The following is a 57,671-nucleotide window of genomic DNA, read 5'->3' as shown; positions in this document are numbered from 1 at the left end:
GGAACGGGCACTATGGTGTCGCTGCCCGGTGCCGAGGAAAGTCCGGACTCCACAGAGCAGGGCGGTTGTTAACGGCAACCCGGGGTGACCCGCGGGACAGTGCCACAGAAAACAGACCGCCGCACAGCACGTGCGGTAAGGGTGAAACGGTGCGGTAAGAGCGCACCAGCGCCCCGGGTGACCGGGGCGGCTCGGTAAACCCCGCCCGGAGCAAGGTCGAAGGTCGCACCTCGCGGTGCGGCTGCGCAGGTGTTCGAGGGCTGCTCGCCCGAGCCTGCGGGTGGACCGCTCGAGGCACCCGGCGACGGTGTGTCCAGATGGATGGTCGCCCCCCGGTGCGAACCGGGGACAGGATCCGGCTTACAGGCCGGCTCGTCCGCGCGCGAGCGACGAAAGCGGCGGTCCCCCAGGGGAACCGCCGCTTTCGTCGCGCCGCGGGGCTCAGCACATCAGCTTGACCGTCTCGTAGATCGTCTTCGCCTCGTCGTTGGTGGCGGTGGTCGCGCCGTTCTTGGAGTACGTGACGACCGCGGCCACGGTGTCGGCCTCGGACTTGCCCGCCTTGATGTCGCTGCAGGTCAGGTTCAAGACGTTGGCGACCGCCGCGTCGTCACGGCCTTCGGCCAGCTTCGGGAAGGCGTTGCGGTAACTCACCACGAACATGCCCGCCTTGGTGGCGTCCACCTTGGTGGCGGGGGCGGCGGTGGTCGAGGTGGCGGGGGAAGCCGAGGAATCCTCGCCGCAGCCTGCCAGAAGCAGGGCGAAGACGGTGGCGCTGGCCGCGATGGCGGCGGTTGTTCTACTCACGGAGCGGGATGCTAGCGCCCCAGAAAACAAGTCGCCCCCCGTGAGGTGAACGGGAGGCGACAGGTGCTCGATCGAACCGGGGCGTTACTGGGGGTTGATCACGAGCATCTGGGCCCAGTACGAGGCCGCGTCAGGACCGAGAATCGGCAAGAGGTAATCGAAAATCAGCGACGACATGCGTTCGGAACTCCCATTTATCGACGTCGGTGCCACACCGCCCGGCGTATGCCGGGAGTGCCGCCGCCACAGTAACAATTGCGGCCCGAGGCGTGTCGAGTCGGTGAATATGCGCGGGAAGTCGCCGGGAACGTGATCGAGGTCATAGAGTGTTCGCCGTCGGCAGGGCTCGAGGCCACGGTTGCGGGCCCACACACATTCGATCCCGGAAGCAGGTCTTATTTACATGCGGGTAGTTCGTTCCATTGTCGCCGGTGCGCTGATCGCCGGAGCCGCCGCCGTGCTCTCGTCCCTGGGCGCCGGATCGGCGAATGCGGTCGCGGTGACCCCGCTCGCGGGTGGGGTCCAGGTCGACCTCAGCCCGGCCGATACCGCCTGGGTGCACCAGACCCGGTTCGGTCTGACCGTCGCCGGTCTGCCGCATCCGTCGGCGGCCTCGTTCGGTCAGGCGCTCGACGCGGCGGCGACCGTGTCGACCGCGGTGCCCAACGGTCGGGTCACCTTCACCGTGTACGGCCCGCTCGATCAGCTCAACGGCACCATGCTGGCGCTGCAGTAGGCACTCGCTACCCTGCGAGGATGGAACTCCATCAGCGGATCGTCTCGGCGCCGGTCGACTTCGGCGCCATCCGTTCCGAATTCGGGCTGGCCTCGGACTATCCGGCCGAGGCCGTCTCGAATGCCCGCGACGCGGTCGACGCGTTCGCGGGCACCCGGGTCGACCGGACCGATATCGAGTTCGTCACCATCGACCCGCCCAGCGCCATGGATCTGGACCAGGCGCTGCATCTCGAACGCACGCCGACCGGATTCACCCTGCACTACGCGATCGCCGATCTCGGCGCCGTGATCGTGCCCGGCAGCGCGCTCGCCCGCGAATCCGAATCCCGCGGCCAGACCTTCTACCTGCCCGACGGCACCGTCCCGCTGCACCCGACCGTGTTGTCCGAGGGCACCGCCAGCCTGCTGCCCGGTGTCGACCGGCCCGCCGCGCTGTGGACCATCGAACTCGACGACACCGCGGCCCCGCTCGCCTTCTCGGTGACGCGCGCGCTCGTGCGCTCCCGCGAACGCTTCGACTACGCCCAGGTGCAGGCCGCCGCCGACGCGGGCGCCCTGCACCCCTCGCTGGCCGCGCTGCCCGAGTTCGGCCGCCTGCGGATCGAGGTGGGGCTCGACCGCGGCGCGATCTCGCTGCGCCTGCCCTCCCAGGACGTGGTGCGCGACGGCGACAAGTGGCGCCTCGAACTCGAACCACGCACCGCCGCCGACGACTGGAACGAACAGGTCTCGCTGCTCACCGGCATGTGCGCGGCGCGGATCATGCTCGAGCACAGGGGAACTCCGCTCGGCCTGCTGCGCACCATGCCCCCGCCGCCGGATTCCGCCATCGCCTCGATGCGGCGCACGGCCGCGGCGCTCGACGTCGACTGGCCCGCCGACGTGCCGGTCGGGCGGATGCTGGCCGGGCTCGATCCCAACACCCCGGCCGCCCTGGTGCTGATGTCGGAGGCGACGAGCCTGTTGCGCGGCGCGAGCTACACGCTGCTCGGCGAGCTCACCGACCCGACCGAGGACCAGCTGACCCACAGCGCCATCGGCGCGCCGTACGCCCATGTCACCGCGCCACTGCGCCGCCTCGCCGACCGCTTCACCACCGAGATCTGCCTGGCCTACTGCGCGGGCACGGAGGTCCCCGGCTGGGTCGCCGACGGCCTCGCGGCTGCCGCGGACACCCTGCGCCGCACGGACTCGGTGGCCAACAAGGTCGACCGCGCCTGCGTCGACCTCACCGAGGCGACCGTCCTGACCCCGCGCGTCGGCACCGATTTCGACGCCCTGGTCCTGCGTGAGGCCAACGGCTCCCGCGGGGCCGAGATCTTCGTCGTCGAGCCGCCGATCCTGGCCAGGTGCACCGGCAAACCCCCGGAGGGCGAACACGTCCCGGTCCGCCTCGTCACCGCCGACACCGTCACCCGCACCATCGAGTTCGCCTACCCCGCGAACTGACCACACTCCGCGGACGAGCGGCCGTCGACTCCTCTTCGGGGACAGTGCCTTTCGCTGGAGTCTCACACATCGTGCGGCGCACGACCAAGCCTCGCGCCGCCGGTGACCAGGGCAGGGCGGCGCGTCGCCGCGGTGGCCGTTGCGCGCGGGCCGGTTCAGTCGGCGGTGGAGACCAGGGCCGCGGCCGCGGGATAGCGGGCCAGGGCTCGGCCCGCCGCGGCTTCCTCGGTGTCGGCGAGGAGTTCGTAGAGGGTGGCGGTGGGGCCGTGCGCGGTGGCGGCGACCGCCATGATGTGCTCGCGGGATTCGACGGCGTCGCGGTGGTCACCGAGGACGCTCTGCAGGCGTTTGGCGCGGGTACCCAGGTCGGTGGCGGCAGCGCCGAGGACCTCGCCCGCCGCCTCGCAGGAATACCGTAACCGCTTGGCGCCCTTGCGGATATCGTGCAGCAGCTCCACCCGCTCGGCCGGGGCCGACGTGGGCTCGGCGAAGATCATCTTGCGCAACCGCTTGCGGTCGCGGCGCAGGACGTGCTCGAACACCGGACGGGCCTTCTCGCGCGCCTGCTCGGGATCGAGCGGGGCCGCGGTCCGCCAGGTCTCGAGCGTCTCGGCGAGGTGGCGGTAGCGCATGCTGTCGAGTTCGGTGAGCACGATCTCGTGCGCCCGGGAGTAGGCGTTGCGCGACGCGCCGACCAGCGCCGCGGTCACCTCCTCGGGGACCTCGTCGTGCGCTGCGAGCAACTCGCGGAACCGGTCCGCGCGTACCTCCGCGTCGCGGGCCACCCCGAGCAGATCGGCCAGCCACTTCAGCTCGGTGACGGTCGCGGCCGCCTGATGGGCGTCGAAGGCGTCGCGATAGGACCGCAGCACGCTGCGCAGGCGGCGGGTGGCCACCCGCATCTGGTGCACCGAGTCGTCCGCGTCGGCGCGCACGTCCGGTTCGGCGGCCAGCAGCCGGTCGATGTCCTCACGCAGTGCCGCGACGACGGCTTTTCCGGCCTTCATGAACTCAGCCCCGCTTCCCGAACAGATCCGTCGCCTCGACGAGGCGATGGGTGATTCCCGGCTCGTGGGCGGTGTGCCCGGCGTCCTCCACGATGTGCAGCGTCGAGCCCGGCCACGCGGTGTGCAGGTCCCACGCGCTCACCGCCGGGCAGACGATGTCGTGGCGACCCTGCACGATGACGCCGGGCAGGTGCGCGATCCGGTCCATGTCACGCAGCAACTGTCCCTCGTCGAGAAACCCGCCGTGCCGGAAATAGTGGTTTTCGATCCGCGCGAAGGCCAGCGCGAAGCGTGCCTCACCGGTCTCGGCGATCCGGTCCGGGGCAGGCAGCAGCGAGCTGGTCGCGCCCTCCCATGTCGACCAGGCCACCGCGGCGTCCAGCGCCACCTGTTCGTCGGGGGAGTGCAGCAGCCGGTGATACACCTCGACCAGATCGGTGTCGCGCTCCTCGGCGGGCACCGGTGCCAGGAACTTCGCCCACTCGGCCGGATACACGTTGCCCGCGGCGCCGTTGTAGTACCAGTCGATCTCCTTGCGCCGCAACAGGAAGATCCCGCGCAGCACCAGTTCGGTGACCCGCTCGGGATGGGCCTGGGCGTAGGCGAGGCCGAGGGTGGAACCCCACGAGCCGCCGAACACCTGCCACCGCTCGATCCCGAGGTGTTCGCGCAGCAGTTCCATGTCGGCGATCAGGTGCGGCGTCGTGTTGAACTCGAGGCTCGCGCCGTCGGCGATGTGCGGCAGCGACTTCCCGCAGCCCCGCTGATCGAACAGCACGATCCGGTACAGGTCGGGGTCGAAGAAGCGCCGCTGCAGCGGGCCCGTGCCGCCACCGGGACCGCCGTGCACGAAGATCACCGGCTTGCCCTCGGGGTTGCCGCTGATCTCCCAGTACACCGACTGGCCGTCGCCGACGTCGAGCAGGCCGTGCGCGTGCGGCTCGATCTCGGGGTAGAGCTCGCGCATCAGAGCACCAATCCCGCGGCGAGGTCGGGCAATTCGAGCGCCGTGAGCGCCTCGGTCCGCACATCCGGGCACGACTTGGTGGTGACCCGGTCGATCACCTTCTTGTCGGCGAGCACCTGCTGGCCGAGCCCGGCGTTGCGCACCGTCCAGTCGAGCACCATCGCGTTGAGCGAGAGCCGGCCCAGCGTCGGCCCCTGCACCCGGAAGTTGGACAGCTCCGGTCGCAGCATGTCGCACAGCTGGGCCGCGGTGGCGTCGCTGATCGCCGCGTCACCGGTCGCGGCGCCGGGCGTGCTGCTCGGCGCCGCGGTGGTGCTGCTCGCCTCATCCGACGGTGTGACTTCCACACCGCCGCAGGCGGTCAGGCTCGCGACGGCGAGCGCGCCCGCCAGCGCCAGCCCGGTGCGGATCTTCCAACGGCGATGCGGCATCGAAACCTCTACTCGTGTCGACGGATGTCGTCATCGAGTCTGCCATCACGAACCGAACCCAGCCGCCTTCCCGACCCGCACCCGCGACCCCGAGGAGCGGCGGCCACGAAGTGGCCGGTCGCGGCCGTCCCGTCGATCAGGCGCCGTGGCGTAACGACGAAGTCGTAGCGACGGTGCCTGATCGACGGGACCAAGGGGCCGCGACACGAGCGCGCCAGCGCTCCAACTACTCAGAAGCTGTGTTCGGGGCCAGGGAAGGTGCCCCGGCGGACCTCGTCGGCGTAGGCCGCCGCGGCCGAGCGCAGCTCGTCACCGACATTGCCGAAGCGCTTGACGAACTTGGCGGTCTTGCCGCTGGTGTAGCCCGCCATGTCCTGCCAGACCAGCACCTGGGCGTCGCAGTCGGCGCCGGCGCCGATGCCGACGGTCGGGATGGTGAGCTTGTGGGTGACCTGGCCTGCCAGCTCGGCGGGCACCATCTCCATGACGACGGAGAACGCGCCGGCCTCCTGCACGGCGAGCGCGTCGGCGATGAGCTGCTCGGCGCCGTCGCCACGACCCTGCACCCGGAACCCGCCCAGGGTGTTGACGCTCTGCGGGGTGAACCCGATGTGCGCCATCACCGGAATGCCCGCGGCGGTGATCAGCGCGATCTGCTCGGCGACGCGCTCACCGCCCTCGAGCTTCACCGCGTGCGCGCCGCCCTCCTTCATGAACCGGGTGGCGGTGGCCAGCGCCTGCTGCGGCGAGGACTCGTAGGTGCCGAAGGGCAGGTCGGCGACGACGAGCGCGTGCGGCGCGCCGCGGACGACGCCGCGCACCAGGGGGATGAGCTCGTCGACGGTGATCGGCACGGTGGTGTCGTAGCCGTACACCACGTTGGCGGCGGAGTCGCCGACCAGCAGGACCGGAATGCCCGCTTCCTCGAACAGGTGCGCGGAGGAGTAGTCGTAGGCCGTCAGCATCGACCAGCGCTCGCCCTCGGCCTTCATCTGCTGCAGATGCTGGACGCGGGTCTTGCGGCGTGTGGTCTCGGCGGGAGCGGCACCGTAGGCAGGGGTCTGCTCAGCGGATACGGACATCATCGTCCCTCTTTCGTCTGGTTCCTCGAGGCCCGAATCGGGTCCCCGGGTTTTTCTGACGAAACCAGTGTGCCACCTCGGGCCGAACCGTTTTAAGGGCAGCACCCGGTGTGATCGGTCACAGCCCCGGTTCGGCTACCGTGAAACCAGCCCAGTCGAGCGGATCGGGCGCATCGTGTTGTGCGCCGTGCGGCGCGGAAAGGTGGGCCCACTGTGCAGCGAGGCCGGCTCGTCGTGCTCTTCGGCGCCCTGTGCGCGCTGACCGTGTCCGGGTGCGCGGTCACCGACGACAGCGCCTCGCGCGCGGAGCTGCCGCCGCCGCCCGCCGGTCTGGAGAAGTTCTACGAACAACCGCTCGAATGGGGTTCGTGCGAGGGATTCGGTGGACCCGAGGACCGGCTGCCGCCGAAAACCGAATGCGCCCGGATCACCGTGCCGATCGACTACGCGGAGCCGGACGGCCCGACCGCCCAGATCGCGCTGTCGCGGATCCCGGCGTCGGGGGAGAAGATCGGCTCGCTGCTGCTCAACCCCGGCGGGCCCGGTGTCTCCGGGCTCTCGACGGTCGCCGTCGGCAATCGCACGCCGCTGGCCGAGCGGTTCGACCGGGTCGGGTTCGATCCGCGCGGTGTCGGTTCCTCACTACCCGCGATCGTCTGCCTCACCCCTGAGCAGGCCGACGCCGAGCGCGCCGAACCGCCGATCGACAACACCCCGGAGGGCATCGCCGCCGCCGAGGCCGACAACCGCGAGTACGCCGACCGGTGCGCCCAGCGCAGCGGCGTCGACCTGCTCGGCCACGTCGGGACCAGGGAGGTCGTCCAGGACATGGACGTGCTGCGCGCGGTGCTCGGCGACGCGAAACTGAGCTACCTCGGCTACTCCTACGGCACCCGGCTCGGCTCGGCCTACGCCGAGAAGTACCCGCAGAACGTGCGCGCCCTCGTCCTGGACGGTGCCGTCGACTCCGCCCAGGACCCGGTGCAGGAGTCGCTGCGCCAGGCCGCCGGGTTCCAGGGCGTGTTCAACGCCTACGCCGCCGACTGCGCGCAGAACCCCGACTGCCCCCTCGGTACCGATCCGGCCCAGGCCGTCGCCAGGTTCCGCGCCCTGGTGGCCCCGCTGGCCGACACCCCGGCCGCGACCGCCGACCCGCGCGGCCTCAGCTACGGCGACGCGATCACCGGCGTCCAGCAGGCCCTCTACACCGACGACTTGTGGAACGTGCTCTCCCAGGGCCTGACCGAACTGCGCGACGGCCACGGCGACACGCTGCTGCAGCTGGCCGACCAGTACGACGGCCGCCGCGCCGACGGCAGCTACGCCAACATCCAGGACGCCTTCAACGCGATCCGCTGCGTCGACGACCCGCGCGTCACCGATCGCGCGATCGTCGGCCGCCAGGACACCGAATACCGCAGGGCCGCCCCGTTCCTCGACGACGGCAGGGGCACCGGCGCCGCCCCGCTGGAGCTGTGCGCCGCCTGGCCGGTGCCCAACACCAGCACGCCGCATCGGGTGTCGGCGCCCGGCCTGCCGGCCACCGTCGTCGTCTCGACCACCGAGGACCCGGCCACCCCGTACCAGGCCGGTGTCGACCTGGCCGATCAGCTCGGCGCCGCCCTGATCACCTTCCGCGGCAACCGGCACACCGCGGCCCTGGTCGCGGGCGATCGCTGCCTCGATTCCGCGGTGATCGACTACCTGGTCGAGCTCGCCGCGCCCGAGCCCGGACTCACCTGCTGAGACCGGCGTGCCGATCTCCGCGCGCCGTCAGGGCTGGTGAGATGTGCGCGGAAGATGACGTGATCGCAAACCCGAGCAGCGATGTAACACGGATTTAACGCCGGGTGCTTACGCTCGCCCCTATGGATCGCCAGAAGGAATTCGTGCTGCGGACGCTCGAAGAGCGGGACATCCGCTTCGTACGGCTCTGGTTCACCGATGTGCTCGGCTACCTCAAGTCGGTGGCCATCGCACCCGCCGAGCTCGAAGGCGCCTTCGAAGAGGGCATCGGCTTCGACGGCTCGGCCATCGAGGGCTTCGCGCGCGTGTCCGAGGCGGACATGGTCGCCCGGCCCGATCCGTCGACCTTCCAGGTGCTGCCCTGGGCCAGCTCCAAGGGCCACCAGCACTCCGCGCGCATGTTCTGCGACATCACCATGCCCGACGGCTCCCCGTCCTGGGCCGACCCGCGCCACGTGCTGCGCCGTCAGCTGAACAAGGCCGCCGATGTCGGCTTCAGCTGCTACGTGCACCCCGAGATCGAGTTCTTCCTGTTGGAGAACGGCCTCAAGGACGGCAAGCCGGTGCCCGCCGACAACGGCGGCTTCTTCGACCAGGCCGTGCACGACGCCGCCCCCAACTTCCGCCGTCACGCCATCGACGCGCTGGAGTCGATGGGCATCTCGGTCGAGTTCAGCCACCACGAGGGCGCCCCCGGCCAGCAGGAGATCGACCTGCGCTACGCCGACGCCCTGTCGATGGCCGACAACGTGATGACCTTCCGCTACCTCATCAAGGAGGTCGCGATCGACGAGGGCGTGCGCGCGACGTTCATGCCCAAGCCGTTCTCGCAGTACCCGGGCTCGGCCATGCACACCCACATGAGCCTGTTCGAGGGCGAGAACAACGCCTTCGCCGACCTGGACGACCCGGACAACCTCTCGCAGACCGCGCGCTCGTTCATCGCGGGCATCCTCGAGCACGCGCCCGAGATCAGTGCCATCACCAACCAGTGGGTCAACTCCTACAAGCGCCTGATCCACGGCGGCGAGGCGCCGACGGCGGCCTCGTGGGGCCGGTCGAACCGGTCCGCGCTGGTCCGGGTGCCGATGTACACCCCGAACAAGACCTCCTCGCGCCGCGTCGAGATCCGCAGCCCCGATTCGGCCTGCAACCCGTATCTGACCTTCGCGGTGCTGCTCGCGGCCGGGCTGCGCGGCATCGAGAAGGGCTACGAGCTGCCGCCCGAGGCCGAGGACGACGTGTGGTCGCTGACCGACGCCGAGCGCCGCGCCATGGGCTTCCGCTCGCTGCCCGGCACCCTGGACGAGGCACTGCAGGCGATGGAGCGTTCGGAACTGGTCGCCGAGACCCTGGGCGAGCACGTCTTCGACTTCTTCCTGCGCAACAAGCGCCGCGAATGGGCCGACTACCGCAGCAAGGTCACGCCTTGGGAACTCGAGGAATACCTGAGCCTGTGACGGTGGCCCCGAAGAGGTATTTTTAGGGCATGGTCCGGCCACCGACTGCCCGCTCCGCTGTTCCCGGCGTCGGCAGGCTCGGCCTGCTCGAGCCCACGGCGGCCGATTCCCTGCACCAGCTCGGCTGGGACAATGTCGACGGCGTGCCCGTGCTCTGGGCACTGTCGCGTTCGCCCGACGCCGATCTCGCGCTGGCCACCCTCCTGCGGTTACGGGAATCGCTCGGTGACGGCTGGGCCGAACTGGATTCGGTGATCCGCTCCGATACGACCCTGCGCGGCAGGCTGTTCGGGCTGCTCGGTTCCTCGACGGCGTTCGGTGATCATCTGGTCGCCACGCCCGAGGCGTGGAAGATCCTGCGCCGCAAGCATCTTCCCGAGCGCGAGGAAGTGATCGCGGATCTGCTCGACGCGGTCGGCGCGAAACCCGAGACCGGACCCAACGCCGGACCCATGCTGTTCCGGGCCGAGATCGCGGGCCCGGAGGCGATCGCGTTGCTGCGCGGCAGGTATCGCGATCAGCTGATGCTGCTGGCCGCGACCGACCTGGCCGCCACCGTGGAGAACGAGCCAGTGCCGCCCTACCAGGTGGTCGGCAGGCAGTTGTCGGACCTGGCCGACGCCGCGCTCACGGCGGCGCTGTCGGTCGCGATCGCGCGGGTCTGCAAGAACGGGCCGGTACCGGTGCGGCTCGCGGTGCTCGCGATGGGCAAATGCGGTGCGCGCGAACTGAACTACGTCAGCGATGTGGACGTGGTGTTCGTCGCCGAGCCCGCCGACGCGACCGCCACCCGGCTGGCCGCGGAGATGATGAGCGTGGGCAGCTCGGCCTTCTTCGATGTCGACGCCGCTCTGCGCCCCGAGGGCAAGGCGGGCGCGCTGGTGCGCACCCTCGACTCCCACCTCGCGTACTACAAGCGCTGGGCCCGCACCTGGGAGTTCCAGGCGCTGTTGAAGAACCGGCCGATGACCGGCGATCTGGAGCTGGGGCAGCAGTACCGCGACGCGTTGATGCCGATGGTGTGGACGGCCTCCGAGCGCCCCGACTTCGTCGCCGACGTCCAGGCCATGCGCCGCCGGGTGGAGGACCTGGTCCCCGCCGACCTGCGCGAGCGTGAGCTCAAGCTCGGCGCGGGCAGCCTGCGCGATGTCGAATTCGCCGTGCAGCTCCTGCAATTGGTGCACGGCCGGGTCGACGACGCGCTGCACGTCACCAACACCGTCGAGGCGCTCACCGCGCTCGCGGCGGGTGGCTACGTCGGCCGCGAGGACGCCGCGAATCTCACCGCCTCCTACGAGTTCCTGCGCCTGCTCGAGCACCGGCTGCAGTTGCAGCGGCTCAAGCGCACCCACACACTGCCCGCCGGCGACGACGAGGAGGGGATGCGCTGGCTGGCCCGCGCCGCGCACATCCGGCCCGACGGCCGCCAGGACGCCGTCGGCGTGCTCGAGACCGAGATCCGCCGCAATTCGATGCGGGTGCGGCGCCTGCACGCCAAGCTCTTCTACCGCCCGCTGCTCGACTCGGTCGCCCGGCTCGACTCCGACGCGCTGCGCCTGAGCCCCGACGCCGCCGTCCGTCAGCTCGCGGCGCTGGGCTACGGCGCCCCCGAGAACGCGCTCGGGCACCTCAAGGCGCTCACCGGCGGCGTCTCACGCAAGGGCCGTATCCAGGCCCTGTTGCTGCCGACCCTGCTCGAATGGCTCGGTGACACACCGAATCCCGACGCCGGCCTGCTCGCCTACCGCCGCATCTCCGAGGGCCTCGACGACCAGATCTGGTTCCTGCGCGAACTGCGTGACGAGGGCGCCATCGCCCAGCGCCTGATGATCGTGCTCGGCTCCTCGGAGTACCTGCCCGATCTGCTGATCAACGCGCCGGAGACCATCCGGATGTACGCCGACGGACCCGGTGGCCCGCAACTGCTCGGCCCGCAACCCGTCGACGTCGCCCGTGGCATCCAGACCGCGGCGGCCCGCTACGACGATCCGGCGCGCGCCGTCGCGGCGGCGAGGTCGCTGCGCAGGCACGAACTGGCGCGGGTGGCCTCGGCGGATCTGCTCGGCATGCTCGACGTGCCGCAGGTGTGCGCCGCGCTGTCATCGGTGTGGGTGGCGGTGCTCGACGCCGCGCTCAGCGCCGTCATCCGGGCGACGGAGGCCGAACGCGGCGGACCCGCCCCCGCCGACATGGCGGTGATCGGCATGGGCCGCCTCGGCGGCATGGAACTCGGCTACGGGTCCGACGCCGACGTGCTGTTCGTGTGCGATCCGCGCCCCGGCGAGGACGAGACGACCGCGGTCAAGTGGGCCAACGGGGTGGCCGAGAAGGTCCAGCGCCTGCTCGGGGCGCCGAGCACCGATCCGCCGCTCCAGGTCGACGCCGGGCTGCGCCCGGAGGGGCGCAACGGCGCCCTGGTCCGCACGCTCGCGGCCTATCAGGCCTACTACGGCCAGTGGGCCCAGCCCTGGGAGGTGCAAGCGCTGCTGCGCGCGCACCAGGTGGCGGGCGATCAGGATCTGGGGGTGCGGTTCCTGCACGTCATCGACCCGATCCGGTATCCGGCCGGTGGGGTGTCGGCCGAGGCGGTCCGCGAGATCCGCCGGATCAAGGCCCGCGTCGATTCGGAACGGCTGCCGCGCGGCGCCAACCCGGCCACGCACACCAAACTCGGCCGCGGCGGCCTGGCCGACATCGAGTGGACGGTCCAGCTGCTACAGCTGCGGCACGCCCACGAGGTGCCCGCGCTGCACAACACCTCGACCTTGCAGACGCTCGACGTCATCGAGGCCGAAGGCATCCTGGAGCCCGAAGACGTTGCGCTGCTGCGGGAATCGTGGCTCGCCGCGACCGCGGCGCGCAATGCCCTCGTCCTGGTCAAGGGCAAGCCGACCGACCAGCTGCCCGGCCCCGGCAAGCTGCTGTCGGCGGTGGCCAAGGTCGCCGGATGGCCCAATGACGACGGCAGCGAGTTCCTCGACAACTACATGCGGATCACGCGGCGCGCGAAGGCGGTCGTCGAGCGGGTGTTCGGGGGCGTGTGAGACGCGAGAAAGGCCCCGCACCGAAGGTGCGGGGCCTTTCAGGATCACGCCCGAATCAGATGGAGCGGACGTCCTGAGCCTGAGGGCCCTTCTGGCCCTGGCCGACCTCGAACTCCACGCGCTGACCCTCTTCGAGGGACTTGAAGCCCGAGCCGCTGATGGCCGAGTAATGCACGAAGACGTCGGGGCCGCCTCCGTCTTGGGCGATGAAGCCGAAGCCCTTCTCGCCGTTGAACCACTTAACAGTGCCTTGAGTCATGGTGTTTCTAAGTCTTTTCCGTAGGTGAGCCATGGCGATCTCTGTGATCAGCCCAGTCTCAGCAGCCCAGTATGCCATACTCACCGGCAAACTGTGCAATGCGGCTCTCGACACCGCGATCTGGGCGGAGTCTGCCCGCGTGTCGCGGCTCTCGCCCGGTGGATGTGACACGCTGGGCGCATGGGTGCGACCAACGACCAGCCTGCCGGACACCACGACCTCGCCCTGCGGGTGCTCGACGCGCACGTGGCCTTCACCAAGGACCAGCTGCTGCAGCCCGTGGGATTCCTCGAACTGGCCACCGAGGAGGTCGACGGCCTGCTCGCCGAGGCGCAGGAGCTGACCCTGGCCGAGGCGGTCACCCGCGAACAGATCAAGGGCGTGGCGCACAAGTACGCCGTGCAGATCCCGGTCGAGGGCGCGATCCCCGAACTCGTCGGCGAGATCGCCGCCCGGCTCTACCACCACCAGGCCCAGGACGAGATTCCGGTGGGCGAGGTCGTCGACAACCGGCGCTTCGACGAGCTGGTCTCGGCCGTGGCCGACATGGAGGTGACCCACCGCCTCGTTCGCCTGGTGCTGAGCAGCCCCGTCACCGTCGACGCCTGCGTCGAAGCCGTGCAGCGCGCGGTCGTCGCCGCGGTCGACGAGAACAGGAACACCGACGGGCACGGTCTGGCCGGCTCGCTGCGTGGCGCGCTGGCCCGGCTGGCCGAGCCCGCGCTGCCCGTCATCGAGAACGGCGTCGGCCGGATCACCCGGACCGGCGCGCGTTTCGTGCTGCGCGGCAACCGCGACGACGCCGACGAGGTCCTGCTCGACACCGCCCGCGAGACCTGGCGCAAACACACCGGGCACGCCATCGGTTCGTTCCGCGACCTCGTCTCGGCCAACGACGTGGAGGACGCGGTCGTGCTCACCTTCGAGTTCTGGCGCACCTTCCGCGACACCGACTACTTCCACGCCCTGCTCGACGAGGGCATCGATCACGTCTTCGACAAGTACGGCGACACCCCGCTGGCCGAGCTGCTCACCGAGCTGGGCATCAGCCGCGCCGACCTCATCGAGGAGGCCCTGCGGTTCGGGCCGTCGGTACTCGGAAAGCTCGACGAGCGCGGCTATCTCGACACCGTGATCCGCCGCAGGCTGGCGCCGTTCTACGCCTCGGACGCCTTCCGCGCGGCGGTGACCGGCCAGTAGCCCCGCGGCCGCGCGAGCGCGAGTTCTGTTCGGCCGCTGGCGCGTCGGTGTATGTCGGTACGATCCGTGCAACGATGGAGCGCTTGCGCTACCGGATCGCGATCGAAAGGCTGCCGTGACACGTCTGTCCTCCCTGCTCGACCAGATCGACTCCGGAGCGGTGCTGCTGCCCGAATTCCAGCGCGGTTACGTGTGGAACAGGGACCAGGTGCGCGGGCTCATGCGGTCGCTGTACCTCGGGTATCCGGTCGGCGGATTGCTGGTGTGGGAGACCGGATCCGAGGACATCGCCGTGCGCGGCGCGGGCGGGGGTTCGGGGCTGCGGCAGCTGCTGCTCGACGGCCAGCAGCGCATCACCACCCTCTACGGCATCATCCGCGGGCGGGCGCCGTCGTTCTTCGAGGGCGACGCGGTGGCCTTCACCGGACTCCACTTCGATGTGGACCGTGAGGTTTTCGAGTTCCAGGTGCCCGGTCGCGACACCGCGCCGACCTGGATCGATGTCACCGAGCTGTTCGCGCAGGGACCGGTGCACTACCTGCCCCGGTTCACCGAGGTCGAGCCGGAGACGCTGGCCGCCTACCTGGACCGGCTGAACAAGCTGCGCGAGATCACCCACCGCGAGTTCAACGTGGAGACCATCACCGGCTCCGACCGCACCGTCGACGAAGTGGTCGACATCTTCAACCGGGTCAACTCCGGCGGCACCAAGCTGTCCAAGGGCGACCTGGCCCTGGCGACGCTGTGCGCGCAGTGGCCGCAGGCCCGCGGCAACCTGCGCGATCACCTGATCCGCTGGGACAAGGAGGGCTACACCTTCACCCTGGACTGGCTGCTGCGCAACGTGATCGCGGTCGGCAACGGCCGCGCCCACTTCGACGCGCTCGGCGATCTGTCGCCGGCGGAGTTCGAGCAGGCCCTCGCCGCCACGGCCACCCAGGTCGACACCTTCCTCGACACCGTGGCCGGTCGGCTCGGGCTCGATCACGATCGAGTCCTGATGGGCCGCTACGCCGTTCCGGTGGTCACCCGCCTGCTGTTTCTCAACGGCGGTCGCTTCGACGACGACCTGCATCGCGACCGGGTGCTGTACTGGTACATCCATTCCGCGCTGTGGGGCCGGTTCAGCGGCTCCACCGAGACCTTCCTGCAGCAGGACTACGAGACTCTCGAACGCGGGGGCATCAACGCTCTCATCGCCTCGCTGGAACGCCTGCGCGGCGGCTCGCTCGACCTGTGCGCCGACGATTTCGGCGGTGCCACCCGTGGTTCGCGGTTCTACCCGCTGCTGTACCTGCTCACCAGGGTCGACGGTTCCCGCGACCTCGGCACCGGCTCCGAGCTGGGCATCGAGCAGCTCGGCGAGCGCGCCCCGGTGCAGGTGCACTACCTGTTCCCGAAGACGACGCTGCGCGACGCGGGATACGAGCGCAACGAGATCAACGCCATCGCGAACTTCTGCTTCCTGAGCCCCGGCTCCGAGGCCGAGCTGGGCGAGCGCGAACCGGCCGACTACCTCGCCGAGGTGGAACGCCGCCATCCGGGAGTGCTGGCCTCGCAGTGGATTCCGACCGATCCGGCGCTGTGGCGGGTGGAGAACTACCGCGAGTTCCTGCGCGCCCGCAGACTGCTGCTCTCCGCCGCCGCCGACGCCTTCCTGGAGAAGCTGCGCACCGGCAAGTTGCACCGCCCGACCCTGCACACGGTCGGCGTGGCCGGGGTGAGTTTCGGCGATCCCGCGGTGGACCTGGTGAACGCGCTCGTCGAGGACCTGGTCGCCGACGGGTTCGGCTTCCCGCTGCTCGACAGCGAGGTCTCCGATCCGGTCACCGGCCGCGAACTCGCTGTCGCCGAGGCGTTCTGGCCCGAGGGCCTGCAGCCGGGCGTCGGCATGCCGGTGGTGCTGGTACTCGAACCGGCCAACGCCGACCTGAACCGGCTGTCCCAGCTCGGCTACGCCGTCTTCACCTCCGTCGACGCCCTGCGCGGCTACGTCGACAACCTGCGCGTGGAGGCCTCCGGCGACACCGGCCTCTACGGCCCGGCCGCCGACGTCGCCGCGCTGGCCGAGCGCCTGCCCGCCACCTGGGTCGGCAACTCCGAGCAGGTCTGGTTCCAGTTCGCCTGGAATCTGCTCGAACGCGACCGCGCCGACGGCCCCGACGCGGTCCTGGAAGCCGAGCAGGTCTCGCTGCGCTACATCGCGCTCTGGGCACTCACCCGCACCTTCTACATCCACGCCTTCGACCAGGGCAATCCGGGCGAGTGGCGCTACTACCTGGGCGACACCATCGGACCGGCGCCGCTGGTGCCGCGCGACTGGCTGGCGCGCCGCGCCATCGCCTCGGGCGCACTCGCCCCCGGCGCCGCGCCCGGCGACGAGGACATCGCCATCGCCCTGGTGCACGGTGTCATCGAGGTGGTCGACGATGTCGCCACCGCGCTGGCGCACCTGCTCGGCGGTCCCGGCCTGTTCGCCTCGCTGTGGGCCTCGGCCGGCGCCGCCGAGCACTACGGCTATCCGCTGTCCACCGAGCAGATCAACGACCTGATCAACCAGGTCGTCAACGATCCCGCGTCCCGGAAGATCCAGGCCTACAACTGGATCGAGGCCGGACTGCCGCTCTAGGCCGCGGTCGCGCGCTGGAATGTGGCGACGAAGTCGCGCAGCGCGGCGCGGTCCTCGGTGTCGACGGGTCGGTACCCGCGCGCGGCTTCGACCGTGACGGTGGTGCCTGCGCGCAGGGGCAGTTCGGTCCAGCAGACGGGCAGCACCGGCAGCTGCACGGTGCGCTCGGCGACGGTGAGGGTGAGCGCGGAGGTGTAGCGCCCGGCGACGGCCACCAGTGCCTCGACCGCGTCCTCGGTGAGCGGGCCCGCCGCCGTGAATTCCTCGATGTACATGTCGCGTCCCTTCCGTGCACCCAGTGTAGGGGCCACAGAGATCTCTCAAGGTCGTCATAAGTGGGCGGTAATGCGGGCTGCTTAGGGTGAGCGCATGATGCGTGAATGGATGGAACGAGCCTTGCTCGTCCTCGGGTGGGGCGCGGTCGTCACGGCGGTGGCCGGAATCGTGCTGCACGTGGGGGACTGGTCGCAGAAGTCGATGGTGCTGCTGGCCTCGGGGGCGATGTGGCTGATGCTCGGCGCCGTCGTCGGGCTGATCCTGCTGCTGATCGCGCGCAGCTGGCGCAGCGCCGTCGCCGGGGGAGTGGTGCTGGCGGGCGTGCTGTGGCTGGTGGTGCCGTCCTATATTCCGGAGAGCAGGGCCGCCGCGGGCCCGGAGCTGGTGGTGTTGCAGTCGAATCTGCTGTTCGGGCAGGCCGACACCGCCGCGGTCGTCGCGGCCGTGCGCGACAACGACGTCGACGTGCTCACCACCGAGGAGCTGACGACCGGCGCGATCGAGCGCCTGCGGGCCGCCGGACTGGAAGACCTGCTGCCCTACACCTACCTGGAACCGGCGCAGTCCGGTGGCGGCGGCACCGGGATCTACAGCCGATACCCCTTGCGCGACACCGTGAAGTACGACGGCTTCATCATGAGCAACATCTCCGCCACCATGGAACATCCCGAGCGCGGCCCGATCCCGGTGTTCGCCTTCCACCCGATTCCGCCGAACCTGGACTTCGCCGCGTGGTCGGCCGAGATGCGCCGGGTCGACGAGATCCTCGCAGGCGCAGGCACACCCGCGATCGTCGGCGCGGATTTCAATGCCACCCAGGATCATTCGGCCTACCGGGCACTGCTCGACGGGCCGTTCGCCTCCGCCGCCGACCAGACCGGCGACGGCATCCTGCTCACCTTCCCGGCGGATCGGCGGTGGGGTCCGGTGATCGGCATCGATCACGTTCTCGTCGCAGGTGGAGTGGCACAACAGGTTCGCACGCTCACCATTCCCGGCACCGATCACCGCGCGGTGCTGGCTTCGGTGCGCATGGACAGCTGACCGAAGTCGTCTACCATGTGAGCCGCTCGACTGCGGACCGCCAGGCGTCCGCGTCAGTTATTCCCCGGGGAGGAACAGCGAATGATCAGACGGCGATTCGGCACGGCCGTGGCCGCGGCGGTGGTGAGCGTCGGGATGCTCGTCTCGGGTTGCTCGGCCACCACGGTGGCCAGCGACCAGGCGGTGCCCGCGATGGACAACCCGTGGGAGGTGGCGGGCGCGGCGTCCAGCACCGGACCCAGCGGCCCGCGGCCCGGTGTGCCCGACACCGACAAGAAGGCCGAGAACGGCGACAACGGCGCGATCGACAAGCTCGCGCTCAACGCGATCGCCGATATCGAGAAATACTGGCAGGCCGAGTATTCCAAGACCTTCCGCGGCAGTTTCAAGCCGGCGTCGAAGTACATCTCCTGGTCGGCCAAGGCACCCGAAGCCGAGGCCGTGCAGTTCTGCAAGAGCAGCACCTACAAGCTGGTCAACGCCGCGTACTGCCCGCTCGACCACACCATCGGCTGGGACCGCACCGTCCTGCTGCCGCTGCTGGTGAACAAGTACAAGGAGATGGCGGTGGTGATGGTGCTGGCCCACGAGTACGGCCACGCCATTCAGTCCCAGGCCGATCTGCTGCGCGGCTTCCTCACCGATGCCCTGGTGAAGGAACAGCAGGCCGACTGCCTGGCGGGGGTCTTCCTGCGCCACGTCGCCGAGGGCAACTCCGAGCACTTCACCCTCAACACCACCGACGGCCTCAACGGTGTGCTCGGCGCCACCGTCGCCGTGCGCGACCGCGACCCCAACGATCCTGACGCCGTGCACGGTTCGGCCTTCGAGCGGGTCACCGCGGTGCAGATGGGTTACACCGAGGGCGCGGGCTCCTGCAAGGGCATCAACGAGGAGGAGATCGAGAAGCGCCGCGGCGGCCTGCCGGTCACCTTCGAAGAGGGCGAGCGCGATCAGCAGCTGCCGGTGAACCAGGAGAACCTGAGCTCGCTGGCCACCCAGCTCGGCAAGTCCATGCCGGTGAAGAACGCGCCGAAGTTCGACTACACCGGCGTCACCCGCGGCTGCGCCTCGACGACCACCACCGAGCCGGTGTCGTACTGCCCCGGCAGCAACACCATCGGCACCGACCTGCCCGCGATGGCCAAGCGCGCCGGTGAGGGCGCCAGTGGCAAGGAGGAGCCGCTGTCGGCGGTCGTCACCGGCGACTACAACGCGGCGGTGGTCTTCGTGTCGCGCTACGCGCTCGCGGTGCAGCAGGACCGCAAGCTGTCGCTGACCGGCGCCGAGTCGGCTGGCCTGCGCACGGCCTGCCTGTCCGGTGCGCTGACCACGAAACTCAGTGAGCCGAGCAGTGATCCGCGCCTGTCGGCCGGTGACCTCGACGAGGCCGTGTCGGGTCTGCTCGCCGACGGCCTCGCGGCCGCCGACGTCAACGGCAAGGTGGTCGCCAGCGGCTACCAGCGCCTCGAGGCGTTCCGCACGGGCGTCCTCGACGGCGAGCAGGCCTGCCTGAGCCAGTTCAAGTAGCTCAGGGCGCCGCGGGCAGTGATCGCAGGGAGCTGAGGGTGTTCGCCACCGCGCGGGCGGCCTCGGCTCCCTTCGTCACGAAGTGGTTGGTGTAGTAGTCCACGTGCTCGCTGTGCTCGTGGAAGTGGTGCGGGGTGAGCACCACGGAGAAGACCGGCACATCGTTGTCGAGCTGGACGCGCATCAGCCCGTTGATCACCGCGGTGGCGACGAAGTCGTGGCGGTAGATGCCGCCGTCGACGACGAGCGCGGCGGCCACGATCGCGTCGTAGCGGCCGGTGCGGGCCAGCCGCTGGGCGTGCAGCGGGATCTCGAAGGCGCCCGGCACGTCGAAGACCTCGACGGCGGCGGGATCGAGCCCGAGGTCGGCGAATTCGGCCTGGAAGCCCTCGTGCGCCTTGTTGACGATCGAGCTGTGCCAGCTGGCGCGGATGAAAGCGACGGATGTCGTGGTTGCCATGCGCGGAGTCTACTAGGTCACAAGTTACTCGTCGGTAATGTGTGCGGAGAGCCAGGCGACGAGGTCGCCGAGCACCTGATCGCGTTCGGGTTCGTTGAACACCTCGTGGTACAGGCCGGGATAGCGGATGACGGTCACGTCCGACGAGCCGGTGCCCCGCTCGAGCAGGTCGGCGCTCGTCGGCGCGGCGATCGAGTCCGCGGTGCCGTGCAACACCAGCAGTGGCGCGGTGAGCGTGGTGAGCCGCTTCTTCACCAGGTCGGTGTGCCGCAGGATCTCCACCGCGGTGCGGGCGGGTAGGCGGCCGCGGTACACCAGCGGGTCGTCGTCGTAGGCGCGCACCACCTCGGGATCGCGACTGATCGCCGCCGAGTCCAGCGCCAGCACACCGAGATTCGGGGCGTACCGGGTGAGCAGTGGCGCGGCCAGACGCTGCAGCGGATTGCCCACCGCGATGTCCAGCGGCGGCGCCGAGAGCACCACCCCGGCCACCTCGACCGGGCCACGGGTGACCAGGTGCAGGACCACCAGGCTGCCCATCGAATGCCCGAGCAGGAACCACGGCACCCCGCGGTGCGCGATGCCCGCGAACGCGAGCATCGTCGCCACATTGTCGGCCGCGGAATCCAGCGAGCCGATATTGGCCTTCGCGCCCTCGGACCGGCCGTGTCCGACGTGATCGAGGGCGTACACCGCGAACCCGGCCGCGGCCAGGTGGTCCCCGACGTACTCGTAGCGGCCCGAATGCTCGGCGACACCGTGCACCAGCACCACCAGCGCCCGCGGTGATTCCGGCAGCCACGCGCGCCAGGCGATCCGGCCCTCGGCACTGACGAATTCGCCCGTGTCGGTCGTCATCGGCGCGCTCCTTCTCCCTGGGCGGACGCCGCCGCGAGTCGTGCGATCAGGCGCCGATTGAATTCGATCAACCGAGCGTAGTTGAGCCGGGAGATCCGTTCGTCGGTTCCGTGGATCCGTGCCAGATCCGCCGCCGTCAGCACGATCGGCGCGAAATTGCAGCGCGTCTCCGCCAGGCCGTCGTAGTGCCGGGAGTCGGTCGCGCCGGGCACGAGGCCGGTGGTGGTGACGATCCCGGGGACCAGGTCGGCGGCGAGTTCGGCGATGAGCTCGTAGGCGGGGCCGGGACCGGTGACCCGCGAGGGCTCCGACGCTGCCCCGACGAGATCGATCGCCACGCCGATGTCCCGGATCACCCTGCGGCAGTGCGCGAGCACCGCCGACACCGAATCACCCGGCAGGATGCGGAAATTCACCAGTGCCTCGGCGCTCTGCGGCAACACGTTGGCCTTCACCCCACCGCGGATCACGGTGGGCGCGGTGGTCGTGCGGACCATGGCCTCGGTGCTCGGGGCCGCCGCCAGGATCCGGGCGACCAGCGGCGCGGCCAGCGTGGCCAGCCCGCGCGTGTCGGTGAGTTCGAGCAGCTTGCGGTGCGGTTCGGGCAGGGCCACCCGCATCCGAGCGAGCATGTCGGCGATCACCGGGGTCAGCCGCAGCGGCATCGGACGATCCTGCACCCGTGCCACCGCGCGCGCGAGCCTGCCTACCGCGGTCTGCCTGCCCGGCATCGAGGAGTGCCCGCCGGTCTCGGTGACCGAAAGCCGCACGGTCGCGTACCCCTTCTCGCCGAGCATGATGCTCGCGACCGGCCGGTCGACGCCGTCGGCGACTCCGTCGGTGATCACCCCGCCCTCGTCGAGCAGCAGATCCGCACGCACGTTCTCGGCCCGCAGGTGCTCGGCCATCCGGACCGCGCCGCCGTCCCCGAAGACCTCCTCGTCGTGCCCGAAGGCCAGGAAGAGGGTGTGCCGCGGCCGGATGCCCGCGCCCAGCGCCCACTCCACGGCCTCGAGCACGGCCAGCACCCGGCTCTTGTCGTCGATGGCGCCGCGGCCCCAGATGAACTCCTCGTCGACCACCCCGGCGAACGGGGGATGGGTCCAGCGCTGCGCGTCGTCGACCGGGACCACGTCCTGGTGGCCGAGCAGGATCGCCGAGACGTGCCCCGGCTCGGTGCCCTCCCAGCGGTAGAGCCTGCTGTGACCGAAGGTGGTCAGCGTCAGTTCGGCGTGCACGCGCGGGAACGCGGCCTCGAGGTGGCCGGCCAGCCGGACGAACTCCGCGTCGGCGGTGTCGGCGGGATCCTCGGTCGAGACCGTCGCGCAGCGCAGCGCCGCGGCCAGACGCTCGGCGACCTCGTCGGTGACGCCGACGGTGACGGGGGAGCTGCTCGGGTTCTCGATGATCGGGTGCACCTTGGCATTCTCGCCGGTGCCCGGCCCGTTCGCCGCCGAAGGCGCCATCTAAGCTGACATACATGGCAGGAGGCAAGGGCGGCAAGCCGTCGAAGGAAGCCAAGGCCGCGGCTAAAGCGGCACGTAAGCAGGCATCACGCGAGCGGCGTCAGCAGTTGTGGCAGGCGTTCAACATGCAGCGCAAGGAAGACAAGGCGCTGCTGCCGCTGATGATCGGCGCGCTCGTCGGCACCACGGTCGTGTTCTTCCTCATCGGTCTGATCTTCGACATGCAGTGGTTCCTGCTGCCGCTGGGTCTGCTGCTCGGTGTGCTGTTCGCGTTCATCATCTTCGGACGCCGCGTGCAGAAGAACGTCTACCGCAAGGCCGAGGGCCAGGCGGGCGCGGCGGCATGGGTGCTCGACAACCTGCAGGGCAAGTGGCGCGTGGCCAACGGCGTCGCGGCCACCACCCAGCTCGACGCGGTGCACCGCGTCATCGGCCTGCCCGGCGTCATCTTCGTCGCCGAGGGTTCCCCGCAGCGGGTGAAGTCGCTCATCCAGCAGGAGAAGAAGCGCACCGCCCGCCTGGTCGGTGACACGCCGATCTACGAGGTGATCGTCGGCAACGACGAGGGCCAGACCCCGCTCAAGGATCTGCAGAAGTTCCTCACCAAGCTGCCGCGCAACATCGACGTCAAGCGGATCGACCAGATCGAGGGCAGGCTCTCGGCGCTGTCCTCGCGCAGTGGCGGCCCCGCCATGCCGAAGGGCCCGATGCCCCCCGGCGCCAAGATGAAGGGCATGCAGCGCGCCATCCGCCGCCGCTGACCTCGGCTTCCGACGAGCCCGGTACCTGAAGGTACCGGGCTCGTGTCGTCTCAGGAGTGCGCGGTCCGCCCGCTGAGCAGCCACAGAATCCGGTCGTAAGCCAGCAGGTGGTAGCAGGCCAGGACAATGACCGAGGCCAGCGCGAGCCGGGGCAACCCGGCGGCCCACAGCGCGACCGCGCCGCCGAACAGCACGACGAACTCGACGAGCAGACGCGCTTGACCGGGGACCGGTACCGGTGCCTCGCCGTTGCGGCTCGGATCGCCGGGAACGGCGAGGGTGCCCCACAGCACCGCGGCCGCGATCGGCAGAACGACGACGAGCAGATAGCGCCAGGGCGAGTCGAACGCCCGCCAGCCGTACACCCCGAAGGAGACGACGGCGATCAGTTCGAGCAGAAAGCGGACGGCCAGCATGGCCGGATTCAGTGACACGGCCACAGCGTAAGGCCGTGGCGGCCGCGCCGCGCCCGGTCAGCGGGCGTTGACCAGGGCGGTGCCGGTGGCTTGGTCGTGCATGCCGCGACCGTCGGCGTCGGTGAACAGCGCGGGCACCACGAACACCAGCAGGGCCTGCCTGGCCAGCGCGCGCACGAAACCGACGGCCACCGGGGCGTCGATGCGGACCACGCGCAGCCGCAGGAAGTACTGGCCGGGGGTGAAGCCGAACAGCGTCACCGCGGCCACGCCGATCACGAACCACACCAGCAGCGGCATCGACGAGGAGGCGAAGCTGCGGGTGATCAGCGCGGCGACGCCGACCGCGATGAACCAGTCCACGAACAGGGCGACGACGCGGCGCCAGGTCGGGGCGAGGGAGCCGGCGCCCTCCCTGGGCAGCCCGTAGAGCTCGCCGGGGTAGCCGGATGTTTCCTCGTCACCCGGTTCGGCGGGGTTGCCGGAGAGCCAGGTGCCGGTGATGCGTGCCATGGCTCCCAGGATAGAGGCGGCCCAGAACGCGCATTGGTGGAGGTCACGTCGCTGCGCCCGGTCGCGGATGGCAGGATGGGCAGGCAGGTCGCGGCCGGATGGCAGACATCACCAGGAATCCGGCACGCGTAACACTGGCGAAACACAGCCTTGACTGTAGGGAAACACCGCGTCCATACCGTCAGGTCGCGACGAACCCATGCATCGTGAACGGCTGGGAACCGATCCGTAAGGAGAACAAGTGACGTTCAGCACGGCCGAAGAGGTCATCCAGTACATCAAGGAAGAGGACATCGAGTACGTCGATATCCGCTTCTCCGACCTGCCCGGCGTCCAGCAGCACTTCTCGATCCCGGCCAAGGCGTTCACCGCCGACCTGGCCGAAGAGGGTCTGGCGTTCGACGGCTCCTCGGTGCGTGGCTTCCAGTCGATCGACGAGTCGGACATGCTGCTGCTCCCCGACTTCAGCACCGCTCGCATCGACCCGTTCCGTGCCGCGAAGACCCTGAACCTGAACTTCTTCGTGCACGACCCGTTCACCCGTGAGGCCTACTCCCGCGACCCGCGCAACATCGCGCGCAAGGCGGAGGAGTACCTGCGTTCGACCGGCATCGCCGACACCGCCTACTTCGGTGCCGAGGCCGAGTTCTACATCTTCGACGGCGTCCGCTACGGCTCCGGCATGAACGGCTCGTTCTACGAGATCGAGTCCGTCTCCGGCTCGTGGAACACCGGCAAGGAGTTCAACCCCGACGGCTCGCGCAACCTGGGCTACAAGGTGCGCAACAAGGGCGGTTACTTCCCGGTCGCCCCGTACGACCACTACGTCGACCTGCGCGACAAGATCTCGACCAACCTGCAGAACGCGGGCTTCGAGCTCGAGCGCGGTCACCACGAGGTCGGCACCGCCGGTCAGGCCGAGATCAACTACAAGTTCGGCACCCTGCTGTCCGCCGCGGACGACCTGCAGCTGTTCAAGTACATCGTGAAGAACACCGCGTGGCAGGAAGGCAAGTCCGTCACCTTCATGCCGAAGCCGCTCTTCGGCGACAACGGCTCGGGCATGCACGTGCACCAGTCGCTGTGGAAGGACGGCAAGCCGCTGTTCCACGACGAGGCCGGCTACGGTGGTCTCTCGGATCTGGCGCGTCACTACATCGGCGGCATCCTGCACCACGCCCCGTCGCTGCTGGCGTTCACCAACCCGACCATCAACTCCTACCACCGTCTGGTGCCGGGCTACGAGGCCCCCATCAACCTGGTGTACTCGCAGCGCAACCGCTCCGCCGCGGTCCGCATCCCGGTCACCGGCAACAACCCGAAGGCCAAGCGCATCGAGTTCCGCGCGCCGGACTCCTCGGGCAACCCGTACCTGGCCTTCGCCGCCATGATGATGGCCGGCCTGGACGGCATCAAGAACAAGATCGAGCCGCTGGCCCCCGTCGACAAGGACCTCTACGAGCTCCCGCCGGAGGAGGCCAAGAACATCCCGCAGGCCCCCACCAGCCTGTCCGCGGTCATCGACCGCCTGGAGAACGATCACGACTACCTCACCGAAGGCAACGTCTTCACCGAGGACCTGATCGAGACCTGGATCCAGCTCAAGCGCGACAACGAGATCGCCCCGGTGAACCTGCGTCCGCACCCCTACGAGTTCGAGCTGTACTACGACGTCTAAATCGTCGTGACGGACTGAGGTCCGCGGCAAGACCCGAGTCCGCCCGTTCCGTGATCACGGAACGGGCGGACTCATCTGTGTGGGCCGCGTCCGGGGGTGCCGAGCGCCATGGACTGCACCGTGCGTGTCGAGCAGCCGTCCGGCGCGGCCTGCCCGGCGAGGCGTTCGTCGATCCAGCGCAGGACCGCGGTCGTCGCCGCCATCTGCAGGCTGACGTGCTCGCTCAGCTGGTCTCGCGTATAGGTGATCGGCGCCCCCGCCGCGCACCACTGTGCCACCGCCTTGTCGGGCGCCGCGATGGTGACGATCTCGTCGTGAACGGCGTTGTAGAGGAACAGCGGCGGGGTCGAGGCCACGGGGCTGAAGTCCAGCGCGACCAAGGATCCCTGTACCTCCGCCAGCAGTTGCGAGAAGGGGATCGTCAGGTGGTCGTCCATCCGCACGAACGCGTGCTGAGCCACGTTCGGCGTGACGCATTTGCTGTCGCCCGCGGCCATCAGGGCGCGTCCCGCCGGCGTCAGATACTTGTCGAATGCGGCCGCCAGCACCGGATCGGCGCGCATCATGCCGGGCAGCAGCGATGGCAGGAAGCCGGAGAACGGACCGCCGTCGAGCGTCGCCAGGTAAGGGGCGATGGGTGCCGTCCAGCCACCCATGGCGACTCCTACCAGCCGTAGCTCGGGCGCGTAGGTCGGTTGCATCTGCGCGACCCAACTGGTGCCGTAGGACCCACCGGAATAGCCCATCGCCGCGACGGGAGTATCGGTGCCGGCCAGGCCGAGCGGCGCGAAAGCCTCAGCCGCGCGCACTCCGTCGAGCGCCGCGTAACCCGGCTGCCGCGGGGTGAACATCGCCCCCTTCGGCCCCTCCCAGTCGGGGACGGAAATCGCGTGACCGGATGTCAACATCTGGTCGATCTGCATGAAGTCCAATGAGGCGTCGTACTTGTCCGGCGCTCCCTGCCTGAGGACGAACGAGGGCGCGCACTGCGGCGCCGAGGCATCCGTGGCGGGCTGATAGCTGATCAATCCTTTGACCTGCCCGGTGCGCGGACGAAGCACCGTCGTCACGGTCGCCATCGGCTGGCCGTCGGTATCGGTGGTGCGATACAGCAACTGCCACGCATCGGCGTCCTGCGCCTGTGGACCCAGCGAGGCCACTTCGACTGGGCGCGAATCAAGAATGGTGCCAGGCGTTTCCGAGTCCCAGCCAGACGGCGGAATGTAGAACGCGTCGTTCTGTGGAGTCGTCAGCGGATCCGCATGACCGACCGCCATGGGTGTGCTCGTGCACCACAATACGGCCGAAATCGCGATCAGAACCGAACGCAGCTGACCGCGCCTCCTGGATGAACACGTTGCAATTCGGTACGGCATGACGCTGCCCATTCGTCGACTTCCCTCCTTGAATGGGCGCCCTCCCGCGTAGCCCCCTGAAGGCAGTCACAGTACATTCCCTGTTTCGAGCACACACCCGAACTGCCGACAAAGGTCGTGCCTTCCGTGTGAATACAGGCGTCCTACCTGCGGTTGGGCATCGGCCCAGGTTCCCGGTGCGCGGCCGCGAACACCGAGCCGGGCCGTTCGGTGATCGCGTCCTCCGGCGCGTTTCGGATCACCCTTCCGCGTTCGGGCGTCCCTGCTCCTTCGGGCCAGTACGCTCTCTCGCGCAGACTGGAACAGGTTCTCGGGGAGTGGGCATGTGGGTGTCAGGGCACGCGACGAGGGGTGCGATGGCGGTCGGCGCGGTGATCGCGTTGGTGACGGCGTGCGCGGGGTGGGCTGTGGCAGTGCCTGCACCGGAACACGATTCGTTCTATGCCGAGCCCGCTGGGCTCGCGGGTGCGGCCGACGGGACGGTGCTCGCGTCACGGGTGATCGAACCGGAGTCGTTCGGATCGCCGTTGGCCGCGGACGCGTGGCAGGTGCAGTACAAGACGACCGACAATCACGGTGCGCCGCGTGCCTACGTCGCGACAGTTCTCGTGCCGCACGGGAAGTGGGCGGGTGGTGGTCCACGCCCGTTGCTGTCGTACCAGGTCGCCGAGGATGGTGTCGGTGCGACGTGCGCACCGTCGTACGCGCTGCGCGGCGGGATCGCCGGGGTCCCCAGCAATGCGTATTCCGAGACGGGGATGATTCGATTCGCCCTCCAGCAGGGCTGGGCGATGGTCGTTCCGGACTACCAGGGGCCCGACTCCGATCTGTTCGGCGCCGACGGTTACGTGCACGGCGTGCTCGACGGCATTCGCGCGGCGAGGGCGTTCGAGCCCGCTGCGGTCGATCCCGAGGCGCCCATCGGCATGTGGGGCTATTCCGGTGGGGCGCAGGCCACCGCAATCGCCGCGCAGGCGCACGCCGACTACGCGCCCGAGCTGCCGTTGGCCGGTGTGGCGCTGGGCGGGACGATCGCCGATCTGGAATCCACCATGTCCGGCTTCAGCGGTAGCCCCCTCGGCGGGGCGGCGGTGGTCGGCCTGGTGGGCTTGCACCGCTCCTACCCGGATGCCGATCTCGCTCAGTACCTCAACGAATCGGGCCGTGCGAAATTGGCTGCGAGCCAGAATGATTGCCTGCTCGACGCCGCTCTGAAGTACCCCTTCCTCGATACCGCGGCACTGGAAGCCCGGCCCGGCTCGATCACGAACAACCCGGCGCTGAGCGAGGTCGTGCGCCGGGCCAGCCCCCTGTTCCGTCCGGGCGCGCCCAGCGTGCCGGTGCTGATCCATCACGCGATCGCCGACGAGTTCGCGCCCATCGACCCGGTGCGAGCCCTGGCCGGAAAGTATTGCGCTGCAGGTGCTCCCGTGCGGCGCGTCGAGAATCCGATCGGCGAGCACGGGACCGAAGCCATGCTCGGCCTGCCGACAGTGCTGAGCTACCTGGCCGACCGATTCAGCGCGAAACCGGCCCCGAGCGACTGCTGAGCTGCGGTCCCAGCTACGCGGTAGCGCGCCTAGCGGGCGCCGAGCTTGGCGTGGATCGCGGCGATGAAAGCGGTGGGCTCGGGGTGGGGGCCGGGGCCGAGGTTGAAGTGGCTGCGGTCGGCCCAGGAGCCGAGCATCGTCGCGTCGGCGCGATCGGCCGGTTGGAACGCGGCGCGTTCGAGGGTGAAAACCCGGACGTCGTGGGAATTCTCGGGCAGGACGACGGCGACGAAGTGGGCTTCGGCGGGCGCGGCCGGGGCGGGCAGTTCCACCAGGAGCAGCTGGAGGCCGTCGGCATCGATACGGTGCCCGGCGATGCCCGCGCTCGGCAACCGATCCTCGGCGGGCAGGCGCTCGCCGACGTTGTCCCACAGGCCTTTCAGCTGGTCGGTGTAGCCCAGCGGCGGTTCGTCGGTGACCATGCGCGCGCCGAGGCGCTGGGCGAGGTTCGGCAGCACCTGGTGCGCGAATTGATAGTGATGGGTTCTCGGCTCGGTCACGGCGATTCCCTCCCGTTGCGGAGGGGATGTCCCCACCTGTGCCGGAGAACCTACTCCTCGGGTCCGACACCCTCGAAATCCGCACCGAGATCGCCGCATCGAGGCGATCTCCGCTAGCCGCGGACGAACAGCCGCATCGCCTCGTCCACGACGGCGTCGCGGGTGCGACCCTCGGGGTCGGTGTCCGGGCGGAGCCAGATCGAGGCGTGGTTGAGGATGCCGTGCAGGCAGTGCAGTGCCACCGCCGGGTCGGGGCAATCGAATTCGCCTGCCGCGACGCCCTCGTCGACGACCTCGCGGAAGATCCGGTCGTGTCGTCTGCGCATGGCCTTGATCGACTCGGTGTGCTCGGCCGGCCACGGCGCGGGGAACGAGAAGAGCGTGCCCACTTCGGGATACAGCACGGTCAGCACGCGCAGCTGCGCGGCGACGAGGGAACGCAGCCGCTCGGTCGCCGGCTGGCCGGCCGCGGCGTCGAGCGCGTCGCCGAGGTGGGTCAGCACATCGGAGGTCAGCTTCTCCAGCGCCGCCGCGACGAGGACGTCCTTGCTGGAGAAATAGTGGTAGAGGGTGGCTTTCGCGATGTCGGAGCGTTCGGCGACGTCCTCGAACCGCATGCCCTGGTAGCCGCTGCTCACCAGGATCTGCAGCGCCGCGTCGATCATCTCCGCCTTGCGGCGATCGCGTCGTCTCGCGGCGCGACCACCGGCCGCCACGCTCTCGTCCGCGATCGAAGTCATCGGCCGATCATATCCGGGGCGTTCGCCGGTCCGTCCTCGATGCGCCCGGTGAATCGACCCATCAGTCGCGACCGCGACCTTGTGAAATCAACCACAAGGACGCTCAATCAACTAGTGGGATGAAAAATCGACCCGTAGGTTGAGAAATGTGACGGACACGACCGCGACCAGCTACTTCCGGAGAATCGGCACCCACCGCTTCGTGCCGACCGCCCACGCGGGTGGCGCCTGGAACGACGACGAGCAGCACTTCAGTCCGGTCGCGGGCCTGATCGTCCACGAGATCCAGCGCGCCCGGCCCGCGGACTCCGCGCTGGTGCTGAGCCGGATCAGTTTCGACATCCTGGGCGTGATCGGTTTCGAGGAGTTCGACATCGAGGTCCGCACCGTGCGACCGGGGCGCACGATCGAGCTCGTCGAGGCCACCGTCACCATCGGCGGGCGCAGCGTGGTGTCCGCCCGCGCCTGGATGCTGAGCACCCAGAACACCGACAGTGTCGCGGGTGGGGAACCAGACCGGCTGCCCGCGCCGGACACGCTGTCGCCGTGGCCGCTCACCTCGGTGTGGGCCGGCGGGTACATCGCCTCGGTCGACTTCCGCCCCGTCGACCGTCCGCAGCCGGGCCGGACCACCGCCTGGATCCGGTCGCCCTTCACGCTCGTAGCGGGGGAGACGGCCGAGCCATTGGCCTCGTTCATCGCCCTGGTCGACACCGCGAACGGCATCGCGGTGCGGCAGGAGCCGACCAAGTGGATGTTCCCCAACCTCGACCTCACGATCCACCTGTACCGGCAGCCGGCGGGATCCTGGACCGGTCTCGACACCAGCGTCACCTTCGGCACCGCCGGGCAGGGGCTGACCAGCACCGTCCTGCACGACATCCACGGCCCGGTGGGCGTGGCCGAGCAGATTCTCACCGTCCGCCCCCAGCCCTGACGCGACACGCCCCGGCCCCTGGATCTCGGGGCTGGACGCGGGGGCGGCGGACGGCGATAGTCCTCTGGTGCGATGGGGTGTGATGGCGGCGCGAGTGGTCGCCGGTGTGGCGTTGGTGCTGGGTACGGCGACGCCGGTGTCGGCAGAGCCGGTGAACGCGGCGTTCACGTGGACACAGGAGTACGTGACCGCCGCGGACGGCACGCGCCTGCACCTGGACATCCTGCGACCGGCGGGTCTGGCCGACGACGCGCGGACACCGGTCCTGCTGACCGCGAGCCCGTACCGGTCGCACACCGCCTACCTGACCCAGCCACGCCCCGAGGGCGGCCCCTCGACCGACAACCTGCCCGTGGAGTGGGCGTTGAGAGCGGGCTACACCTACGTGATCGCCGATCTGCGCGGCTTCGGCGGATCGAACGGCTGTCCCGATTTCGGCGGCCCCGGCGAGCAGGCCGACGTCGCGACCGCGGTCGAATGGGCCGCGAGCAGGCCGTGGTCCACCGGGCGGGTCGGCGTGGTCGGCACCTCCTACGAGGGCTGGACCGGCATGCTCGCCCTGGCCGCGAAGCCGAAGGGCCTGGCCGCCGTCGCGGCGTTCGAACCGGTCGTCGACCCGTACACCTACCTGTACATGCAGGGCATCTCGTGGAAGTTCGGCGGAAAACCGCTGACCGAGGACGGTCTGCGTCCCGCTGATTTCGCCGGCCCCGAACACCTCGCCATCGCGCACACCCCGGGCCGCTGGGACGACTCACCCGAATACCAGGCCAACGCCGTTCAGATGACCCAGGCCTGCGTGGACAGCTACCTCGCCCTCACCACCGACCACGATCCCGCCAATCCGGGCTGGCGCGATCGCGATGTCGTCGAGGACCTGCGCGGCAACACGATTCCGCTGTTCCTCGGTCAGAGCTTCCTCGACTCCAACACCAGAGCCGACCGGGTCATCGATGCCTGGCAGGCGATGGGGCCGGGCGAGCACCGCGGCTGGTTCGGGCAGTGGGGCCACTCGGACTGCCGCAACCGCTGCGGCACACCGCATTTCAACGACGAGCTGGCCGCGTTCCTGGACCGGCACGTGGCGGGCGCCGACGTGGAGGTGCCCGGACCGCCGGTCACCGTGGGGCAGTTCGAGGGCGGGTGGCGCAGCGAGGAGGTCTGGCCGCCGGTCGATGCCCGCCGCGTCACGGTCGATCTGCGCACCGGCGTCTATCTGGATCGCGGGCTGCTGCCCGGCCCCGACCGGGAGATCTGGTCCGTCTCGGCGCCGGTCACCGACTCCGTGCACCTGTCCGGCCGTGCCACAGCGACCATGGAGCTGGCCGGACCACCGAATGCCACTGTCGCCCTGGAGCTCTACGACATCGCACCCGACGGCCGCGCGACCGTCATGACGCGCGGCATCGCGCCGGTCACCGACCAGGCGCGGATCCGGATGCTGTGGCAGGACGCCCGCCTGACCGCAGGCCATCGCCTCGGCATCCGCATCACCGATGTCGTCGACGACGTCTGGTCGCACGCGCCGGCCAACGCCGCGGTCACCGTCCGGGCAGCCCGTCTGGAACTGCCGGTGCTGACGACCGCGCGCGAGACCGATCTCACCGGGGGAGTGCCGATCTGGCACGCCAGGTGGCGGACCGAGGAGACGATCCAGCTCGACCAGGGATGGCTGAACGACCCGGCCCGGGCGGTCGGCGCGATCGGGTAGTGCGCGGGCGGGGTCAGCGGCGCAGCAGCTCCGCGGCGTCCGCGCACATCCGGTCGATGATCGCGGCGGCGGGTTCGATGTGGGTGATGAGCCCGACACCCTGCCCCGCGTCCACCGGCGCGATGGTCACATCATCGGATTCCATGGCCGCGCGCACCATCTCGGCGCTGGGCCGTGCCTCGTCGAATTCCGGCCGCGACCAGGGATCGGTCACGTCGTTGCGCAGGACGCGGGCGGGGTAGATCGGCGGCCACGGCAGGTCGAGCACCTCGTCGAACACGGTGGTCACGACGGTGTGGGTGGAGTCGGCCGCGAGCATCGCCCGCCGCGCGTTCTCCGGCAGCAGCGATTCCTCGGCCGCGGCGAGGCAGGTCCCCAGCCAGGCACCCGCGGCGCCCGCCGCCAGGACGGCGGCCAGCGTGCGCCCCGAACCGATTCCACCTGCCGCGAGCACCGGCACCGTCGCGGTCTCGAGCACGGCGTCGAGCAGCGGCAGCAGGGCGAGCCGGTCGGCGCCGTGCCCGCCACCCTCGGCGCCACGCACGACCAGCACGTCGATGCCCGCTTCCTGAGCGCGGTGCGCACCCGGCACGTCGTACACCTGGGTGACCGTGGGGATTCCGGCTTCCCGCGCCGTGGTCACCCACGAGAAGTCCGTTCCGAAGCTCACCGAGAGCAGCCGTGGCCCCGCGCCGATCGCGGTCTCGAGCAGACCCTGTTCCCGTTCCCGCACCCAGTCGACCAGTCCGATCCCGATCGGCGCGTCGCCGGCGGCGGCCAGCTCGCGCTCCAGCGCGGCCACCGATCCGGCGCTGCCCATCCCGATCATGCCGAGCCCGCCCGCCGCGCTGACCGCGGCGGCGAGCCGCCCGCCCGCCGCGCCACCCATCGGCGCGTTCACGACGGGGACCCGCAGGCCGAAGGAACGGGACCACGGGGTGGTCAGGATGTCGTCCGGTGTGCTGGTCATGGCTCGGCACCTCTCGTCGCGGCTCGGCAGTCCTCATCATGCCAAGCGCGGGTGGCGTGGTGGGGCAGCCCTCGGGAACGGCCGTGGTGCGTCCGGGCTCGGCGTAGTGTTCCTCAGCAGTGCCGTAGCCACGAACGGGGGTTCGGATGACGATCAGGGATCGGCTCGAACAGGTGGTGACCACGCCACCGCCGGTGTTCGGCGAGCCACTGGACACCGCCGACGGCAGCACCGTGATCACGGTGGCCCGCGGCGGCGGCTTCGGGCGCCCGGCCCGTCCGGTCGGCATCTTCGTCGTCCATGACGGGCGCGCGGACTGGATTCCCGCGGTCGACGCGAACCGCATCGCTCAGCTGGGTGAGTGGATCGGTCTGCTCACCGGCGTCATCGCGGCGCTGGCGATTCTGCGCCGCCCGCCGTGGCCGGATCTGCGCCGCCACTGATCCGGCCGGGGCCGCTCGAAGCGCCGCCACTTTTCCTGCGGCCGAGTGGGCGTCGGTCTGATCCGCGCTGCTTGTCGGTGCCCTCGGCTAGGGTCGGTCCCGACACGATCGATATCGAGCACGGGGGTGTGGGATGAAGTTCGATCAGCGGGAAACCGACGCACAGGTATTCGCCATCGCGGCACACGGCGAGCAGCGCTACGGCGATCGGCCGTACGTCATGCACCTGGCGGCGGTGCGCGCCGTGCTCGACGATTTCGGTTACGACGGCGCACTGGCGGCCGCGGCCTGGCTGCACGACGTCATCGAGGACACGCCCGTCACCGCCGAGGAGATCGAATCCCGTTTCGGCCGTGAGATTCTCGATCTGGTCTGGGCGGTGACGGGCGTCGGTCCCGACCGCAAGGCCCGAAACCTGAACGCGTACGGCAAGATCGCCGCGCACCCGCCCGCCGTCATTCTGAAACTGGCCGACCGCACCGCCAACGCCGAGGCCAGTCCGCCGGACAGCAGCTGGATGGGCATGTACCGCACCGAACATCCCGCGTTCAAGGCCCACCTCGGCGGCTTGCTCGCCGACGACCCGACCGTCGCCCGCATGTGGGAACGCCTCGAACGCCGGCTCGACCTTTCGGTGGCGCCGCCGGAGGAGCGGTGGACCGAGATCGATCGCCTGGTCGCCGCCGGCAAGCACGCCGAGGCGGTCGCCGCGGTCCAGGCGGCGTTCACCTGCACTCCCGGGGAAGCGGAACTCATTCTCGCCGAACGGGCGTAGTCCTCGCGGAACGGGAGTAGTCGCGGCGGTCGGCGTCGAGACGCCGACCGGTGGCGGACGCGCCGACAGGTGAGCGGATAGGTGTCCTGCACACTGCGTGGGTGGGCAGGTGCGATACCCGGGCGGCGTCGTCGTAGGCGGCGGCCGCCTCGGCTGGTCGGTTTCGCAATCGTCATGCCGCCGGGTTGTCCACGGCTGGCGGCGTTCCCGTAACCCAGCCGTAGGCAGCGTCCCTTCCGCTCAGAGGCAGAAGCGGTGCATCCCGTCCAGCTGCCGGAGTCCGGTGGCGACCGAGGACGCCACGTCCTCATCGAGTTGCTCGTGACCGGTGGCGCCACCACCACCCGGCCCGCCGTCGTCGGCCACGATCCGGCGCGCCGACAGGTGCACGGCGTCGACTCCGGTCCGGTGCAGGGCGGGCAGGTCGGCGAGGGTGATCCCGCCGCCGGCCATGATCTGGATCCGGCCCGCGGCGTGATCGACCATGGCGGCGAGTTCAGCGATGCCCTCGGCGCAGCGGGCCGCGCCACCGGACGTGAGCACGCGCGTCATCCCCAGCTCGACCAGTGTGTCCACGGCGGCCGCCCGGTCGCTGATCACATCGATCGCACGATGAAAGGTCAGCTCGATGTCCTCCACCGGTACACCCTCCAGCACCCGCCGCAGCGTGTCGACGTCGACTCGACGCTCCGGGGTGAGCGCCCCGACGACGAGCCCCGCGACACCCGCCGACACCGCCGCGCGCGCATCGGCATTCATCACCGCGACGTCCTCGGCATCGCGATATACGAAACCACCTGCCCGGCACCGGATCAGCGCGTGCACCGGCACCCCGGTGGCGACCACCGCCTCGATCATCCCGATGCTCGCCGTCAGACCACCCGTCGCGCCCAGCGCCGCGCACAGTTCCACCCGATCCGCGCCGGCCCGGCAAGCGCCGCGCGCGCCCGCCACATCCTGGACCGCGAATTCGAGGGCGGTCATCTCAGAACGACTGCCAGGCGGGCTTGTTCGCCAGCGCGTACTTGTAGTAGTCGGCCAGCTTCAGCTTGCTCGCCGCCGCCTCGTCGATCACCACGGTGACGTGGCGGTGCCACTGCATCACCGAGGCGGGGCAGAACGCCGACAGTGGCCCTTCCGCCGCCGCCGCGATCGCGTCGGCCTTGCCCGCGCCCAGCGCGATCATCACCAGATGCCCTGCCTCGCCGATGGTCCCGAGGCCCTGGGTGAGCACATGGTGCGGCACGTCCTCCGGGCCGTCGAAGAAGCGGGCGTTGTCCTTGCGGGTCTGCTCGGTCAACGTCTTGACCCTGGTCCGCGAGGTCAGCGCGGAGCCGGGCTCGTTGAAACCGATGTGCCCGTCGGTGCCGATGCCGAGCAACTGCACGTCCACCCCGCCTGCCGCGGCGATGGCGGCGTCGTAGCGCCTGCCCTCACCGGCGATGTCGCCCGCCTCGCCGTTCGGGCTCAGCACCCGCCCGGGATCGAGGTTCACGTGATCGACGAACTCGGAGCGGATCACCGAGAAATACGACTGCGGATGCTCTTTCGGCAGTCCCACGTACTCGTCGAGCAGGAACGCGCTCGCGGTCGAGAAGTCGAGCTTCCCGTCCCGGTGGCGGCGCGCCAGCTCCTGATAGCTGCCCAGCGGGGAGGACCCGGTGGCCAGCCCGAGGATCGCGTTGCCGCGTTCCACATAGCCACCGACGATGTCGGCGACGGTCGAGGCCACCTCGTGTTCGTCCGCCCGGATCACGATTTCCATCAGCTTCCCTCCGTTCCGGCGACGAACACCCGCCGCGGCTGCAATGACTGGTCGGTGACGAGCAGGTCGGCGCGGGCGCCGACGGTGAGCGTGCCCCGGTCGCGGAGACCGAGCACGTGAGCGGGCGTGCGGGTCGCCGCGGTGACGGCGTCGTCGAGCGGTACCCCGGCGCGGAACACCGTCCACCGCAGCACATCGAGCAGCCGGGCCGTCCCGCCCGCGATGGCGCCCGGCAGACCGTCATCGGTGGCGAGCCGGGCAACCCCTTCGCGCACCCGCACATCGAGCGCGCCGAGCTGGTAGTCCCCGTCGCCGAGCCCGGCGGCCGCCATCGCGTCGGAGACCAGCGTGATCTGGTCGGGGCCCACCGTGTCGAACACCATCGCCACGGTCTCCGCCGCCAGATGCACACCGTCGGCGATCAATTCGAGCACCATGTCCCCGCGCCCGGCCGCGGCCAGACAGGCGGCGACGGGGCCGGGGGAGCGGTGGTGCAGCTCCGGCATGCCGTTGAACAGGTGCGTCGCGGTGATCGGGCCACCCGCCGCGTCGGCGATGCGCGCCGAGGTGGTCGCCGCGTCGGCATCGGTGTGCCCGAGGCTGGGCAGCACGCCGTGACGGCGCATGGCGGTGAGCAGATCGGGGTAGTGGGCGGTCTCGGGCGCCAGCGTCATCGACCGCACGGTGCCCCGCGACGCCTCCCACACGCGCTCGAACAGGGCGGGATCACCGGGGATGATCGCGGCGGGATCCTGTGCGCCACAGCGGGTCGCGTTGAGGAAGGGTCCCTCGAGGTGGATGCCGAGCAGCGTGCCGTCCTCCACGAGATCGGCGAGCAACCCGGCCTGCCGAACCAGGACCTCGGGCTGGGCCGACACCAGGCTCCCGAGCAAGCCGGTGGTGCCCTGCGCGCGGTGTTCGGCCGCCGCGACCCGCGCACCCGCCGCATCGGCGTTCGGAAACCCGAAGCCGCCACCGCCGTGGCAATGCACGTCGATCAGCCCCGGCATGATCAGTTCGTCCGTGGCCGCCGGAAGCCGTTCCATCGCAGGATGATCCGCCGCCGCACCCACCCAGCTGATCCGGCCGTCCACGAATTCGACCACGCCGTCGGCGATCCCCGCACCGGCCAGCCGCCCGCGAACCACTCCGTCCGCACTCACCACGACACCTTCCCCACGACCGTCCCCGCTGTGACGATCACTCCGCACCACCATCGAGTTCGGCCGCGACCGCCGAAAACCAGGTCGCGACCCGGCGCACACGTCGGAGCGGTGCGCCTGCGGCGCCCGCCCGAACCGACGCCGCCCGAACAGCGCGCCGGACTTCGGCCCGGCCCGCACCCACGGTCGTGCGGCTCATGCCCGCCCGACGATCGCCGCGACCGCTTCCCGCGCGAGCTGCGGATTCCGCGCGGCACACGCCGCGTCGGCCGCGTCCCGGCAGATCTCGACGTCCACGGCCGACAGCGCCGCCCGCACCGCGGGCAACGCAGGCACCGACATCGACAGGCTCGTCACCCCGAGTCCCACCAGTACCGGCGCCAGCGCCGGATCCGACGCGGCCTCACCACACACGCCGACCGATTTCCCGGCCGCCGACCCCGCCGCGCCGACCATGGCGATCAGGTCGAGCACCGCGGGCTGCCACGGATCGAGCAGGTGCGCGAGGCCGCCTGCCATCCGGTCGACGGCACAGGTGTACTGGCTCAGGTCGTTGGTGCCGATGCTGACGAAGTCCAGGTGCACCAGCAGATCCGCCGCCCGCAGCGCCGCCGCCGGGATCTCGATCATCGCCCCGACCTTGCGGATACCGGATTCCCGTGCGAGCGTGGCGAATCCGGCGGCCTCGTCGGCGGTCGCGACCATCGGCGCCATCACCCACAGGTCGGCGCCGGTCGCCTCGCCCGCCCTGGCCAGCGCGGTGAGCTGGGTGGCGAGGGTGTCGGGGAACACCGTGCCGATCCGCAGTCCGCGCACGCCGAGGGCCGGGTTCTCCTCGGTGCCCAGGTCGAGGAACGGCAGCGGTTTGTCCGATCCGGCGTCGAGCGTGCGGACCACGACCCGGCGCCCGGCGAACTGCTCGAGCACCGCGGTGTACGAAGCGATTTGTTCGTCGAGGCTCGGCGCGCTCGCCTTGCCGAGATACATGAACTCGGTGCGGAACAGGCCGACGCCCTCGCTGTCGACGGGCCCGGCCTTCTCGGCGTCGTCGACGGTGCCGATGTTCACCAGCAGCTGCACCGGCGTGCCGTCGGCGGTCTTGCCCGGCCCGCTGGCCGAGGCCAGCCGTTCCCGGTCCGCGGCCGCCTGGTCGAGCGCGGCCTGCTGCCGCATCGGGCTCGGATCGAGCACGACCGTTCCCGTGCCGCCGTCGAGCAGGATCGGCGTGTCCTCGACCAGCCGGTCGGTGTCGGGACAGTTCACCACCGCGGGCAGCGCCAGCGATTTCGCGAGGATCGCGGTGTGGCTGGTCGGGCCGCCCTCGGTGGTCAGCAGGCCGACCACGTCGCTGTCGCCGAGCATGGCGGTGTCGGCGGGCGCGAGGTCCCGTGCGACCAGGATGAACGGATGTCCCGGCTCCGGGATGCCCGGCATCGGCTCACCGAGCAGCACCGCGACGGTCCGGCCACCGATATCGCGCAGGTCGGTGGCCCGCTCGGCCATGTATCCCCCGAGCGCCTCCAGCTTGGCGCAGAAACCCTCGAAGGCCAGGTGCACCGCGTGCGCGGTCGGCATGCCGTCGGCCAGCTGTTTCTCGGTGGCGGCGACGATGCCCGGGTCGCGGGCCATCGTCGCCGACATGGACAGGATCTCCGCGGCCACCCCGCTCACCCGGCTCGCCCTGGCCTGCATCTCGTCGGCCACCCCGCCGAGGGCCTCCTTGACCCTGGCCAGTTCCTCGGGGACCGAGCCACCGACCGGGTCCTGCGGCGAGGTCGCCAGCTGCGACCCGAACCGCAACCACGGCGCGACGACCACGCCGGGACTGACTCCGAGACCGCGGATCACCTGTTCGCCCATCAGGCGTCTCACTCACCTTCCAGTTTCTTGTCCGGCTTCGCCTCGGCCTCCGTGACCGTCGGCGTCTCGGTCCGAGTATCGCCGGTCACCGCGGGCGCGGGGTCGGCTTCGGCCACCGCGTCGCCGTTCGCGCCGACCTCGTCATCGGTTTCGGCCTCGCGACCGGGCGTGCGCAGGTTCCACTTCTTGATCACGAAGCTGAACAGCAGGTAGTAGATCACCGCGTAGCCGAGCCCGATCGGGATCAGCAGCCACGCGTCGGTCGCCTTGCCGAAGTTGAGCAGGTAGTCGATCGCGCCCGCCGAGAACGTGAAACCGTCGTGGATGCCCAGCGCGTTCACCAGCGCCATCGACGTGCCTGTCAGGATCGCGTGCACCACGTACAGCGGCCACGCCACGAACATGAACGAGAACTCGAGCGGCTCGGTGATGCCGGTGACGAACGCGGTCAGCCCGGTGGAGAGCATGATGCCGCCGACCAGCTTCTTCTGCGAGGGGCGCGCGTTGCGCCAGATCGCCAGCGCGGCGGCGGGCAGCGCGAACATCATGATCGGGAAGAAGCCGGTCATGAAGGTGCCCGCGGTCGGGTCGCCGGCGAAGAACCGGTTGAGGTCACCGCGCACGAGCTGGCCGGAGGCGTCGGTGTAGTCGCCGACGAGGAACCACACCGTCGAGTTCAGGATGTGGTGCAGGCCGGTCGGGATGAGCAGGCGGTTGGCCGCGCCGTAGATGCCGCCACCGATGACGGTGTTGTCGGCGACGGTCTCACCCACCCAGGTGAGCGCGGAATTGAAGGCCGGGTAGATGAACGCCATGCCGACGCCGACGACGAGACCGGTCACCGCGGTCAGGATCGGCACCAGCCGCCTGCCGTTGAAGAAGCCGAGGAAGTCGGGCAGTTTCGTGCGGTAGAACCGCTGCCACAGCATCGCCGAGAGCAGGCCCATCACGATGCCGCCGAGCACGCCGTAGTTGATCAGCGCCTGCGCGCCCTTCGGATCGGTCTTGCCTTCCAGCACGATCGGCGACATCGCCTCGAAGACACCGTTGATCACCATGTAACCGACGACAGCGGCCAGCGCCGTCGACCCGTCGGCCTTCTTGGCCCAGCCGATGGCGATGCCGACCGCGAAGATCAGCGGCAGCCAGGTGAACACGGCCTGCCCCGCCGCCGAGATCACCGCGGCGGTGCTCTCCAGCGCGGAGAACCGGCCGAGTAGATCGTCCTGGCCGATCCGCAGCAGGATGCCCGCCGCGGGGAGCACCGCGATCGGCAGCATGAGGCTGCGACCCAGGCGCTGCAATCCCGCGAACACCTTCGATTCTTGCTTGGGGCTGTCGGTAACGGCAGTCATGTCGACCTTCTTCGTGCCGGGTGCTCCGGCGGTCTCGGCGAGCCGGAGAGACGTGCGGGCCTGTCCGGGGTAACTGTTGTGAACCGGTCACCCTGACGGGTACTGTCCGGTCATAACCAGTTGTAAGTTTGACCAGGTGGCTGCCGGATGTCAACCGCGAAATATGACGTGGCGCACATTCGAGGCTCCCATACTGGAACCGGCAACCACCGCGGAAAGGGAGAACACATGTCCAAAGCGGAAGCGATCGTCAAGGGTCTGGGCGGCGCGGAGAACATCGTCGAGATCGAGGCCTGCATCACCCGGTTGCGCACCGAGGTGAAGGACGGCGGCAAGGTCGACGAGGCCGCGCTCAAGGCGGCGGGCGCGCACGGCGTCCTCAAGTCGGGCACCGTTGTGCAGGTCGTCGTCGGCCCCGAGGCGGACACCCTCGCCGAGGACATCGAGGACATCCTGTGAGCGTCCCCGTCCTCGCACCCCTGGCGGGCAAGGTCGTCGCCCTCGCCGACGTCCCCGACCCGGTCTTCGCCGGTCAGATCGTCGGCTCCGGCGTCGCCATCGACCCCGACCGCACCCGGGGCACCCTCACCGTGACAGCCCCGATCGCGGGCAAGATCCTGAAGCTGCACCCGCACGCCTTCGTGGTCTTCGGCGGTGGCGCGGGCGTGCTGGTCCACCTGGGCATCGACACGGTCAAGCTCAAAGGCGAGGGTTTCGAACTCCTGGCCGCCGAGGGCGATGAGGTCGTCGCGGGCGCCCCGATCGTCACCTTCGACCCCACCGAGATCGCGAAGACCGGCTACTCGCCGATCTGCCCGATCGTCGTCATGGACTCCGCGAAGGATTCGATCACCAGCGGCACCACCGGTTCCACGGTGGAATCCGGTGCGCTGCTGTTCGATTCACCGTAGGGCGCGCTCCAGCTGATTCGCTGGACGCTTCAGCTGGTTTCGCACCCGATCCCATCGTTGTCGTCGTCGAGCCCGTAGTCATCGGGCCCGATGACCCGAACCCTGCCGGTGTACGCGGGCCCGTTCCCGCCGCCGCCCGCGCAATCCACGTCACTGGTGATCGGGACGCACGGGTCGTACGACGAGTGACAGTCCCCGCCGGGCGGCGGTGGTGGCGGCGGGCAGAACTGACTCGATCCGCTGTTGCACAGCAGGTCGGTGATCGGATCAGCGCTGGCTTCCGTCGGCAAGGCGATGGCGAGAGCAATCGCGGCGCAAGCGGCCGATCCGAGTAATGAGACTGCTCTCATGATGACTCCGATCCTGGAACACACGCGACCATCAGTGTTCCGCAAACGCTCGGCAATGGATATGCCGGTGATCGAATCGTGGCTGAACCATTCGGCCGCGTGACCCGTAGTTCGTGACAACGGATCGAGGAGGATCGCGATGAGTGCAGCGGAGCCGACCAGTGGGCAGGTCGCCGAGCGGTTGTTCGGTGCCGCGCTGGGCGCCGTCGACATTCTCGCCGTGCATCTCGGCGATCGGCTCGGCTGGTACCGCGCGTTGTCCGAGGGCGGTCCCGCCGACGCGGTCGAGCTGACCCGCCGCGCCGGTGGCGATCCGCGCTATGCGCGGGAGTGGCTCGAGCAGCAGGCCGCGACCGGGATCCTGGTGGTCGACGACGGCAAGTTCCGGCTGCCCGCCGGCGCCGCCGAGGTGCTCACCGACCCGAACAGTCTCGACTATCTGGCCCCGCTGGCCCGGATGTTCGCCGGCGCCGCCGTCCAGCTGCCCGCTCTGGTCCGCGCCTATCGCGACGGCGGCGGGGTCGGCTGGTCCGAATACGGCGCCGACATGCGCGAATCGCAATCCGACATGAACCGGCCTTGGTTCGAGCACCGCCTGGCGGACGCGCTGGCCGGCATCGAGGACGTGCACGCGCTGCTGTCGAGGTCCGGCGCGCGGGCCGCCGACATCGGTTCCGGCGGCGGCTGGTCGTCGATCGCGCTGGCCCGCGCCTATCCGGAACTGTCCATCGACGGCTACGACATCGACCCGCCCTCGGTGGCCATGGCCCGCGACAACGCCCGCGACCTGGCCGACCGCGTTCGTTTCGAGCACGCCGACGCCGCGAAGGACCTGCCGGAATCCACCTACGACGCCGCCTTCGCCTTCGAATGCCTGCACGACATGCCGCACCCGGTGGAGGTGCTGACCGCCATGCGCAGGTCCCTGCGCCCCGGCGGCGCGGTGATCATCATGGACGAGGCCGTCGCCCCGGAATTCACCGCTCCGGCAAGCGATATCGACCGGCTGATGTACGGGTTCAGCCTGCTGATCTGCCTGCCCGACGGCAAGGCGCACCCGAAATCGGCGGGCACCGGCACGGTCATGCGGCAGGCCACCCTCACCGAGTACGCGGAGAAGGCCGGATTCACCACCGTCGAGGTGCTCCCGATCGAGGACTTCGGCTTCTGGCGTTTCTACCGGCTGACCGCTTGACGCGCAGGCTCGACCCGGACCGGCCAGTGGGCGGCGAGATCGTCGAAATATCGCTGGCTGCTCCACAATCGGTAATTTCCGATCACATACACCCGCCGCCGCGCCCGCGAGACGGCCGCGTTGAGCACACTCGGATCGGCCGCGGCCCACCGCCGGGACCCGCCCGCGGCGGGGGAGGTGCCCAGGATCAGCACGATCACCTCGGCCGAATTCCCCTGCATCCCATGGACGGTCCCCACCTGGTTCGCGGCGAACTCGGGCCCGAACACCGCGTGCGCCACCTCCCTGGCGCCGTGCGCGACATCGCGGAACGGGCTGAGCACCCTGATGTCGCCTGCGGCGACGCCGTCCTCGGCCAGCTCGCCGAGCAGTTCGGCGAGGGCCTCGCCTTCACCGGGTATCCAGTTCCCTTCAGCCCGTGCGGATCTGACGTCGATCCACCGGTTCTGCCCGGGGAACTCCGGCCGTTCCGGGGTGCCGAAGACGAGCAGGTCGTCGTCGTAGGCGAGCCGATGGGTGAGCTCGAAGATCGGCAGGTCACTGCGCCGATGCACCCGCAGCGGCGTCCCGACCCAGACGGGCTCGGCCGTGTCGGCCGGGGTCAGCCAGGTGCCGTGGCGCACGCCGCGATCGGCGGCCCGCCGCGCCGAGGCCAGATCCGGCATCCACTCGCGGTCCAGCCCGAACTGCCGCACGAGCGCCTCCTGTGCCGAGGTCGGCAGCGTCTGCGCCGGTCCCAGCTGGCGGTGATCGCCCACGATCACCGCACGCCGCGCCCGCCACACGCCACCGGCCACCGACTGCGGCGCCGCCTGCCCTGCGTCGTCGACGAACAGCCAGCCCAGCGCCTCCCGGCCGAGCCCGGCGAACAGGCGTGGCATCGCGGTGAAGGTCGTCGCGATCATCGGCACCGCGAGGAACAGCGTCTGCCAGGCGGCGGCCACGGTCTCGGGCTTGGGTTCCTCGGCCAGGTCGCCGCGGATCAGGGCGATCGCGACGATCAGGTTGTCGCGCACACGGGGTGCCGCGGTGAGCAGGAACGCGCGATGCAGCCGCAGCGCGGCCAGGAACAGTTCCCGGCGCGCGGTCGCGTACTGCTCGTCGGCCCACGGATTGCAGAGCTGGAACTGCTCGTCGTCGGCCGCGACGTCACCGAAGGGGATGGTGTGCGACCAGTGCTCGCGTGCCCGCTCGATGACCTCGATGGCGGCGGCCCGCCGCTCGGTCAACGCCAGATGATCGCGGATGAGCGCGCGTCCGTGCTCGGCGGCCTGGGCCCACTGTTCGCGCGTGTACTCGACCTCGGCCTGGCGTCGCCGCATCTCCGATTCGGCGATGTGCCGTTCCCGCAGCAGCTCGTTGCTGCGGGTGCTCCACCGTCGCCCCGCCTGGAATCCCGTCGACAGCGAGGTGAGGAATTCCGGCTTCTGCCCACCGTGTTCGCCGAGCAGCTTGCCCACCCGGTGGTGCGTCGCCTGCGCGGCCCGCAGGTGTTCGGTGGCGAGCTGATGCCGTTCCCGCCAATGCGCGTGCGCGGTATCGGCGTTCGCGATGTCGGCGGACAGCGCCTGTAACCGCTCGTGCGTCCCTGGCAGTTCGGCGACGGCGTCGGCGACGTCCTGGCGTTCCTGCGCCAACCTGTGCACCTCCGCGCGCCGCCCGGCGAAGTCGGCGACGGCGGCGGCCCAGTCGGGCACCGAATCCGATTCGGCCTCGGCGTGTTTGAGGAGGTCGAGCATGCCGCTGGTGGTCGCGCTGATCTTGCGTTCGGTGGCGAAGCGCTCGCCGAACCAGAAGCGTTCGCCGAAGGTCCGCCGGTTCTCGCCCAGCGCGGCCGCGACCAGGCCCCACGCGGGTTCGTCACCGAGCAGATCGGCGAGCTCGCCGAAATGATCGACCGTCCCGTCGACGGCGTCGCGTCGCTGGATCTCGGTGACCACCTGCGCCGCGGCCTGCTCACCGCCGGTGCTCAGCACCACCTCGAATCCGGTGACCTCGGGCGCGAGCCGATGCGCGCCGACCGTGTAGTTCTTGGCGATCCGCACCTGCTCGGTGACCCCCGTGAACACCGCCAGCGGATCGTCGAACGAGGCCAGCTGCGCGGCGCGCTCGACGACGATGCCGGCGAGCAGATCGCGCAGCATCGTCGTGGTCCCTGTTCCCGGCGCGCCGTGGACCGCGAAAATCCCGGCGCCGTCCCGCAATTCGGTCATGGCCTGGTCGACGGCGAACTGCTGGCCCGACACGAGCGGGTCACCCGGCCAGCGCCCGTCCGGAATCCGTTGGGGGAGCAGCCCTTCGACGACGACATCCTGCCGGTCGCGCACGTCGATCCGATCTTCGACGGGCAGTGACTGCGTGGCCGCGAGGTAGTCCCGCAGCGCGTCACCGATGTCGCCGCGCTCCACCGCGGCGGCCAACCGGGCGAGGTCATCGGTGAGGCCGCTGTTGAGCCGGTCCTGCGCGGCGACGTTCTCGGCATCGCGCGCGGGCACCTGCAGGCACGCCACCCGCACGCCACCCGCGCGCAGTTCGGAGCGGATACCGAGAGCCGAGCACAGTTCGCCGGTGAACGTCTGGAGATCACGACCGCTGAGCCGCGGCGCCTCGACCGGCTCCTCGGGGTCGCGGGGCAGCAGCCGTTCGGCGAAGGCCTGCGCCGACATCCCCGCCAAACCAGGTGAGATGACCCCGCCCGCGGCCAGCAGGGAGGCCCCGACCCCGCGGCCCGCCATGTCGAGTGCCCGCCAGCGCGGTGGCTGCGGCGTGTCAGCGTCCTCGAGCGCGGCCTCTCTGGTCAGCGTGTCGAAGGCCGCGGTGAAAGCCGCAGAGTCGGAGTCGAATCCGTCGACCCAGCCGCTGTCGGCCGGTCCGGGCGAGCGCAACCGGTTGACCGCCCACGCCAGGCCCGACAGCCGCGCCGAATCCCGGACCACCACGCCGTCCTCGGTGAGCGTCACCGCGAAGGCGGCCGTCGTCCCGGCCCGCCGGGCATCGGTCTCGAGCCGGTCCTCGCCGAACGCCCGGACCAGCGCCTCGCGCGCCCGCCCGATGCCGAAGAGGCCGCCGAACACCACGAACTGCCACACCCGCCCGCTCTGCGCGTCGGGCAGGGCGGCGAGGTCCTCCCACGGCGCCGGCTCGTCGGCCGCCAGCTCGACGACGAGACCGGCGTCGGGCAGCGCGCCGACGTCGGGAACTCGATGCGGACCGAACAGTTCCACGGTCTGCCAGAAACGTACGAGCCGCGCAGCGTGCTCGGATCCGCCCACGAAGCACCTCAATCCGTCGGCCATCATGCTGACAACCCCGAACACGCTACGCGATCGCGTTCCCCCTGGCACGCCACCCCGAGGCGCGCGTCAGCCGGTGAGGCCGGGGAGCTCCCGCGCGTCGGCGACCGCTTCGCCCAGTTGAGCAGCGGCGTAACGCAGTTGGTCCGTCGTGTGCTCGGAGGTCAGGAAGAAGCGCAGCCGCTCGCTGCCGACCGGCACCGCGGGCGGGGTGATCGAGCCCGCGTAGATCCCGTGCTGCAGCAGCCGCGACGCGACGTACCCGGCCCGGTGCTCCTCGGGAACGAGGACCGGGCAGATCGGCGTGCCCTCCGACACCCCGAGGTCCAGTCCGAGCTCGGTGAGCAGCGCGTGGAACAGCCGGGCATTGGCCCACAGGCGGGTCAGCCGCTGCGGTTCGGCGTCGAGGACGTCGAGCGCGGCCGACGCGGCGGCGATGGTCGACGGCGCGGGCCCGCCGCTGAGCGTCGACACCCCGGGCGCGGCGAATTTCATCGCCCCGATCAGCTCGGCGTCGCCGGCGAGGAAACCGCCGCAGCTGCCCAGCGCCTTGGACAGGGTGCCCATCCAGAGGTCGACCGCGTCGCCGGGCAGGTCGAAGTGCTCGCGGACCCCGCGGCCCCTCGCGCCGAACACCCCCAGCGAATGCGCCTCGTCGACCAGCACCGCGCAGTCGAATTCCCTGGCCACCGCGGCGATCTCGGCGACGCGGCCGATCGCGCCGTCCATGCTGTAATGGCCCTCGAGCACCACGAGCGCGCGGTCGAATTCGCCGCGCGCCATCCGCAGAACCGAGCGCAGCGAGTCGGGGTCGTTGTGCCGGAACGTCAGCTGTCGAGCGCCCGACCACCGCACCCCCGAGCTGACGCTGCGGTGGATCAGCGAGTCGCAGACGGCGACATCGCCACCGCCGAGCAGGAAGCCGATCACCCCCGCGTTGGTGAGGTAGCCGCTGGTGGACACCAGGGCGTCGCCCACCTCGTACATCCCGGCGAGCCGCTGCTCGAGCTCGCTGTAGAGCGGGATCTCGCCGGCGATGATCCGCGAGGCCGACGCGGACGCGCCGTAGGTGTCGAGCGCGTCCTTGGCGGCCTGGATCACCTTCGGATGATTGGCCAGCCCGAGGTAGTTGTAGGCGCTGAAATTGACCAGTTCCCCGCCCTGCCACCGGATCACGGTGTCGTTGGGACTCTCGCGCAGCAGGAACACCGGGTTCGGCATGTCGAACCGCGCGTGCGTCTGCGCGATCAGCTCGCGCTTGCGGGCCATCGCCGCCACCTCGGGGTGATCGGCGAACTGGCGGCCGGGACCACGCCGGCGGGCGACAGGCGCGGGCGAGGGCACCGAGCCGTTCAGCAGTTTCCTGGCCAGGTCGCGGGCGGATTCGCTCATGCCGTCGCCTCGCCGACCAGCACCGCGGCGACCCGCGCACCGGCCTGTTCGAGGCTGAACGAGCGGCCCATGTTCATCGTCATCAGGTCGATGCCGAGCGATTTCGTCACCATCGCACCGAATTCCACCGCCATCAGCGAGTCCAGGCCGAGTTCGGGCACCGGCACCGTCAGGTCGATGGTGTCCGCGGCGACACCCATCACCTGCGCCAGGTGTTCGGCCAGCAGGTAGGCGACCACCTCGCCGCGCTTGTCGGCGTCGAGCGCGGCGAGTTCGGTGCGCAGGCGCGCGGCCGCCGAATCGTCCTGTGTCGCCGCGGCGATCTGCTCGGCGAGCCGCCCGGTCTGCGCGAAGAACGGCGCGGTCGCGGCCACCTTGGACCAGTCGATCGGCATGAGCACCGCGTGCGTGACGCCCAGGCGCAGGGCCTGTTCGAGGTAGCCGGTGCCCTCGTCCATGTCGAAGGAGTCGAAGCCGGTGGTCCGCAGATAGCGGGCGATGTTCTCGTCCGCGGCCGCCATCCCGCCGCCGGACATGTGCCCCCAGCCGACCGCGAGCGCGACTCCACCCGCCCTGGTCACCGCGTCGGCGTAGGCGTGGAGGGCGGAATTGGCCGCGGTGTAGGCGAATTGGCCGACGGCGCCGAACATCGCCGAGCCCGAGGAGTACAGCACGAAGTGGTCGAGCCGCGCGCCCACCGCGTCCAGCCCGGCGACCAGCGCCCGCATCCCGTCCACCTTCGGCCGGTACACCGTGGCCAGGCTGTCCTGGTCCATGGCCGTGGCGCGGTGGTCGTCGATGACGCCGGCCGTGTGGAACACCCCTCGCAACGGCGTCGAGGGTCGGTGCGCGCGGGCGATCACCGCGGCCACGGCGTCGGCGTCGGTGATGTCGACCTGTTCGGCCGTCACGGTGACACCCTGCTCGGCCCAGGCCGCGAGTTGCGCGCGGGCCGCCTCGGTGCGAGCGCCGCCGCGCCCGAGCAAAGTCAACCGCCGCGCACCCTTGCCCACCAGCCATCGGCCGGTCGCCAGGCCGAACGCGCCGAAACCGCCGGTGATCAGGTATTCGGCGTCCGCGTCGACGCGCACCTGCGGCAGCAGCGGTCGCACCGACGGCTCGGTCTCGGTGAGATCCAGCGCCACCCGGCCGCCACCGGTGGAGCGCGCCACGGCCTCGAACGCCTGGCCCACCTCGGCGGTGCCGTAGTAGGTGAACGGCAGCGGCCGGTAGGTGCCCTCGTCGAGCCGGGCGTTGATCCGCCGGATCAGGGCGAGCACATCGTCGCGCCGCACCCGCGCCATCCGGTCCAGATCGAAGGAGTGGTAGGCGATGTTCTTGTCGAAGGCCGACAGGTCGAGCACGCCGCCCGCGTAGATGTCGGCCTTGCCGATCTCGACGATGCGCCCGAATTCGGCGACCATGGTGAAGTTCTGGCGCTGGAGCTCGCCCGGCGCGGTACTGAGGATCACGTCGACGCCACGTCCGTCGGTGAGCGCGAGCACCTCGTCGACCAGGGTGAGTGAGCGCGAACCGAGCACGTGGTCGGCGCCGTCGGCGCGGACCTTCGCCCGCCGCTCGTCGGTACTCGCGGTCCCGATGACAACGGCCCCGTGCCCCTTGGCGATCTGCACCGCCGCGGTCCCGACACCGCCCGCGGCGCCGTGCACCAGCACCGTCTCACCCGGCCGGATACGGGCCAGTTCCAGGAGCGAGTGCTCGGCGGTGGCGAAGGCCGTGCCGCTGGTGCAGCGGCCTGGCTCGGTCGCCGGGTCGACATGTGCGAGCAGATCGGCGTCGGTGGTGTGAAAGCGCGCCACCATGCCCTTGGAGGTCAGCACCACCGTGTCGCCGACCGCGAATCCGGTGACGCCGGGACCGACCCGGACCACCCGTGCCGCCCCCTCCATACCGGGCACCGTCCCGAAATACGTGGGCGCCAGCTCGCGCTCACCGAGCACGCCGATCACCTTCAGCGCGTCCTTGTAGTTGAGCCCCACCGCGAGCATCCGCACCTCGACCTCGCCCGCGCCGGGCGCCCGCCGCTCACAGCGCCGCCACCCCAGCCTTGCGAAGGTCCGCGACGGCGGCACCTCCAGCGCGAAATTCGCCTCGGGATCGGCGAGCGGCGCCGCGGTGTCGAGCGTGTCGAGCCGTCGTGACAGCGAGCGTTCGACCACGGTCGTCCACCGCAGACCGTTGCGGAGCACGACCTCGTCGCTGAGGTCGTAGGTGAACGCCCCCGGCACCGCGAGTTCGGCGGCGAGTTCGGCCGCCGTCACCTCCGCGTCGACATCGATCAGCCGCCACCGCAACCTCGGCTGCTCGTTGAGCAGCACCCGCCGTGCCCCCGCGATCGCGGCCTGGCCGGGATCGGGTGCGGTCGGGTCGGCGGGGTGGGCGTAGGCGTGCGCGCTGAGGACGGTGACGTGCAGCGATCCGTCACCGGTCATCGGCAGGTCGACGCCAAGCTCGGCACAGCGTTCGTCGAGGAACCGCTCGAGCGTCACCGCGATCTCGCGCAGGGCCCACAGCGCCGTGACGTCCTCCGCCGCGCCCGGCACCACACAGACGTGCACGCGCCGCACCTGGTCGAGCGCGACGATGTCGCGCAGCCGTCGCGTCAGCCGCGTGGCCAGCTCGCCGTCGTCGAGATCCACTGGGAGGAAGCCGGATTCGGCACCGTCGACGGAGACCGCCTTGCGCACCTGTTCGAGGCGGTGTTCGATCCCGGCACCGAAACCGAGCACCAGGCTGTACAGGCCGTCGCCACCGGGCAGGCCTGCCGTGTCGACGGGCTCACGCAACTCCCAGCGCTCCTCGTAGAAGAGGTCGGTCATCCGTTGCAGCGGCCCGCCGCGCGGGGTCAGCGAACCGAACTGAACTCCGCTGAGCCGCAGACACACTCTGCCCTCGGCATCGACCAGGTCGATGTCGGCGACGGAGTCCCCGCGCAGCCTTGCGAGCACGGTGACCTCGGCGGGCAGCGGCGCGAGGCGGGACACCGACCGCACCCCGACCGGCACCATCGTGCCCTCTCGCGCCTGTCCGGCCAGCAGCGCGGCGACGGCTTGCAACGCCGCGTCCACGACCGCCGGATGCGCGAGATACCCGGCGCTCGCACCGATTCCGCCGTCCACGCGCGCGACCACCATCGCCGATCCCAACGCGATCGAGGTGACCCGCCGGAAGTCCGGACCGTAGTCCAATCCCGCCGCGGCCAGCCCCGCGTAGAAGTCGGCGGGCTCGACCGGCGTCAGCGCCTCCGCGTCGGGTACCTCGGCGGTGACGGGGGAGTACCCGCCCTCGACCACACGGCCCGTCGCGTGCACCGTCCAGACCGTGCCTGCGGCGCCCCGCGAACGGATCGTGAACCGCCCGGTCGACTCCTCCAGGTGCAGATCGACCACCGGCGCGGTCCCGCTGTTCACTACCAGCGGCGCGACGAACCGCACCCCCTCCAGCCCGACCTGCGCGGACTCCGACCTGACCGCGGCCGCGCTGAGCGCCGCGTCGAGATATCCCGCACCGGGCAGGATGGTCATCCCGCCCACCACGTGATCGGCCAGCCACGGTTGCGCCGCGATCGAGACGTGCAACCGCCACGTCGCGGGGTCCTCGGGCAGCCGGTCGCCGAGCATGGGCGGCGCCCCCGGCGTGCCGTGCCGGGACAACCGCAGCTCGGGCAGTTCCGATCGCAATCGGGTGCGCTGCCACGGATACCGAGGCAGATCGACATGCGGTGTGGGACCCGGCACGTCGGCGAACAGCCGCTCGATGTCGAGCGCACCGGCCGCATAGAGATCGGCCAGCACCTGGCGCAGACTCTCCCCATCGGTGCGATCGCGGCGCAGGGTGGCGACGGTGGTACCCGCCTCACCGGCGCCGATCAGCGTCTCCCGGATATTGGCTCCCACCACCGGATGCGGGCCGACCTCCACGAACACCCGATGCCCCGCCTTGATCGCGGCCGAGACAGCGTCGGCGAAGCGGACCGGCCTGCGCACGTTCGCGCACCAGTACTCGGCATCCCACGTCGCTCCCGCGACCGCCTCGCCGGTGACCGTGGAGTACAGCGGAATCCGGGGTTCGGCGACCGTGAGCCCGGCGAGCGCGGCGCGCAGGTCGTCGAGAATCGGGTCCATCAGCGCACTGTGGTACGGCACCTCCACCCGCAGCCGTCGCGCGAAAACACCACGAGTGGTGAGCAGTTCAGCGATCTCGTCGAGCCTGTCGACCGCACCGGCCAACGTGACGGCGCCCGCGCTGTTGATCGCCGCGATATCGACTGAATCCACCCCGTCGACGAGCTGTGCCGCCTCCTCGGGGCCGAGACCCACCGCGAGCATCCCACCCGATCCCGCCGTCGTCGCCTGCAGCCGCGCACGATGGAAACTGACCAGCACCGCATCGCGCAGCGACAGCACACCGGTCACGCAGGCCGCCGCGACCTCGCCGACGCTGTGCCCGATCACCGCCACCGGCTCGATCCCGAACCGCCGCAGGGCTGCGTGCAGCGCGACCTGGACGAGAAAGGTCGCCGGTTGCGCAACCTCGGTGCTGGTCACCCGCGACTCCGCTTCGGGCCGCAGCAGCTCCTCGATGATCGACCAGCCCGCGACAGCGCGGAACTCCGCGTCGATCCGCCGTGCCTCCGCCGCGAAGACACCGACCGCTGAGGTGGTCGCGGCGCCGGTGGGTCCGAGGCTGGGTAGCACGCCGTGGCCGCCGGCGGTGACGGTGAGCAATTCGCGCGCCATCCCCCACCACTGCGGCCCCATGCCCGTGAAGACGTACACCGGCCCGGTCGCACGCTTGGCGACCGTCCGCCCGATCCGCCCCGATCCGGTCGCCAGGTCGATCAGTCCCCGCACCAGCGCGGTGTCGTCGCCGAACGGAACAGCGGCCCGCACCGGATGATGATGACGCCGCCGCCAGGCCGCCTCCGCCACCATCGCCGGGTCAGCACCGTCGGCGATGCGCTCGGCGACCCCACGCGCCAGCTCCCGCACCGCGGCTTCCGACCGCGCCGACAACGGCATGACCCCGAAATGCGCCGGTGCGCGATCCGCCCCGGCGTCCGGCCGATATTCCTGGAGAATCGCGTGCGCGTTCGTGCCGCCGTACCCGAAACCGTTCACCGCCACCGTCATCCGCTCCACCTCGGCCGCGACCGGCTCGGCCTCGGTCTGCACGCGAATTCCCCACCCCTCGAACGGGATATCGGGATTCGGCGTCTCCAGCCAGCCTTGGGGCGGGATCATGCGATGCCGCACTGCCAGCGCCGACTTGATGACACCCGCGATGCCCGATGCCGCCTCGGTGTGGCCCAGCGTCGCCTTCAACGAACCGACCGGCAGCGGTTCCGGGCGCCCCGCGCCGTAGGCCCGTCCGATGGCCCGCAGCTCCAGCGGGTCACCGACCGGCGTACCGGTCCCGTGCGCTTCCACATAGCTGACCTCGGTCGCCGCAATCCCGGAACGGCGGATGACTGTGCGCGCCAACGATTCCTGAGCGTCCGCGTTGGGAACTGTGATGGCGGTGGTCCGCCCGTCCTGATTGGTCCCGGTTGCCTTGACCACCGCATAGACCCGATCACCATCGCGCTCGGCATCGGCGAGCGTCTTCAGCACGACAACCCCGGCGCCCTCTCCGCGCCCGTACCCGTCGGCCGCCGCGTCGAACGGCTTGCTGCGCCCATCGGCGGCGAGGAAGCCGCCCTTGCACATCGTGACGAAGGTCTCCGGCTGCACCATCACATTCACCCCGCCGGCGATCGCCAGCTCGCAGTCACCGCTCTCGATCGCCCGGCACGCCAGATGCAGCGCGACCAGCGACGACGAGCACGCCGTATCCACCGTCACCGCAGGCCCTTTCAGATCGAGCGCGTAGGCGATCCGGTTCGACAGCATCGTGTACGACACCCCGACGGCCGTGTGCAGGTCCACGTGCGGCAGCGCGGGCCCGACCGAGCCCACCAGCTGATCGAGCGTGAACGCCCCGACATAGACCCCGACCGAGGCGCCCGCGCTGCGCCCGGCCAGCCCCGCGTCGTCCAGCGCCTCCCACGCGACCTCGAGAACCAGCCGCTGCTGCGGATCCATGACCGTGGCCTCACGGGGCGAGATGCCGAAGAACTCCGGATCGAACGCCCACGGATCACCGGTCATGAACGCGGCGCGCTTGGTGTACATCCGGCCCGGCGCACGTCGATCGGCGTCATAGAACCGCCGCCAGTCCCACCGCTCCGGCGGGATCTCACGCACCCCGTCGCGCTTCTCGATCACGAAGTCCCAGAACGACTCCGGCGAATCGATGCCACCGGCATAGCGGCAGCCGATCCCCACAATGGCGATATCGGACATAGCGGTCCCCTCGAACTAGGAAAGAATCGATCGAAGCGGGCGGCCCCGTGGCCGCGTGCCCTGCTCAGACCGGATGTGGACGCCGAACGATGACGTTCAGCTCAGGCCCCGAATCGCCGAGGCGGACAGCACCGACGCGCTCCGTCCCCCAGGCCCGGTAGTAGCTCAGGTTGGCGTCCTTGCAGAGCGCGCACAGCGCCGCACCCTGCCGATCGGCCTTCCGCACGAGCGAGTCGTACAGCGCACGCCCGATCCCGGTGCGCTGCGCCGCCGGCTCGGTGCCCAGATACACGTGGAACAGGTGCGGCTCGGCGGGAGCCGCACGATCCATCGCCGCGTCGACCTCGACACCGCGTCGCACCGCGCCGCCCATCGCCACGAGATAGCTTGGTCCACCGAGGAATTCGCGCATCCCGCCAGGCCGGTAGCCCACCGGATACCACAGCAGCACACCCACGATCCGGTCGTCGACGAGCGCGACCTCGGCGCCGCCGGCCGGCAGGAACCTGTGGGTGATCATCGCCCGCAACATGCGCGGCGCCCGTCGAGCGCGGACACTCTCCTCGGGAAAGAGGTAGTCCTCGATCGGGTCGTCGTCCGCGAAAGCGGCAGCCAGCACGCGCGCCATCTCGGCGGTGTCGGCACGCGTCCCCGATCGGACACCCACCCGGTCACTGTGTGTCAAAGCTGTTGTACCTCAAACGATCTGCCCCGAACCACGACGGCTCTACCGTCTGGTAGGAAACTGGTCGTTAGGCTAACTCAGTAGCCGACGAGCCCCTCCCGATTCGCCCGACAAGCCGAATCCCACAAGGTCGCCCCATGTCAAGCCGTACTGACATCGCCGGTGGTTCGCACAGCCGCCCAGGCCGTGGCGGCAGCGCGGCCATCTGCCCCCGAATATTCCGTTGACCATCCTCGGCGCCGAGCCGCACGCTGACCGGGTGAACGAACTCGACCGCGCGGCCGATCTCTTCGCCGTGGGCGAGCTGCCGGAGACCGAGCTGTCGATGGTCGCTGCCGAGGCGCTGGCCCGTGGCCTGGATTCGCCCGCTCTCGTCGAGCTCGCCTGCCGGCACCGCACCGACACCCGTGACGCCGCCGCACTGTTCCGCACGGCCATGGCCGAACTCGGCCTGGTCGCCGACCTCGATGCCGCGTGGACGGCTCGGGAGTCCTCCGTCCGGCGCCTGCGCGTCGGAATGCCCGCCGAGATGCTGCGGGACGATGACGACCTCTCCTAGCGGGAGCCGAACACCATCCCCACAACCGCCTTCAGCACCGCCAACCACTCCCTGACGTTGTTCCGCACCTCGGTGGACCGCCGGCACTCGCATACACCGCCACTCCGATCCGGCACAGCGCGACCACGTGCGGCTGATGCTGATGCCGACTCACGATGATTGCCCGCTCGATCCCGAACTCCCACCTGCCCGGCTCGCACGTGGCCCGCGTCTGGAGTCACTCCTGTCGGAACCCGCTGTCGCCGGGTCGATCCCGTGCGCCAGAGATACCGCCTCATCGAGGCGATCGTCACCCACGCCGCCGCCGGCTTCCCGACAACAGAATCCCCGCGCCTTCCCTGCCAAATGCCGTTGACCAGTTCAGAAGCAGAGCCGCACACTGACCGGATGAACGAACTCGACCGCGTGGCCGACCGCTTCGCTGTGGGCGAGCTGCCCGATGCGGAGCTGTCGCTGGTAGCCGCCGAGGCGCTCGCCCGCGACCTCGATTCGCCCGCGCTTGTCGAACTCGCCTGTCTGCACTGCACCGACACCCGCGAAGCCCCCGCTCTTTTCCGCGCCGCATTGGCTGAACTCGGACACGTCGCCGACACCGAGTCGACGTGGGCCGCGCGCGAGGCCACTGTCCGGCTGCGCCGGGCACGCCGGGACACGGCCGCTCTGCTGGCCGAAGACAGCTTCGACACCGAGTTGGCGTCGCGGATCGCGCACGTGCTGCTGTCCCACCTCGCCGCCGTCCCAGGGGGAGCCTGCAGTGAACTCAGCGAACTGGCCTACTGCCTCGAGTCGGCGTCGTACGCCCTGGGGGAGGGCTTCCGCGATCCCGACGAGCTGCGCGACGAAGTGCGCGCGCTGTGCCGAACGCTGGTGCACGGACGATCGGAATCGGACCGTGCGCCTACCGCCCCGGCGGCCCGGTCGGTGCCGCGGAGCTGGTGGCGCCGCGCCATCCGGCACTGAACGCTCAGCCGAACACCATCTCCACAACCGCCTTCGGCGCCGCCAACCACTCTCTGACGTTGTTCCGCACCGCAGTGGTCCGCCGGCACTCGCAATACGCCACCACCCCGTCCGCCTCGATGTCCGCCGCCCGGCACAGCGCGACCGCCCGCGGCAGATGCTGATACTGACTGACGATGATCGCCCGCTCGACCCCGAACTCCGACCTGGCCCGCTCGCACGTCGCCCGCGTAGACAGCCCCTCCCCATCGGACCGCACTATCGCCGGGTCGATCCCGTGCTCCAGGAGATAGCGAGTCATCGCAGCGATCTCGTCGCCCGAGGCGCCGCCCGCGTCACCGGACAGGAGGATCCCGCGCGCCTTCCCCGCCGACACCAACTCGATCGCGACATCGAGTCGCCCCCGCAGATAAGCCATCGGCGTCCCGTCCGTGGCGACCTTCGCTCCGGGCACGATCACCACCGGCACCTCCGGCGCACCCGCCACATCACTGCGATGCCCGGACGACAACGCCCACATCACCCCGTTCGCCCCGGCCGTCACCACCGCCAGTCCGCCGGCGACCACCAGCCCGGCCACGACAAGCCGCCGAAACCGCCACTTCCGAACACTCACCACGCCGACCTCCCTTGTCGCTCACGCACGCTACCGATCGGACATACGCCATGAAACGCCGTCTGACTAGGGAATTTGACATCGCAATTGTGGACACGTAAATTAATTCAAGTCAGAGCGACACGGACACCGACCCGGTACTGAGTACTGGGACAACGAGGTTGGACGATGAGCGCCGACAACATCAAGTAGTACAGCTCACGCTGACCGGATTTGCGTCCGGTCGAGTTCGTGAGTTAAGTTTGAACCCTGCCCAGCGGAACCCTCAACGAATCGTTGACGGTGTTCTGCTTGTGCGTGTGTTCTTTGAGAACTCAATAGTGTGTCGATGAATGTCAGTGCCAATATTATTATTGGTTCCGCTTCTCATACCCCCCGG

Annotated in this window: 49 protein-coding genes and 1 other RNA gene (1 of these 50 running past the window's edge); 23 read left to right on the top strand and 27 right to left on the bottom strand. The window is 70.1% G+C overall.

From position 1 onward, the window contains the following. Window positions 1-379: RNase P RNA component class A (rnpB, locus tag AB0H56_RS28760), an RNA gene on the top strand; it begins 27 nt to the left of the window's first position. 62 nt (window positions 380-441) lie between these two features. On the opposite strand, the gene AB0H56_RS28755 is transcribed toward rnpB, so the two are convergent. Then, window positions 442-807: a hypothetical protein gene (locus AB0H56_RS28755; RefSeq protein ID WP_357168934.1), complete on the bottom strand. Its 366-nt coding sequence runs from the start codon at window positions 805-807 to the stop codon at window positions 442-444. 403 nt (window positions 808-1,210) lie between these two features. Between AB0H56_RS28755 and AB0H56_RS28750 the strand changes: the two genes are divergently transcribed. Both AB0H56_RS28750 and AB0H56_RS28745 read left to right on the top strand, forming a co-directional pair. Then, window positions 1,211-1,543: a hypothetical protein gene (locus AB0H56_RS28750; protein WP_232997609.1), complete on the top strand. Its 333-nt coding sequence runs from the start codon at window positions 1,211-1,213 to the stop codon at window positions 1,541-1,543. 20 nt (window positions 1,544-1,563) lie between these two features. Beyond that, the gene (locus AB0H56_RS28745) at window positions 1,564-2,994 is read left to right on the top strand and encodes an RNB domain-containing ribonuclease (protein WP_357168932.1); all 1,431 of its coding nucleotides are present in this window, start codon (window positions 1,564-1,566) and stop codon (window positions 2,992-2,994) included. Between the two features lie 155 nt (window positions 2,995-3,149). Here AB0H56_RS28745 and AB0H56_RS28740 read toward each other — a convergent pair whose 3' ends face one another. The 4 genes from AB0H56_RS28740 to panB form a co-directional block, all read right to left on the bottom strand. Further along, window positions 3,150-4,001: a CHAD domain-containing protein gene (locus AB0H56_RS28740; protein WP_357168930.1), complete on the bottom strand. Its 852-nt coding sequence runs from the start codon at window positions 3,999-4,001 to the stop codon at window positions 3,150-3,152. Between the two features lie 4 nt (window positions 4,002-4,005). Then, complete coding sequence (pip, locus tag AB0H56_RS28735) at window positions 4,006-4,968, bottom strand: prolyl aminopeptidase (RefSeq protein WP_357168928.1); 963 nt, start codon at window positions 4,966-4,968, stop codon at window positions 4,006-4,008. Further along, complete coding sequence (locus AB0H56_RS28730; protein WP_357168926.1) at window positions 4,968-5,399, bottom strand: hypothetical protein; 432 nt, start codon at window positions 5,397-5,399, stop codon at window positions 4,968-4,970. The genes pip and AB0H56_RS28730 overlap by 1 nt, the downstream gene beginning before the upstream one ends. Window positions 5,400-5,629: 230 nt before the next feature. Beyond that, the gene (gene panB / locus AB0H56_RS28725; RefSeq protein ID WP_357168924.1) at window positions 5,630-6,481 is read right to left on the bottom strand and encodes a 3-methyl-2-oxobutanoate hydroxymethyltransferase; all 852 of its coding nucleotides are present in this window, start codon (window positions 6,479-6,481) and stop codon (window positions 5,630-5,632) included. A gap of 264 nt (window positions 6,482-6,745) precedes the next feature. On the opposite strand from panB, the gene AB0H56_RS28720 reads away from it, so the two are divergent. The 3 genes from AB0H56_RS28720 (at window position 6,746) to AB0H56_RS28710 (ending at window position 12,731) form a co-directional block, all read left to right on the top strand. Continuing rightward, entirely contained in the window at window positions 6,746-8,227 is a 1,482-nt protein-coding gene (locus AB0H56_RS28720) for an alpha/beta hydrolase (protein ID WP_357168990.1), read from the top strand. 122 nt (window positions 8,228-8,349) lie between these two features. Next, the gene (locus AB0H56_RS28715) at window positions 8,350-9,687 is read left to right on the top strand and encodes a glutamine synthetase family protein (protein WP_110040273.1); all 1,338 of its coding nucleotides are present in this window, start codon (window positions 8,350-8,352) and stop codon (window positions 9,685-9,687) included. 29 nt (window positions 9,688-9,716) lie between these two features. Continuing rightward, entirely contained in the window at window positions 9,717-12,731 is a 3,015-nt protein-coding gene (locus tag AB0H56_RS28710; RefSeq protein WP_357168922.1) for a bifunctional [glutamine synthetase] adenylyltransferase/[glutamine synthetase]-adenylyl-L-tyrosine phosphorylase, read from the top strand. A 55-nt stretch (window positions 12,732-12,786) separates the two neighbouring features. Here the strand turns inward: AB0H56_RS28710 and AB0H56_RS28705 are convergent, their stop codons facing one another. Beyond that, a complete protein-coding gene (locus tag AB0H56_RS28705) occupies window positions 12,787-12,990 on the bottom strand; it encodes a cold-shock protein (RefSeq protein WP_110040334.1) in 204 nt (67 codons plus the stop codon). Window positions 12,991-13,170: 180 nt separating this feature from the next. Here AB0H56_RS28705 and AB0H56_RS28700 point away from each other — a divergent pair, with 180 nt between their 5' ends. Further along, window positions 13,171-14,190 carry a hypothetical protein gene (locus tag AB0H56_RS28700; RefSeq protein WP_357168919.1) on the top strand — a complete coding sequence of 340 codons (1,020 nt, stop codon included), beginning with the start codon at window positions 13,171-13,173 and terminating at the stop codon, window positions 14,188-14,190. Window positions 14,191-14,305: 115 nt separating this feature from the next. Beyond that, window positions 14,306-16,819, top strand: coding sequence for a DUF262 domain-containing protein (locus tag AB0H56_RS28695; RefSeq protein ID WP_357168917.1), 2,514 nt, complete (start codon window positions 14,306-14,308; stop codon window positions 16,817-16,819). Here AB0H56_RS28695 and AB0H56_RS28690 read toward each other — a convergent pair. After that, window positions 16,816-17,094 carry a hypothetical protein gene (locus tag AB0H56_RS28690; protein ID WP_357168915.1) on the bottom strand — a complete coding sequence of 93 codons (279 nt, stop codon included), beginning with the start codon at window positions 17,092-17,094 and terminating at the stop codon, window positions 16,816-16,818. The two genes, AB0H56_RS28695 and AB0H56_RS28690, sit on opposite strands and share 4 nt — an antisense overlap. A 94-nt stretch (window positions 17,095-17,188) precedes the next feature. Between AB0H56_RS28690 and AB0H56_RS28685 the strand changes: the two genes are divergently transcribed. Both AB0H56_RS28685 and AB0H56_RS28680 read left to right on the top strand, forming a co-directional pair. Further along, window positions 17,189-18,139, top strand: coding sequence for an endonuclease/exonuclease/phosphatase family protein (locus AB0H56_RS28685; protein ID WP_357168913.1), 951 nt, complete (start codon window positions 17,189-17,191; stop codon window positions 18,137-18,139). An 81-nt stretch (window positions 18,140-18,220) separates the two neighbouring features. Beyond that, complete coding sequence (locus AB0H56_RS28680) at window positions 18,221-19,669, top strand: metallopeptidase (protein ID WP_357168911.1); 1,449 nt, start codon at window positions 18,221-18,223, stop codon at window positions 19,667-19,669. A gap of 1 nt (window position 19,670) precedes the next feature. Here the strand turns inward: AB0H56_RS28680 and AB0H56_RS28675 are convergent, their stop codons facing one another. The 3 genes from AB0H56_RS28675 to AB0H56_RS28665 are packed head-to-tail and all read right to left on the bottom strand — an operon-like array spanning window position 19,671 to window position 22,453. Further along, window positions 19,671-20,129 carry a 6,7-dimethyl-8-ribityllumazine synthase gene (locus tag AB0H56_RS28675; protein WP_357168909.1) on the bottom strand — a complete coding sequence of 153 codons (459 nt, stop codon included), beginning with the start codon at window positions 20,127-20,129 and terminating at the stop codon, window positions 19,671-19,673. Between the two features lie 24 nt (window positions 20,130-20,153). After that, a complete protein-coding gene (locus AB0H56_RS28670) occupies window positions 20,154-20,987 on the bottom strand; it encodes a lysophospholipase (RefSeq protein ID WP_357168907.1) in 834 nt (277 codons plus the stop codon). After that, window positions 20,984-22,453, bottom strand: coding sequence for a M20/M25/M40 family metallo-hydrolase (locus tag AB0H56_RS28665; protein WP_357168905.1), 1,470 nt, complete (start codon window positions 22,451-22,453; stop codon window positions 20,984-20,986). Before AB0H56_RS28665 ends, AB0H56_RS28670 begins: the two co-directional genes overlap by 4 nt. A gap of 14 nt (window positions 22,454-22,467) precedes the next feature. Between AB0H56_RS28665 and AB0H56_RS28660 the strand changes: the two genes are divergently transcribed. Then, complete coding sequence (locus tag AB0H56_RS28660; protein WP_232997625.1) at window positions 22,468-23,214, top strand: DUF4191 domain-containing protein; 747 nt, start codon at window positions 22,468-22,470, stop codon at window positions 23,212-23,214. Between the two features lie 50 nt (window positions 23,215-23,264). Here AB0H56_RS28660 and AB0H56_RS28655 read toward each other — a convergent pair whose 3' ends face one another. Together AB0H56_RS28655 and AB0H56_RS28650 are read right to left on the bottom strand one after the other, a co-directional pair. Beyond that, on the bottom strand, window positions 23,265-23,648 hold the full coding sequence (locus AB0H56_RS28655; RefSeq protein WP_357168903.1) for a YrdB family protein: 384 nt from the start codon (window positions 23,646-23,648) through the stop codon (window positions 23,265-23,267). Between the two features lie 39 nt (window positions 23,649-23,687). Continuing rightward, the gene (locus AB0H56_RS28650; RefSeq protein ID WP_357168901.1) at window positions 23,688-24,143 is read right to left on the bottom strand and encodes an RDD family protein; all 456 of its coding nucleotides are present in this window, start codon (window positions 24,141-24,143) and stop codon (window positions 23,688-23,690) included. 241 nt (window positions 24,144-24,384) lie between these two features. On the opposite strand from AB0H56_RS28650, the gene glnA reads away from it, so the two are divergent. Next, entirely contained in the window at window positions 24,385-25,821 is a 1,437-nt protein-coding gene (gene glnA / locus AB0H56_RS28645) for a type I glutamate--ammonia ligase (RefSeq protein ID WP_357168899.1), read from the top strand. A 71-nt stretch (window positions 25,822-25,892) separates the two neighbouring features. On the opposite strand, the gene AB0H56_RS28640 is transcribed toward glnA, so the two are convergent. Continuing rightward, on the bottom strand, window positions 25,893-27,098 hold the full coding sequence (locus AB0H56_RS28640) for a lipase family protein (protein WP_357168897.1): 1,206 nt from the start codon (window positions 27,096-27,098) through the stop codon (window positions 25,893-25,895). Window positions 27,099-27,610: 512 nt separating this feature from the next. Here AB0H56_RS28640 and AB0H56_RS28635 point away from each other — a divergent pair. Then, the gene (locus AB0H56_RS28635) at window positions 27,611-28,747 is read left to right on the top strand and encodes a lipase family protein (protein ID WP_357168895.1); all 1,137 of its coding nucleotides are present in this window, start codon (window positions 27,611-27,613) and stop codon (window positions 28,745-28,747) included. A 29-nt stretch (window positions 28,748-28,776) separates the two neighbouring features. Here AB0H56_RS28635 and AB0H56_RS28630 read toward each other — a convergent pair whose 3' ends face one another. Both AB0H56_RS28630 and AB0H56_RS28625 read right to left on the bottom strand, forming a co-directional pair. Continuing rightward, window positions 28,777-29,247, bottom strand: a complete 471-nt coding sequence (locus AB0H56_RS28630; RefSeq protein ID WP_357168893.1) for a hypothetical protein — start codon at window positions 29,245-29,247, stop codon at window positions 28,777-28,779. Window positions 29,248-29,360: 113 nt separating this feature from the next. Beyond that, on the bottom strand, window positions 29,361-29,987 hold the full coding sequence (locus AB0H56_RS28625; protein WP_357168891.1) for a TetR/AcrR family transcriptional regulator: 627 nt from the start codon (window positions 29,985-29,987) through the stop codon (window positions 29,361-29,363). Window positions 29,988-30,135: 148 nt separating this feature from the next. Between AB0H56_RS28625 and AB0H56_RS28620 the strand changes: the two genes are divergently transcribed. Continuing rightward, the gene (locus AB0H56_RS28620; RefSeq protein WP_357168889.1) at window positions 30,136-30,924 is read left to right on the top strand and encodes a thioesterase family protein; all 789 of its coding nucleotides are present in this window, start codon (window positions 30,136-30,138) and stop codon (window positions 30,922-30,924) included. 67 nt (window positions 30,925-30,991) lie between these two features. Next, window positions 30,992-32,635, top strand: coding sequence for a CocE/NonD family hydrolase (locus AB0H56_RS28615; protein WP_357168887.1), 1,644 nt, complete (start codon window positions 30,992-30,994; stop codon window positions 32,633-32,635). 13 nt (window positions 32,636-32,648) lie between these two features. Here AB0H56_RS28615 and AB0H56_RS28610 read toward each other — a convergent pair whose 3' ends face one another. Continuing rightward, window positions 32,649-33,584: a nitronate monooxygenase gene (locus AB0H56_RS28610; protein ID WP_357168987.1), complete on the bottom strand. Its 936-nt coding sequence runs from the start codon at window positions 33,582-33,584 to the stop codon at window positions 32,649-32,651. A gap of 167 nt (window positions 33,585-33,751) precedes the next feature. Here AB0H56_RS28610 and AB0H56_RS28605 point away from each other — a divergent pair, with 167 nt between their 5' ends. Next, on the top strand, window positions 33,752-34,048 hold the full coding sequence (locus AB0H56_RS28605) for a hypothetical protein (protein ID WP_357168885.1): 297 nt from the start codon (window positions 33,752-33,754) through the stop codon (window positions 34,046-34,048). Between the two features lie 133 nt (window positions 34,049-34,181). Further along, window positions 34,182-34,823, top strand: coding sequence for an HD domain-containing protein (locus tag AB0H56_RS28600; RefSeq protein ID WP_357168883.1), 642 nt, complete (start codon window positions 34,182-34,184; stop codon window positions 34,821-34,823). A gap of 240 nt (window positions 34,824-35,063) precedes the next feature. Here the strand turns inward: AB0H56_RS28600 and AB0H56_RS28595 are convergent, their stop codons facing one another. The 5 genes from AB0H56_RS28595 to AB0H56_RS28575 all read right to left on the bottom strand — a co-directional run bounded on the left by AB0H56_RS28595 (window position 35,064) and on the right by AB0H56_RS28575 (window position 40,966). Beyond that, a complete protein-coding gene (locus AB0H56_RS28595) occupies window positions 35,064-35,807 on the bottom strand; it encodes a copper homeostasis protein CutC (RefSeq protein ID WP_357168881.1) in 744 nt (247 codons plus the stop codon). A 1-nt stretch (window position 35,808) separates the two neighbouring features. Continuing rightward, complete coding sequence (nagB, locus tag AB0H56_RS28590; protein WP_357168879.1) at window positions 35,809-36,588, bottom strand: glucosamine-6-phosphate deaminase; 780 nt, start codon at window positions 36,586-36,588, stop codon at window positions 35,809-35,811. Next, window positions 36,588-37,754, bottom strand: coding sequence for an amidohydrolase family protein (locus tag AB0H56_RS28585; RefSeq protein WP_357168877.1), 1,167 nt, complete (start codon window positions 37,752-37,754; stop codon window positions 36,588-36,590). The genes nagB and AB0H56_RS28585 overlap by 1 nt, the downstream gene beginning before the upstream one ends. A gap of 192 nt (window positions 37,755-37,946) precedes the next feature. Then, complete coding sequence (ptsP, locus tag AB0H56_RS28580; RefSeq protein ID WP_357168875.1) at window positions 37,947-39,611, bottom strand: phosphoenolpyruvate--protein phosphotransferase; 1,665 nt, start codon at window positions 39,609-39,611, stop codon at window positions 37,947-37,949. 8 nt (window positions 39,612-39,619) lie between these two features. Further along, window positions 39,620-40,966 carry a PTS transporter subunit EIIC gene (locus tag AB0H56_RS28575; protein WP_357168873.1) on the bottom strand — a complete coding sequence of 449 codons (1,347 nt, stop codon included), beginning with the start codon at window positions 40,964-40,966 and terminating at the stop codon, window positions 39,620-39,622. Between the two features lie 228 nt (window positions 40,967-41,194). Here AB0H56_RS28575 and AB0H56_RS28570 point away from each other — a divergent pair, with 228 nt between their 5' ends. Continuing rightward, on the top strand, window positions 41,195-41,425 hold the full coding sequence (locus AB0H56_RS28570; RefSeq protein WP_280346384.1) for a PTS glucose/sucrose transporter subunit IIB: 231 nt from the start codon (window positions 41,195-41,197) through the stop codon (window positions 41,423-41,425). After that, entirely contained in the window at window positions 41,422-41,877 is a 456-nt protein-coding gene (locus AB0H56_RS28565) for a PTS glucose transporter subunit IIA (protein ID WP_357168871.1), read from the top strand. The genes AB0H56_RS28570 and AB0H56_RS28565 overlap by 4 nt, the downstream gene beginning before the upstream one ends. Before the next feature lie 29 nt (window positions 41,878-41,906). Here AB0H56_RS28565 and AB0H56_RS28560 read toward each other — a convergent pair whose 3' ends face one another. Continuing rightward, window positions 41,907-42,227: a hypothetical protein gene (locus AB0H56_RS28560; RefSeq protein WP_357168984.1), complete on the bottom strand. Its 321-nt coding sequence runs from the start codon at window positions 42,225-42,227 to the stop codon at window positions 41,907-41,909. Between AB0H56_RS28560 and AB0H56_RS28555 the strand changes: the two genes are divergently transcribed. Then, window positions 42,136-42,330: a hypothetical protein gene (locus AB0H56_RS28555; RefSeq protein WP_357169008.1), complete on the top strand. Its 195-nt coding sequence runs from the start codon at window positions 42,136-42,138 to the stop codon at window positions 42,328-42,330. The genes AB0H56_RS28560 and AB0H56_RS28555 overlap by 92 nt on opposite strands. A 36-nt stretch (window positions 42,331-42,366) precedes the next feature. Continuing rightward, the gene (locus AB0H56_RS28550; protein ID WP_357168869.1) at window positions 42,367-43,422 is read left to right on the top strand and encodes a methyltransferase domain-containing protein; all 1,056 of its coding nucleotides are present in this window, start codon (window positions 42,367-42,369) and stop codon (window positions 43,420-43,422) included. Here AB0H56_RS28550 and AB0H56_RS28545 read toward each other — a convergent pair. From AB0H56_RS28545 to AB0H56_RS28530, 4 genes are all read right to left on the bottom strand, one after another. Further along, window positions 43,404-46,694 carry an AAA domain-containing protein gene (locus tag AB0H56_RS28545; protein ID WP_357168867.1) on the bottom strand — a complete coding sequence of 1,097 codons (3,291 nt, stop codon included), beginning with the start codon at window positions 46,692-46,694 and terminating at the stop codon, window positions 43,404-43,406. The genes AB0H56_RS28550 and AB0H56_RS28545 overlap by 19 nt on opposite strands. A gap of 90 nt (window positions 46,695-46,784) precedes the next feature. After that, window positions 46,785-48,107 (bottom strand): aminotransferase class I/II-fold pyridoxal phosphate-dependent enzyme, encoded by a 1,323-nt coding sequence (locus tag AB0H56_RS28540; RefSeq protein WP_357168865.1) that lies wholly within the window; start codon window positions 48,105-48,107, stop codon window positions 46,785-46,787. Beyond that, on the bottom strand, window positions 48,104-54,472 hold the full coding sequence (locus tag AB0H56_RS28535) for an SDR family NAD(P)-dependent oxidoreductase (RefSeq protein WP_357168863.1): 6,369 nt from the start codon (window positions 54,470-54,472) through the stop codon (window positions 48,104-48,106). Before AB0H56_RS28535 ends, AB0H56_RS28540 begins: the two co-directional genes overlap by 4 nt. 64 nt (window positions 54,473-54,536) lie before the next feature. After that, window positions 54,537-55,100 (bottom strand): GNAT family N-acetyltransferase, encoded by a 564-nt coding sequence (locus tag AB0H56_RS28530; RefSeq protein ID WP_357168862.1) that lies wholly within the window; start codon window positions 55,098-55,100, stop codon window positions 54,537-54,539. A 316-nt stretch (window positions 55,101-55,416) separates the two neighbouring features. On the opposite strand from AB0H56_RS28530, the gene AB0H56_RS28525 reads away from it, so the two are divergent. Together AB0H56_RS28525 and AB0H56_RS28520 are read left to right on the top strand one after the other, a co-directional pair. Beyond that, a complete protein-coding gene (locus AB0H56_RS28525; RefSeq protein ID WP_357168860.1) occupies window positions 55,417-55,716 on the top strand; it encodes a hypothetical protein in 300 nt (99 codons plus the stop codon). A 387-nt stretch (window positions 55,717-56,103) separates the two neighbouring features. Further along, window positions 56,104-56,676 (top strand): hypothetical protein, encoded by a 573-nt coding sequence (locus tag AB0H56_RS28520; protein WP_357168858.1) that lies wholly within the window; start codon window positions 56,104-56,106, stop codon window positions 56,674-56,676. A 4-nt stretch (window positions 56,677-56,680) separates the two neighbouring features. On the opposite strand, the gene AB0H56_RS28515 is transcribed toward AB0H56_RS28520, so the two are convergent. After that, entirely contained in the window at window positions 56,681-57,292 is a 612-nt protein-coding gene (locus AB0H56_RS28515) for an ElyC/SanA/YdcF family protein (RefSeq protein WP_357168856.1), read from the bottom strand. Between the last annotated feature and the right edge of the window lie 379 nt (window positions 57,293-57,671).

This window comes from Nocardia sp. NPDC050717 (assembly GCF_040654275.1).
In the GTDB taxonomy this organism is placed as follows: domain Bacteria; phylum Actinomycetota; class Actinomycetes; order Mycobacteriales; family Mycobacteriaceae; genus Nocardia.
This window is presented reverse-complemented; position numbering and strand designations above follow the sequence as displayed.

Coding starts and splice junctions, on each gene's coding strand:
- AB0H56_RS28665 (WP_357168905.1), bottom strand. CDS start 22,453: ATGGCGCCTTCGGCGGCGAACGGGCCGGGCACCGGCGAGAATGCCAAG.
- AB0H56_RS28700 (WP_357168919.1), top strand. CDS start 13,171: ATGGGTGCGACCAACGACCAGCCTGCCGGACACCACGACCTCGCCCTG.
- AB0H56_RS28600 (WP_357168883.1), top strand. CDS start 34,182: ATGAAGTTCGATCAGCGGGAAACCGACGCACAGGTATTCGCCATCGCG.
- nagB (WP_357168879.1), bottom strand. CDS start 36,588: ATGGAAATCGTGATCCGGGCGGACGAACACGAGGTGGCCTCGACCGTC.
- AB0H56_RS28670 (WP_357168907.1), bottom strand. CDS start 20,987: ATGACGACCGACACGGGCGAATTCGTCAGTGCCGAGGGCCGGATCGCC.
- AB0H56_RS28540 (WP_357168865.1), bottom strand. CDS start 48,107: ATGAGCGAATCCGCCCGCGACCTGGCCAGGAAACTGCTGAACGGCTCG.
- AB0H56_RS28605 (WP_357168885.1), top strand. CDS start 33,752: ATGACGATCAGGGATCGGCTCGAACAGGTGGTGACCACGCCACCGCCG.
- AB0H56_RS28740 (WP_357168930.1), bottom strand. CDS start 4,001: ATGAAGGCCGGAAAAGCCGTCGTCGCGGCACTGCGTGAGGACATCGAC.
- ptsP (WP_357168875.1), bottom strand. CDS start 39,611: ATGGGCGAACAGGTGATCCGCGGTCTCGGAGTCAGTCCCGGCGTGGTC.
- AB0H56_RS28705 (WP_110040334.1), bottom strand. CDS start 12,990: ATGACTCAAGGCACTGTTAAGTGGTTCAACGGCGAGAAGGGCTTCGGC.
- AB0H56_RS28625 (WP_357168891.1), bottom strand. CDS start 29,987: ATGACTTCGATCGCGGACGAGAGCGTGGCGGCCGGTGGTCGCGCCGCG.
- pip (WP_357168928.1), bottom strand. CDS start 4,968: ATGCGCGAGCTCTACCCCGAGATCGAGCCGCACGCGCACGGCCTGCTC.
- AB0H56_RS28535 (WP_357168863.1), bottom strand. CDS start 54,472: ATGTCCGATATCGCCATTGTGGGGATCGGCTGCCGCTATGCCGGTGGC.
- AB0H56_RS28710 (WP_357168922.1), top strand. CDS start 9,717: ATGGTCCGGCCACCGACTGCCCGCTCCGCTGTTCCCGGCGTCGGCAGG.
- AB0H56_RS28675 (WP_357168909.1), bottom strand. CDS start 20,129: ATGGCAACCACGACATCCGTCGCTTTCATCCGCGCCAGCTGGCACAGC.
- AB0H56_RS28575 (WP_357168873.1), bottom strand. CDS start 40,966: ATGACTGCCGTTACCGACAGCCCCAAGCAAGAATCGAAGGTGTTCGCG.
- AB0H56_RS28530 (WP_357168862.1), bottom strand. CDS start 55,100: ATGGCGCGCGTGCTGGCTGCCGCTTTCGCGGACGACGACCCGATCGAG.
- AB0H56_RS28640 (WP_357168897.1), bottom strand. CDS start 27,098: ATGGCGGTCGGTCATGCGGATCCGCTGACGACTCCACAGAACGACGCG.
- AB0H56_RS28560 (WP_357168984.1), bottom strand. CDS start 42,227: ATGAGAGCAGTCTCATTACTCGGATCGGCCGCTTGCGCCGCGATTGCT.
- panB (WP_357168924.1), bottom strand. CDS start 6,481: ATGTCCGTATCCGCTGAGCAGACCCCTGCCTACGGTGCCGCTCCCGCC.
- AB0H56_RS28730 (WP_357168926.1), bottom strand. CDS start 5,399: ATGCCGCATCGCCGTTGGAAGATCCGCACCGGGCTGGCGCTGGCGGGC.
- AB0H56_RS28680 (WP_357168911.1), top strand. CDS start 18,221: ATGATCAGACGGCGATTCGGCACGGCCGTGGCCGCGGCGGTGGTGAGC.
- AB0H56_RS28595 (WP_357168881.1), bottom strand. CDS start 35,807: ATGACCGCCCTCGAATTCGCGGTCCAGGATGTGGCGGGCGCGCGCGGC.
- AB0H56_RS28520 (WP_357168858.1), top strand. CDS start 56,104: ATGAACGAACTCGACCGCGTGGCCGACCGCTTCGCTGTGGGCGAGCTG.
- AB0H56_RS28550 (WP_357168869.1), top strand. CDS start 42,367: ATGAGTGCAGCGGAGCCGACCAGTGGGCAGGTCGCCGAGCGGTTGTTC.
- AB0H56_RS28715 (WP_110040273.1), top strand. CDS start 8,350: ATGGATCGCCAGAAGGAATTCGTGCTGCGGACGCTCGAAGAGCGGGAC.
- AB0H56_RS28750 (WP_232997609.1), top strand. CDS start 1,211: ATGCGGGTAGTTCGTTCCATTGTCGCCGGTGCGCTGATCGCCGGAGCC.
- AB0H56_RS28660 (WP_232997625.1), top strand. CDS start 22,468: ATGGCAGGAGGCAAGGGCGGCAAGCCGTCGAAGGAAGCCAAGGCCGCG.
- AB0H56_RS28690 (WP_357168915.1), bottom strand. CDS start 17,094: ATGTACATCGAGGAATTCACGGCGGCGGGCCCGCTCACCGAGGACGCG.
- AB0H56_RS28650 (WP_357168901.1), bottom strand. CDS start 24,143: ATGGCACGCATCACCGGCACCTGGCTCTCCGGCAACCCCGCCGAACCG.
- AB0H56_RS28745 (WP_357168932.1), top strand. CDS start 1,564: ATGGAACTCCATCAGCGGATCGTCTCGGCGCCGGTCGACTTCGGCGCC.
- AB0H56_RS28685 (WP_357168913.1), top strand. CDS start 17,189: ATGATGCGTGAATGGATGGAACGAGCCTTGCTCGTCCTCGGGTGGGGC.
- AB0H56_RS28570 (WP_280346384.1), top strand. CDS start 41,195: ATGTCCAAAGCGGAAGCGATCGTCAAGGGTCTGGGCGGCGCGGAGAAC.